Source organism: Gracilibacillus boraciitolerans JCM 21714, from assembly GCF_000521485.1.
GTDB lineage: Bacteria > Bacillota > Bacilli > Bacillales > Amphibacillaceae > Gracilibacillus > Gracilibacillus boraciitolerans.
Map to the genome: position 1 here is coordinate 57,672 of NZ_BAVS01000004.1, position 57,671 is coordinate 115,342.

A 57,671-nucleotide genomic window follows, 5' to 3' on the forward strand; every position below is an offset into this window, starting at 1 on the left:
TTTATTAAAATCACTTCCACATCTTTCTGCTTGAGAGCTTCATCAATAGCTTGTTTAATCTCTGTTCTTTCATCTTTAACAATATCATATGCATTAACATGATGATGATTCTCTGCTAAGTATCGCTTCATTAATTGACCACTTTTGTCAGTCTCTTTGGTTCGTGTATCGCTTACAGTGATGATTTTACAATTCACTATTTTTGGCGCCTCTTTTTTATGTTCTTCTGACATATATTTGCTCCTTTAATGGTTAATGAATTCTTTTGCAAGATATAGGTGTGTCTGTCGTCGGGATCATGCATGATATCTCGACAACAGACACATTTTTTACATGTATACATTAGTTTTTATAAAGTGAGACTTCAATCAGTGGGAGTTTTTGACTCCCACTGATTGTTAGCGAAACTTATCAGGATGGTTATCGTCCGTTTATCCCCCCCCACTTAGCTTCTTTGCTAATGCTCGAATCTTGAAGTGGGGGGGGTTTTACGAACGGTTAGCGCCGTGATAAAAATATGTCTCCAACCAATCTAAGAATAGCTGATAGTCTTGTTCTACTTGTCTTTTATAAAATCGCGACCATAAGACCATCTCATGAATGAAAGCATCTTTATTCTTTTCGATTGTCTCCGAGATGACATCCTCACTATGATAGTCTAACAGATCCTCACGGATATCCTGGTCTGCACGAGCATGAACCTTAGCTGCTATTTTACCCATGATCTTTACTGACTGTTCCAGTGGCTTTTTCTCCGTTATATCTTTTGGAGAAATATCTTTATCAAAGGCACACCGTTCTCTCACATAAAATTCACGATTACCAATTGTCATATAACCTAAATAGGCATCTGCTTTGTGGTGCATCGCCTTTTCGGTAGCTACAACACGTTTTCCTTGATGACGGTGCGTTTCCCAAAAGCTTTTATTATAAGGCACAAAGTAGGCAGGGATTGCTGGACGAACCTCTTTCACTTCTAATATTACGTCATCATGATCGTACGCACGTGTACCTTCAACTAGCACAAAGTATCGCTTTAAACCAGTAGAAGCAACACCTGCACCTGTTCTTTTAACAATATCTTTTATTTCATAATGCTCGTCACCTTTATATAAGTCCTTTGGCAACGATTGAAGATATTGATCCCAGTTTTCTTTCATCTCTTTATATTCTTTAGCTGTGACTTCCGCTAACTTATCCTTCTCACGATTAAACTCTCGTTCTCCTTGTTGGTTAACAATTGTTTGCTTGTGTAATTCATGCGAGGCTGTCCGTTTCTCTAACTTTTTTAATACTTTTTTAATCGGACCTTTCGTATTTTTTATTGTAAAGTTTAACTTTGTCGGATCTTTTTCTCGTTCAGCAAATTTCTTTATCTTTTTCCGATATGATTTCAAAAAGGCGACAACTAATTCATCTCGATCTTTCTCATCGGCGATGCCCTGTTGGTCAGCTAATAATCGAATACTTACTACCATACGTAAGATATCGTACAAATAAGAACCGAGATACCCTTCATCGAAATCATCTACATCGAACACATTATTTCCGTTTTCATCTTGGAAACTGCTAAAATTATCAAAATGCATATCGCCCATAATCCAAGTTGGTTTGTCCTCGGGGGGGGTGTGAAAGCTAAATGGTATTTTTGTCACATCATAATAAAAAAGATAAGCACTTCCACGATAAAAACTATACGGATCTTGTTTCATCTTATGATATTTGTTTCTTCGTTCATTGTTTGATAATTCCATCACGTAGCCATCTAACTGTTCTAAAATCGTATGTAATGATTGTTTCCGTAATAGGCGATTTGTTTCTTTGACTTTCGTTTGAATATTATGTACCACTAAGATCCCTCCAAGGAAGATAATAGTTTTAGTTTATCATAGATTACTGCAAAGATTGAGCTTCACCTTTATATTCTAAAGCAATTGCTTCGGCATCTTTTAACTTAGCTTTATACAAAATAATTTCACCAGTAGGAGGCTCAGGTGTATTATCATCAAAGGAAAAATCCTCCCCCCCTAATGCAATCGTCCATTCCGCTTGATCATTTTCTGATAAAACAATCGCTAGTGTTCCAAATTGTTGTACGTGATCCCAGTCAAAAAAATGATCGTTGCCCTGTTGCATGATGGTAATTCCATTCGAATTAGCGGTAACTTGCGAATTTCCTCCTTGCCACTTCCCGCGTATGTGACTACTGACATAATAATAGGACGTACCATCCTGCGATCGCCATAGGTCCCAACAAATTGCTGGATATCTTGATTTTTGTCCATGTAAGTTAAAACCGCTATATCATCCGTTAACCATTTGAGGTTTCCTACTCTATCAATAGCGTCTGGAACCTCTTGATGAGGTCGACCAAATAGTTTAAAATAACTGCGATAATATGTTGCTTCCCCAGTTTCTCTTTTCTTCTTGATAGCGAACACTTCTTTCCCATTTGGAGACAAATTCGTAATATTTTTTATTTCTTGATTCCTTTCATACATTAAGTAGACATTTATAGAAATCAAAATTACTATAATACTAGTAATTAAAGTTATAAACTTTTTATTAAGCGAAATCATTAAGAAGATGCTAATTCCAAGAAAAGTCACAATCACCATATTAAATAAGTAGAATAAGCGATCATCAATATACTCTGCTTGATAGATATATTGGACGATGAGACTACATACTTGCAAACAGAAAAAAACAAGTGTGACCAAAAAGGTAAGAATTCCCATTCTTTTAACCCATTTTTTCATTTTCCGGCTCTACCTCCTCTACAAACTCCCAAGTATGACCATTGTCTGTCGAAATGAACTTTGCTTTTATCAAACCATTTCTATAATAATCACCATTTGGACCCTGTTCCATAATTAGTTCTAAGTGGTCCTTTTCTTTTATTGGGGGGGCTCTTGCTATTACAAATACTTTTTCATACTTATTGGGCATATTAAATACAGCCTGTTCCCATGTTTCTCCTTGATCGTTTGTAACATATAGAGTGGGTGCTTCAGGATTAATCGTACCGTACGACATAAATCCTGTATTCTGATCGACAAAACTCCCATCTGCCACAAGTCTTGTTGAATCAGGTGTACTTATAATCTGCCAATTCTCTCCTTGATCATTTGATAGATAAATAGCAGATGCTTCCTGCGACATCGTGCGATCAAACGTAAAAATAACAGTCCAAAATCCGTCATTTGTTATATTTAATTTTCTAAAACGCATGGCTAATGCTTCATCCTTCACGACACTTTCATTCCACGTTTCACCTTTGTCTTCTGTATAGGTTATTTTAATCGTTTGCGTTTGCCAATCTTCACCTTCTGAATATAAAAACGCTACTAATTCTTCTGTCATTTCATAACTTCCGCCGATTAGTTCTTGTCTATTACCCTGATATTCTCCAGCAAAAAGCTGGTCCATTTCAATAGGTACTTCATTCCATTTTTCCCCATTATCATATGTAATATGAAGTTGATTATTTTGCAAAGAATAGTTTAAATCACTTGATGTCTTTATTGCTTCTAAAGGCTGCTTTTCAGGCTCGGAAATCCCTTCCGTTTGTGGTGTTTTTATTAATTTTGCTTCTGGTGAAAGTAAAGGTTCACGACTTTCATAAATAATAATCAGAAAGGCTATACCTACTACCATTAAACTACTGATAGCTATCATTATATTTTTCAACAGAGCACCCTCCTTTTCCATTATATACTAATTATAACGGATAAAAGCTCTAAGTCCATCATTTTCACATGCGAATTTCTCGATTCGCTTGCTTAAAATGGATAAAAACTACTCAACTGTAGTAGATGAGTAGTTTTGAACATTAATAGGTTATTATGATTTCATTTCCGGTTTTCTCGCATATTAAAGCACCACAGTTCTCATCAACTGTGGTGCTTACTTAGGACTATTAATTGGAAAAACCTATATCTTTACGATAGAAAAAGCCATTTGACTCATCAAAACGAGAGAGGTATTTATAAATTTCTGTTTGAGCTTTTTCAGGGCTATTTTGCAGGGAGCCAACCAGAAGGACTCGACCACCATTAGAATGGAAGCTACCATCCTCTGATAGTGCGGTTCCTGCATGAATAACATACACATCGTTGTCAGCTACTAAATCTGGCAGTTTTATATTTTTAGCATAGGATCCGGGATAACCTTTGGATGCGACAACAGTTCCGATCGCATAGCCATCCTTCCATTTCAAGCGTGGATCTTTGCCCGCTGTTACATCTTCGATCACCTGGATCAGATCATTTTCTAATAAGGGCAGCACACTTGTGTTTCCGGGTCACCAAATCGGGCATTAAATTCAATGACTTTTATTCCCTCTTTTGTTTGGATTAATCCTCCATAGAGCACTCCGGTATAGGTTCGACCTTCCTGCTTCATTCCTTTTGCCACTGGTTTAAGGATTTTTTCAACCGTATATTCTATATCTGTTGGTTCAAGATCTGGAACTGGTGAAAAGGCACCCATACCACCAGTGTTGGGGGGGCCTTCATCATTCTCATAAGCGCGTTTGTGGTCACGGGCAGGTATCATTGGGTATACATTTTCGCCATGAACAAAAGCAAAAAGTGAAAATTCTTTCCCTTCTAAGTACTCTTCAATCACAACACGGCTTCCTGCCTCACCAAATTTATTATCTATCAACATATCTTCAACTGCATCCAATGCTTGCTGTTCCGACATTGCAACAACTACACCTTTGCCGGCTGCCAGTCCATCTGCTTTGATAACAATCGGCGCACCTTCTTTTTGTATGTAAGCCTTAGCCTTCTCTATATCTGTAAACGTCTGATAATTTGCTGTTGGGATATCATATTGTTTCATAAACGCTTTGGCAAAGTCTTTACTTCCTTCGATTAATGCTGCAGCTTGGGTCGGGCCAAAAATTTTGAGATTGTTATTACGAAATATATCGACTATTCCTTTGTAAGTGGTACTTCCGGGCCAACAATTGTCCAATCGATTTGATGTTTCAATGCAAAATCAACTAATTCATCAATCGCATCATCCTTAATTGCTACACATGTCGCATCATTTGCGATCCCGCCATTTCCAGGCGCTGCATAAATATTTGACACACGTTTACTTTCTTTTAACTTTTTGACGATGATATGCTCACGGCCACCGCCACCGATTACTAACACTTTCATAAGACAGCCTCCTTTTGATGACAAATCAACTTGATATAGGAAAGGATTCTCAACATGTTGAGAATCCTGCTTGTTTAATGCTTGAAATGACGCATTTTTGTTAATACCATGGCAATACCATGCTTATTACATTCATCAATGGAATCCTGATCACGTATGGAGCCACCTGGTTGGATAATTGCTTTAATACCTGCTTTTGCAGCATTTTCTACTGTGTCTGGCATTGGGAAAAAAGCATCAGACGCCATCACGGCACCATTTGCTTTGTCACCTGCCTGTTCAAAAGCAATTGCTGCTGCTCCCACGCGATTCATTTGACCAGCGCCAACGCCTAGTGTTTGATCAGCTTTTGCAACTACAATCGCATTGGATTTAACGTGCTTCACAACTTTCCATGCAAAAAGGAGCTCATCTATTTCCTTGGCGTCTGGTTGACGATCGGTAACTATTTCTAAATCATTGGCTGATATTTTGCCATTATCCCGATCTTGCACAAGTAGTCCACCGATAACGCTGACCACCTTTTTATTATCCGTTTCATTGATTTCCATTGATGTTTCTAATAAACGGATATTCTTCTTTACCGTTAATATTTCCATCGCTTTTTCTGAAAAACTTGGTGCAATAACAATCTCTAAAAATATATCTTTTAGCTGATCTGCTGTCGCTTCGTCTACTTCATGATTGAGGGCTACGATGCCACCGAAGATCGAAACGGGATCTGCTTGATATGCTTTCTGAAATGCTTCTGAAATTGTTTCACCAATTCCCACTCCACAAGGATTCATATGTTTTACGGCAACGGCTGCTGGCTGTTCGCCAAATTCTAAAACAATCTCTAATGCTGCATTTGCATCCTGGATATTATTATACGACAGCTCTTTGCCGTGTAGTTGTTTGGCATTGGCAATCGATGCCCCTTTGACATTACCTTCTTTATAGAAGGATGCTTGTTGATGGGGGTTTTCACCGTAACGTAATGATTGAATCTTTTCAAATGTCTGGGTAAAGGTTTCCGGATCTTCTGTGCCTGTAATATCAACAAAATAGTTAGCGATCATGGCATCATAATTTGCCGTATGACGGAATACCTTTGCTGCTAATGTTTTGCGGAATGCTGATGTTCCACCATTTTCCCCCCCTAAGTTTTCTAGTACTGCATCATAATCTGCCGGATCAACTACTACGGTTACATCACGGAAGTTTTTCGATGCTGCCCGGAGCATGGTTGGTCCACCGATATCAATATTTTCAATCGCATCTTCTTCGGTTACCTCTGGATTTGCGATTGTTTCTTTGAATGGATAAAGATTGACAACAACTACATCAATCGGTGCAATGTCACGCTCTGCTAATTGCTTGATATGTGAATTATCATCACGGCGAGCCAGTAAACCTGCGTGGATAATAGGATGTAATGTTTTAACACGGCCATCTAAAATTTCATCGAATCCGGTTATTTCGGAAACTCCTTTTGCCGGTACGCCTGCTTCTTGCAGTTTCTTTAATGTGCCACCTGTCGAAATTAATTCATAGCCTAGTTCATCTAATCCTTTTGCAAAAGGAACTAAATTGTTTTTATCTGATACACTTAATAATGCGCGTTTTTTCAACGTTATTCCCCCCCTCTCGTAATTAACTTCTGAAGTGTAGCTGGATAGAGTTTATGCTCGACTTGTTGAATCGCCTTTTGCAACTCAGCTCTTGTCATATTTTCGTTTAAATTAACGGCTTGTTGTGCAATAATCTTGCCTGTATCCATACCTTCATCAACGTAATGAATCGTCACACCTGATACTTTTACACCTGCTTCAAAAGCTTGTCCAATTGCATCTAAACCTGGAAAGGAAGGCAAGAGGGATGGATGAATATTAATAATTTTTCCTTCGAACGGTTGCAGCAATGTATCTCCGATTAAACGCATGTACCCTGCTAACACAATCCAATCGATCGTTTCTTCCTGAAGAACCTCTACTAGTTTTGCTTCAAACATCTGTTTATTTCGATATTGTTTTGGATCAAATACAAAAGTAGGCGTACCATTTTCATTAGCCTTTTCGACTACTTTTGCATTTGGCTTATCACATACAAGTAAAGCTACCACTGCATCTAGTCTACCATTTTTCGTGGCTTCGACAATAGCATCATAATTACTTCCAGTACCTGAGGCGAAGATTGCTATTTTAGTCATTAAGGAACTTCACCCCCCCTGCTTCTTCTGTAACTTCACCGATCACATAGGCTTCTTCTCCAATATCTGCTAATAATTGGAGTGCCATATCTGCTTCATGTGCTTCAACAATGACAGCCATTCCGATCCCCCCCATATTGAAGACGCCATACATATCTTCTTCTTTTAAACTTGCCTGTTGTTGCAGGTAAGCAAAAATAGCTGGCTTTTGCCATGAATCTTTTTTAATAGCTACACCTAAATTTGCAGGTAATGCACGGGGGGGGAGATTCTCATAAAAGCCACCACCTGTGACATGACTAATCCCTTTAATGGTCAGATCTGATTTTAATTGTTGAATCGCATTGGTGTAAATTTTAGTAGGTTCAAGCAATGCTTCGCCTAATGTTGTGGATAGTTCTTTGATATCGTCCTGATAACTTAAGCCATTATCATTTATTATTTTACGAACTAAGGAGAAGCCGTTGGAATGTACACCAGATGAGGCTAAACCGATTATTTTATCTCCGGGATTAATGGATTCACCCGTAATGATTTGCTTTTTGTCAGCGATTCCCACTACAAAACCTGCTAGGTCGTATTCATTTTCCTCATACATTCCTGGCATTTCCGCAGTTTCGCCGCCGATCAACGCGGTATTACTTTGCACACAACCGTCTGTAATGCCTTTCACAATCTGCTCTATTTTTTCTGGCTGATTTTTGCCACAAGCGATATAGTCTAAGAAAAATAGTGGCTCTGCACCTTGGGCGACAATATCATTGACACACATCGCAACTAGATCAACACCAACTGAATCATGCTTATCCATTGCAAAAGCAAGCTTTAGTTTTGTTCCGACACCATCTGTACCAGAGACCAATACCGGTTCTTCGTAAGAAAATTTACTTAAATCGAACAGGCCTGCAAAAGCCCCGACACCTCCGATTACTTCCGGTCGATTCGTTTTTGCAATATGCTTCTTCATTAAATCTACTGCTTGGTATCCTGCATGGACATCGACACCTGCATCTTTATAAATATCACTCATTATATGAACTCCTTTTTGTGCGCAAAAGTTTTTATGGCCACTTTTGGTGAGTTTATGGCCACTTCAATGCTTTTTATGGCCACTTTTCTCACTTTTTTGGCCACTTTAAGACGTTTTATGGCCACTTTTAATTGTTTATTGGCCACTTTACTCTTTATATGCTGGAATCACAGTGTCTGGATAAATCTCGGTAGGATAATTTCCGGTAAAACAGGCTTGGCATACTCCAAATTGCTTTTGATCTCGATCTGCTACAATCGATGTTTCTAATCCTTCCGTTGACAAAAAGGATAAGCTGTCAGCACCGATGATTTCACGCATTTCTTCAATTGAATTATTTGCTGCGATTAATTCTCCCTTATTAGAGGTATCAATACCATAGTAACATGGATTTTGAATTGGTGGAGAAGCGATTCGCACATGCACTTCCGTTGCACCTGCTTCTTTTAAAAGGCGAACAATACGACGGCTGGTTGTTCCGCGTACGATCGAGTCATCGACCATCACGACACGTTTGCCATCGACAATCCCTCTTACTGGCGAAAGCTTCATTTTCACCCCCCCTTGTTCACGAAGTTCCTGGGAAGGCTGGATGAATGTTCTGCCAACATAACGATTTTTGATTAATCCTAATTCATAAGGAATTCCAGCTGCTTCAGAGAAACCAATTGCTGCTGAAATACTTGAATCTGGCACCCCCCCTGTAACCACATCTGCCTCTACTGGTGCTTCGATTGCTAATTGTTTTCCCATTGTTTTACGGTTAGCGTGCACATTTTTTCCATTCAAATCGCTGTCCGGTCGGGAAAAATAAACGTATTCCATCGAGCATAATGTCCGTTGCATCGGAGTAGTAAATTGTTTTGCTTTAAATCCGTCTTCATCAATTATAATTAATTCCCCCCCTGGTCTTACTTCACGCTCGTAAGTTGCACCAATTAAGTCAAAAGCACAGGTTTCTGAAGCAACAACATAGGCATCACCTAAGCGGCCAATCGATAACGGACGTAACCCACGCGGATCTAATCCGACAAACATTTGGTCCTCTGTTAAAATAGAGAAAGCATAGGCACCTTTGATCATACCTAACGCAGAAACAATCGCTTCTTCCATTGGTAAATGACCACTTCGCTTGATTAAATGGGCGATCACTTCTGTGTCTGACGTGGTTTGTAATATACTACCTTGTGCCTCTAGTTGGCTTTTTAATTGATGGGCGTTTACTAGATTACCATTGTGGCTAATGCCATACTTTTCGTTTGTGAGCGAAACACTAATGGCTGAACATTCTCATACCCACCGCCACCTTGTGTGGCATAACGGACATGACCAATTGCGGCATTTCCTTGTAAGCGAGAAAATTGGTCCTCGGAAAAGACATCATTTACTAATCCCACACCTTTGTGCACATTTAGTTTCTCGCCATCTGTCGTAACAATTCCTGCACCTTCTTGTCCACGATGCTGCAGGGCATGCAAGCCATAATAGGTCAATTCAGCAGCCTTCTCATGTCCCCCCCAGATCGCAAATACACCACATTCTTCGTTTAAGCCTTTGATTTCAGCAAGCACGGGATAGCTCCTTTCCACAGTTGCTGTAATGTTTCCACGTTTTCTGTGATTACTTCTTTTTCACCATTTCTCACGTTCAAATAATTGGATGCTGTTACCGTCCCAAGTAATGTCACATCTTCTACTTGTGCTTCAAATTTATCGCGGTCAGCTTCACGTATCGATACTAAAAAGCGTGACTGTGATTCACTAAATAAAGCCGTTGTCAGATCGCCTTCTACCTGTATATCTGCACCAAAGCCTTTGCCATTAAAAAGCGATTCTGCTAAAGCGACGCCAAGTCCACCTTCAGACAAATCGTGAGCAGAACGAACCAGTCCCGAACGTATGGCGGTTAGCAATTGCTCTTGGTGTTTGGCTTCCACATCTAAATCAATTGCTGGGGCCTTGCCAAAGTATTTGCCCTCTAACAGGTTCTGTAATTCACTGCCGCCGAATTCTGCGTTCGTTTCACCAATCAGATAAACAAGATCGCCTTCGTTTTGGAAATGGGAAGGTGTAATATGCTTTAATGACTCATGCAGTCCTACCATGCCTACCACCGGAGTTGGAAAAATCGCCTGACCGTTTGATTCATTGTATAGCGATACATTGCCACTAATTACAGGTGTGTTAAGGCGTAAACTTGCTGCACTCATCCCATCGACGCTTTTTTCCATTTGCCAGAAGTTCTCTGGTTTATCTGGATTTCCGAAGTTCAAGCCGTCCGTTAATGCTAACGGTTTGGCACCAGATGCGACGATATTTCGGGCTGCTTCAGCGACAGCAATTTTGCCGCCAACTTCTGGATCTAAATAAATGTAACGGGAATTACAATCGATCGTCATCGCAATCGCTTTATCATATCCACGCACGCGAACAACCGCTGCATCTGAACCAGGCGAGAAGACGGTATTCGCCTGAACCATGGAATCATATTGATCATAGACATATTCTTTACTTGCGATCGTTGGTTGTTGTAATAATTGTTTCAATGTTTCCGTATGGTTCGTTATGTCTGGCCTATACGCCGGCATGGTTTGATATTCCTGATAATAGTCCGGTACTTTGGATTCTTTATGAAAAATTGGTGCATCTTCAGCCAAGTTATCGACTGGAATATCTGTTACCACTTCACCTTTATGCACTAATCGAAACATTTTATCTTCTGTTACATGTCCTACCGCAACAGCTTCTAAATTATATTTTTTAAAAATATCAATAATTTCTTGTTCTTCGCCTTTTTTCACGCATAGAAGCATACGCTCCTGTGATTCAGATAGCATCATTTCATATGCTGTCATATTCGCTTCACGCTGTGGAATCAGGTCCAGATTCATTTCCATTCCCATGCCTGCCTTACTGGCCATTTCACTTGCAGACGATGTAAGACCTGCTGCACCCATATCCTGAATACCAATTAACGCATCTGAGTGAATCACTTCTAAACATGCTTCAATTAATAACTTTTCCATAAAAGGGTCTCCAACTTGTACGTTAGATCGTTTGCTTTCTGAATCCTCGGACAAATCTTCAGACGCAAAAGTTGCTCCGTGAATGCCGTCACGGCCTGTTTTTGAGCCAACATACATGATCGTGTTACCTGCACCCGGGGGGGCAATTCCCTTCTGAATATCCTTCGTATCGATTAAGCCTACACACATGGCATTCACTAATGGATTTCCCTGATAACAATCGTCAAATTGTACTTCCCCGCCAACTGTTGGTACACCGACACAGTTTCCATAACCGGCAATACCGTGGACCACCTCATCAAAAAGGTATTTGACACGACCTGTGATTAAGTTACCAAAACGTAAAGAGTTTAGAGAAGCTATTGGACGTGCTCCCATCGAAAATACGTCACGAATGATCCCACCAACACCTGTTGCAGCACCTTGATAAGGCTCCACTGCTGAAGGGTGATTATGACTTTCGACTTTAAATACGACACCCTGGCCATCACCAATATCAACGACCCCCCCCGCACCTTCACCAGGTCCTTGGACAACCTGTGGACCTTCCGTTGGAAACTTACTTAATAGTGGTTTCGACGTTTTATAACTGCAATGTTCCGACCACATCACGGAGAAAATTCCGATCTCTGTGAAATTTGGGCGGCGACCCATAATAGTCTTAATCATATCGTATTCTTTATCTGTTAAACCCATCTCCTGATAGACTTTATCTTGTTCAATTTGTTCCGGGGGGGTTACTTCAGACGCCTGCAACATAACGTTCCCTCCAGTTTTCCAGCATTGATTGGAATAGTTTTAAGCCATCATCACTGTTCAAAATAGCTTCTACTGCTCGTTCCGGGTGTGGCATCATGCCTAACACATTTCCTTGTTCATTGATGATTCCAGCAATATCGTGGACAGAACCATTCGGATTATTTTGGTACGTAAACACAATTTGGTTATTTTCTTTTAATCTAGCAAGTGTTTCATCATCACAATAATAGTTTCCGTCATGATGGGCAATTGGAATGGAAATCACTTCACCTTTTTCATATTTTGTCGTAAACAAGGTATGATTATTTTCTACGACTAAGTCCTCAAAGTGACACATGAATTTCAAGTTTTTGTTACGAAGCATTGCACCTGGAAGTAAACCAGACTCTAACAGGATTTGAAATCCGTTACAAACACCAAGGATTGGAATGCCATTCGCTGCTTGTTGACGAAGCTGCTGGACAATATTGGAAGTAGATGCAATCGCTCCTGAGCGAAGATAATCACCATACGAGAAACCACCTGGAAGAAGTATGGCATCATATCCTTCCAAGTTTGCTTCCTTATACCATAATAAATCTGCTTCTTCCCCGAGGGCATCCTTGGCCGCATAATACATATCGCGATCACAATTCGAACCTGGAAAAACAATGACAGCAAACCTCACTGTATAACCCCCCTCTTCCACTGTATAGGAATAGTTTTCAATGACTGGATTTGCCAGCAATTTGTTACACATTTCTTCTATCTCTTGTTCAATATTGGCATCATCATTTACCGTTAATTCTAAATATTTTCCAACACGTACTTCATTTACATGATCATAGCCTAATGTATTTAAAGAACCTTGAACTGCTTTTCCCTGTGGGTCTAATACACCCTCTTTTAATGTAATGTGAACTTTTACTAGTTTCATTGTTTTGCCTCCAGTCGTGTTAATATATGGTCATAGACAGTGACTAAATCGCCTAAATCCTCACGAAATACATCTTTATCCATCTTTTCACCTGTTGCAATGTCCCACAACCGGCATGTATCTGGACTGACTTCATCTGATAAGATAATATCACCATGCGCATTCCGTCCGAATTCTAATTTGAAGTCGACAAGCTGTAAATTAATTTCTTTAAAGAAAGCTTGCAAATATTCATTTACCTGACGTGCCATTTCTTTTAATTGTTGGAGATCCGATTCGGTTGCATCCGTTAAAAGCAAGGCATGTTCATCGTTAATTAAGGGATCACCCAGTTCATCCTTCTTATAAAAAAATTCTACTAATGGAGGATTGAAAATCGTTTTTTCCTTTATACCTGTGCGACGAACAATACTACCTGCGGCGACATTTCGTACGACCACCTCTAATGGAATAATCGTAGTTTTCTCCACCAACTGCTCTGTTTCATTTAAAGCTTCTTTAAAATGACTCTTTACTCCATGCTGATGTAAATAGTCAAATACTTTAGCCGAAATTAAATTGTTATATCGACCTTTTCCTTGAAATTTTGCTTTCTTCTCTCCATTGAATGCTGTGGCATCATTTTTATAAGATAAAATTAACAGCTCAGGATTACCTTCTACCGTAAACACCTGTTTTGCTTTTCCTTCATATAACAGCTTGTCCTTCATTTCCATTACACTCCTTATGCTAGACCGATTTTTTGAAAATTTGATCGACATTTTTTAAGTGATAGGTATAATCAAAGCAATCATCTAATTGCTCGTTTGATAATAGATTGGTAATCTGCTCTTCCTGCTCGATTAACTGACGAAACGGTGTAGCTGTTTCCCATGCTTTCATCGCATTTGGCTGCACAATATCATATGCTTGCTCACGGCTCATTCCCTGATCAATCAAAGAAAGTAATACACGTTGCGAGAAGATCACACCATAGGTACAGTCAATATTTCGTTTCATATTTTCTGGGAATACCGTTAAGTTTTTGACAATGTTGCTAAAACGATTGAGCATGTAATTTACGGCAATCGTTGCATCTGGTAAAATAATCCGTTCTGCTGAGGAATGGGATATATCCCGTTCATGCCATAAAGACACATTTTCATAAGCTGTCATCATATACCCACGAACGACACGTGCCATACCCGTCATATTCTCTGAACCGATTGGATTACGTTTATGCGGCATTGCTGAAGAGCCTTTTTGACCTTTTGCAAAAAATTCTTCGACTTCACGGGTTTCTGTTTTTTGCAATCCACGGATTTCCGTTGCGAATTTTTCAATCGAGTTGCAACCAAAGCTAACGTTGACATGTATTGGGCGTGACGATCTCGCTGCAATGTCTGGGTGGAAACCGGTGCTGCCTGCAGACCTAATTTTTCACAAACATACTCTTCCACATAAGGATCAATATTGGCATAGGTACCAACAGCTCCTGACATTTTACCTGTTTCAATTACTTTCGCCGCTGCATCAAAGCGTTCGAGATTTCGTTTCATTTCTTCATACCAGAGCGCCATTTTTAAACCGAAAGTTGTTGGTTCTGCATGCACACCATGAGTACGACCCATCATTACCGTGTTTTTATGTTCAATCGCTTTTTCCTTTAATATCTTGATAAAGTTAACAATGTCACGACGAATAAGCACATTTGCTTGCTTTAATAAATATGAAAGTGCGGTATCTACCACATCTGTGGAAGTAAGGCCATAATGCACCCATTTTTTTTCGTCGCCTAGTGATTCCGAAACAGCACGAGTAAAGGCCACCACATCATGACGGGTTTCCTGCTCAATTTCGAAAATACGATCGATATTAAAAGAAGCATTTTCTCGTAATTTTTTAACATCCTCTTTTGGAATAACACCTAATTCACTCCACGCTTCGCACGCTAAAATCTCTACCTCAAGCCATGCGTTAAAACGATTTTCACTCGTCCAAATCTCTCCCATTTCTTCTCTTGTATAACGTTCGATCATTCGTGTTTCCTCCTAGTTTTCAATTATCTTTTTTTCTACTAGTTCATTATATATCTTTAACGGATTGTCCCCCCCAATAAATGTGATGTGACCCATTTTACGCAATGGCTTGTTCTCTTGTTTTCCGTACATATGAATATGTGCACTTGGATGGTCCTCTAATTGATTGAAAAAAGGATCGACATCCTTTCCAAGTAAGTTGACCATCACCGCTCCGCCATGTGATTGAATCGGAATCAATGGAAGTCCGCAGATAGCACGGATATGTTGTTCAAATTGAGAAACATCACATGCTTCAATCGTATAATGTCCTGAATTATGCGGGCGTGGTGCTAATTCATTGATTAAAATATCCTCGCCAATTACGAACAACTCGATCGCAAACGTTCCAACCACTCCAATTGTTTCGGCAATTGCCTTGGCTGCTTGACGGGCCTTTTCGGCAATTTTTTCTGAAACACGACCTGGTGCGATCGTCGCATGTAAAATATGATCGCGATGGATGTTTTCTGCTACTGGAAAATATGTGATTTCACCTGTTTGACTTCTAGTAAAAACGATCGATATTTCTTTATCGAATGGTATCCATTTCTCCACGATTAAACGCTCTGAGGAATCGAGCATTTCTGCTGCCTCTTCAATATTACTTGAATCAGAAAGCTTTACTTGACCTTTGCCGTCATAACCGCCGCGACATGTTTTGGCCACCGCTGGATAACCAATTTGTTCAGCTGCCTGTTGTAATTCCTGTTTTGTCGTTACAATTGCAAATTCTGCCACAGGCTGATCACTGTCAACCATCGCCTTTTTCTCGAGTTCACGGTCTTGGGTCACCTGCAATGAATTAGCTCCTTGTGGGAGAATACCTGATTCTTCCAGGATTTGAGCAGCCTTCAAATCAACATTCTCAAACTCATATGTGACGACATCGCAGCGCTCCGCTAATTGCTTTACTGCCGTTAAATCATCATAGGCCGCAATAATTTGATCGTCGGCTACTTGTGCAGTTGGACAGTCTGGAGTAGGATCCAGGGTAATCACTCGATAGCCCATATGCTTGGCTGTAGTTGTCATCATTCTTCCCAGCTGTCCTCCACCAATAATTCCAATCGTTGCCCCAAATAATAATTTATTGATTTGCAAGTTGCTCCCTCATTTCCGCTACTTTTTCTTTTAATTGCTGTTGATGATTCGCTAAACGCTCCGCTACTTTCAGATCTGCTGTACCAATGATTTGCGCGGCTAAAACACCCGCATTCTTAGCTCCTGCTGTACCGATTGCCACCGTTGCAACCGGAACACCACCTGGCATTTGTACAATCGAATATAGAGAATCTAGTCCACTTAATGTGCTTGTTTTAACAGGAACACCGATTACAGGCAAAGTCGTTTTTGCTGCGACCATACCTGGTAAATGTGCGGCTCCCCCCAGCACCTGCAATAATGACCTTAAGTCCTCTATCACGAGCATTTTCGGCGTATTCAAACATGTCTTCTGGAGTTCTATGTGCAGAAATAACTTGTTTTTCGTAATCGATACCTAATTCCTCTAGGGCAAGACATGTATGTTTCATCGTTTCCCAATCCGAAATACTGCCCATAATCACACCAACTTCTACCATAAAATCCCTCTTTCCTCTATTTAACTTGATAGTAAATTCTCGTATTATCTAGTGTTTCCGCTTGGTTATAACTATAAAAAGACCTATTCATCTTCTCTATCAGGAGAGAAGATGAATAGGTCTAAGAATCCGTAACTATTCCGAAAAATTTAAGCACGGAAATCATATGTCATCTTCCCCCCCCATAGTCCATCATTTACGGTGACGGGTAGAAACTTTTGAGCCCTATTCTCAAATTATATGAGGTGGTTATTTGTCAGATTTATTAACTACATCTATATGATAACAAGTTCACTTGAATTCTGTCAACAAAAAAATCGAACATTAAATTGTAATTATATTTTAATGTTCGTGTTTTAGTAATATTGCATCAAATATTATTTTTCTTCCATAGGGAATTAGCTGGCCATTTTCTTCTATAAAAATCGGTTCTTCAACGCGTCTCGTCGGGGAATAACCATCCTGTTTGATTCTGTCCAGACATGTATCAATCGATTCATTCTCCTTCACGATGAACTTCTTCTTGTTGGGCTTGCTGTTCCTCATCTGCCTTTTCGACACTTTTTCGAATCCTCCCTTTCCTGACTTGTTTCACCCAAAAACCACCATAAATTTGTTTTGGTTCATACGTAATAATAAATGCTTTAGGATCAATTGTCTTTATCGCTTCGTATAATTGCAATTCATATTTTCTCGGGGGATAATATTTGCATTGATAAGCGGTCTCCGTCCATTCCATAGGCATACCAACTCGTTACCCCCCCGTATCCTTTTTCTCTTAACTGTTTAGTGAAAGTAATATCCGGATTGGATGATACGACATTAACCGTAATATATCCAAGCGCTAATTTCTCTTCAATCATGGAACCTATCACCACACCTAAACCATAGCCAAGACCATATGCTATTAAGTTCTGTATTTCATTAAGATTGTCTAAAACTAAACCCAAACCCAATGTGTAAATAACGATTTCAAAAGTTCCAATCGTTGCAGCAACATATCGTCTTCCTTTTAAAGTTAAGATGACCCTTAATGTAGAAAGGGAAACATACACAATATTGATCACCATGATAATAATGACCATTATAACAGCATTTTCAAGCATAACAACACCTCGCTAACGCGCACAAGATTATTCTTAGGTTCATAACCTATAGTATAATGAAACAATTTTAACATAGCTAAAGGAGAAAGGGGGGAGAGATAGATCTGGATCCATTTCAGCATATGCATGATTGGAAAAATAATTTAGATAAATTCTTTGGTGGAAACTTTTGGGATGACTTTGATCATATGATCAAACCACCGATTCCAGCTATTAATCTTTATGAATTAGACAATGAATTGATTGTTTATGTTAATTTGCCCGGAATTAAGGATCGTAAACAGGTGAAGGTATTTGTTGATTACAATATACTTGAATTAAAGGGTTCGCTTTTTCCGATTGAGTCATCTGGTAAGTTAATAAAGCAGGAGATTTTAAATGGGGGGGAATTTTCGCGGCAAATCGATCTTCCCTTTCCAGTCAGGGAAGATCGGATGAATGCTTCATTAAAGCAGGGTCTATTAATCATTCAATTACATCGGCTTATTCAGGAGCATAAAGGAAAGAATGCTATTAATATTGATGAGTTTGAGGAATGAAAGGTACATTATGAGACATAACACGATATGTCTTTACTACCTATTAAAGAAGTAATTTTGAAATCAATTGTCTGCTATGCCATCACTTCGGCTGACCATTCCGCTTTCCGAGGGGGGGCATGCTTCTCAGCTAACTTGCCAAAGAAGCCCACTTTGACAAGTGGATCTTCGAATCACGCTGTTCCCCCCAGGAGTCGGAATGGTCGTCCTACGTTTAAACATAGCTCCACACTAAATACGAGTGCTATAATGTTGAATTCTTATTAACTAACATAAGTGATGTACAAGTCTATTTATTTTTCAATTGTTACCCATGACTTGTTTTTTGAGGAGGTTTCTATTGCTTCTAAAATGAGTTGGTTTTTTACTCCGTCTTCGAAATTTGGTGTGGGCTGATATCCTTCTGCGATGCCGCGGAAGAATTCATCGATTACATGGATAAACGTATGCTCATATCCAATGATATGACCCGGTGGCCAATAATTCTTAGCATAGGGATGTACTTCTTCCGTACAATTAATCAGACGGAAGCCTTGTGTCCCTTCTTCGTCATCAGCAAAATAGACTTCTAAATTATTCATATTTTCCATATCCCAACGGATCGAACCTTTTTCACCATTGATTTCAAATTTATTTTTATTACGATTACCTCCCGCAAAGCGAGTAGCCTCAAAAGTACCCAGAGCACCGTTCTCAAACCGGACAATAAAGGCTACTGCGTCATCTACGGTTACTTCTCCCATTTCGTCCGAATTACCTTTCGCACTAAGCCCTCCTGTCATTTCTCCAATCGGACGTTGTTTAATAAATGTCTCCATTGTTGCCGTTACTTCCGTAAATTCACCAATTAAAAAGCGGGCCATATCAATACTGTGTGCCCCCGATATCACCTAAGGCACCGGAACCTGATATTTCTTTTTTCAACCGCCAAATAAGTGGGAAATTAGGATCCATAATAAAATCTTGTAAATAGTTCGCACGATAATGATAAACACGGCCTATTTTGCCATCATCCAGTAATTTTTTCGCAAACTGAACAGCAGGTACAAAGCGATAATTATGACAAATCATGTGCTTGACACCATTTTCCTGGACTGCTTGCAGCATTTCTTTAGCTTCATCTACCGTTAAAGCTAATGGCTTTTCTGTGATAATATGTTTCCCTGCCTTCGCAGCTGCAATCGCTATCTCTGCATGCGTATGATTCGGTGTAACGATATCGATGACATCTATATCATCGCGTTCGATTACTTTCTTCCAATCTGTCTCATAACTTTCCCAACCCATTTTTTCCTGCGCTTCTTTCACAGCTTCTTCGTTACGCCCGGCAATGACTTTTAACTCCGGTTTTAATGGATTATCGAAATAAAAAGGGAGATCACGATAAGCATGACTATGTGCTTTACCCATAAATTGATAGCCGATCATACCAACTCTTATTTTTTGGTTTATGCCCACCAAATATCACCAACCTTTTCTCTGATTAATGCATTTTTCAGTACCAAAACCGCTTTTTGAAAACCTTCTTCAACAGACATTAAGCTATCTTCATGTTCAATACTTACCGCACCTTGGTATCCAATAAGCTGTAAAGCACTGATAATCCGTTTCCACTCTTCTTCACCATGACCGTATCCGACAGTTCGAAAAATCCAGGAACGATGTAATTCATCACTATAAGGTTTAGTATCCAAGACACCATTTAATGCTGTATTTTGTGGATCAATCGCAGTATCTTTTGCATGAAAGTGAAATAAGGCGTCATGCTTACCTAACTCTTTAATACTTACGACAGGATCCATTTGCTGCCAGTATAAATGACTTGGGTCAAAATTTACCCCAATATTTTTCCCGCAAGCTTCACGTAATTTTAAAGCAGTTTCATTATTGAATACCACAAATCCAGGATGAGGTTCTATAGCAATACGGACATTATGCTTCGCAGCAAAATCATTTTGTTCTTTCCAATACGGAATGACTTTTTCTTTCCATTGCCACTCTAATACTTCTGGATGGTCATCTGGCCACGCAGCGGTAACCCATACTGGATATCGGGAATACTCTGATTCTCCCGGACAGCCTGAAAATGTCACAATAGTTTCGACACCAATTTTTTCCGCTAACAAGACCGTATCCTCAAACTGTCGATGATGATCGCTAGATATCGATTGATTTGGATGTAAAGGATTACCATGACAACTAAGTGCACTAATTTGAAGGTTTCTGTCTGAAAATGCTTGTTGAAATGATTTTAATTTTGCTTCATCTGTCAAAAGTTCTGCTGGATTACAGTGCTTATTTCCTGGATAGCCCCCCCCTGCACCAATTTCTACCGCGTCTAATCCTGCCGCTTTCACCCGATCAAGTGCTTCGTCCAGCGACTTATCTCCAAACAAAACAGCGAAAACACCTAACTTCATTCCATTCACCTCATTATTTTTTTGAAGTGTCAGTAGAAGACAACAACATCTTCAATGAACAGAAATGCATACATTATTTTCCAAATAATTGTTCGCTTATCCCGACTGGTAATGATTCAGGTTGTTGGCAGCTGCTCGTAAGGATACAGTGTTTTCCATCACGAGAAGCGTCATGAATACCATGCATAATATCTAACACATGGTATGCTAATTGACCATCTGTTCTTGCAGGTTGTTTTTTCTCAATCGCATCTATCATTTCCGCTACACCTAATCCACGACTATTATCGCTAAAGCCATGTGTTAAAGGAATTTCTGACCATTCGGAATGATCCTTTCTTTTTATATATACAGGACCACCAAACGTATTGGGATCTGGCACAGAAAGGCTTCCTTCTGTTCCATAAATTTCAATGTATGGTAATTGGTGATGCCATGTATCAAAGCTCGTTATAATAGAAGCAACAGCGCCTGACTCAAAATCAAGCACCCCCATTAATCTGGTGGGTACTTCTACTTGTATTTTTTTACCGTAATTTTCTTTACTTGTAATGGTTCTCTCTTTATAAGTCATTTGAGCTGATCCTGTCACTCGAGATACAGGTCCCATCAGATTGATCAATGCCGTTAAATAATAAGGACCCATGTCAAATAATGGACCACCACCCTCTTGGTAATAAAAGGTTGGATCTGGATGCCATCCTTCATGACCTGGAATCATCATAAATGCTGTTGCGGATACTGGCTTACCAATCCAGCCTTCATCAATAAGCTTTCGGGATGTTTGTATGCCCGCACCCAAAAAAGTATCTGGTGCATTCCCTACATACAATCCTTTTTCTTTCGCAAGTTCAAGCATTCTTTTTCCGTCTTCGCGACTAACAGCGAGCGGTTTCTCACCATATACATGTTTTCCGTTTTCCAATGCCTGAATGGCAATTTCAGCATGAACCGCTGGTATCGTTAAGTTGATTACTAATTCAATCGTTGGATCTGCCATCAATTGCTCGGTAGTGTATACTTTGGGAATATTATATTCCTTCGCTTTTTCTTCTGCTTTTTCTATGATGAGATCTGCTACCGCTTCCACCTCATAATTATTAAAACGTGAAGCATTTTTTAAATAAATACCACTAATATTTCCACAACCTATAATGCCTACCTTCATAATGTTTTCCTCCTCTTTATCTGCTCGCCCATGTCATTCCTTTTTTCATTAAATCCATTACTTGAGGCATTCTCACGATTTCAGATACATGTCCCAAACAGTTATAATATACTCTTCCTTTACCCCCCACCTCTTTGTCCAGACTACCGGCATATCCACTTCACCATTTGTTTGATATGGACCTTCTGCATTAGGGAAAGGTGTTGTCGCATGCACCTTCACAGCAGGATCGACATGCATATAATATTGCTCCGAAACAACGGTAAAATCGCTTATACCCTTTGTTAACGGATCATCCCTATCTAAAATATGTACATTGTATGAAACGCCATCATTGCCGGGATGTGCTACCCATTGGCCGCCTACCATAAATTGATAATCTACTTCCATACGGAAGGAATCTCCCATTCCCCCCCATGCAATCCAGCTAACCCGGTTCCTTGAGCTACAGCATCTATCAACGGCTGCAACTGGTCTTTTTCAATCGTACCCTGTGTCCAATTAGGAACAATCAAATCATATTGTGTTAAATCATCTTCTTGTAAAGTCGTTAAGGTATTCGTTATTTTAACGTTAAAGTCCTCTTCTTCTAAAATCCCCGCTAATATTCCCGCTACCTTTTCAGGTTCATGACCTTGCCATCCACCTTGAAAAATCAATGCTTTTTTCATGTCTATTCCTCCATCCTATTATTTTTCCATTACTCTATATTGAAAGTAATCAAAGTCAGCATGCCTATGTTGACCACTTAAATCCTGTGCCGCCATGCCAACAAATGTACCAGTAAAGCGAATATAATCCGCGTCATCATCCGAAAGATGGCCTATATCTATTTGTTCGCCAATCTCTTGCCATTTTCCTTCTTCTGTTGCATAAAAACATTGTAAAAGATGACGATTTATCACTGCTTTTAAATAAACTTCTGTATTTTCCGGTAATGATATATCTTGTGTTAGTAATTCATCATACTTACCATATTTCGTTTCAATAATACCTAAACATTTGCCATGTTCTTCGTGATCAGTTACTCGCAAGTATACATGGTCATTTGTATCATAATAAACCATTAATCCTGCCATCTGTTGAAAATTTTCAGGGGGGTGAAGTCGACTTTTGTTTCCAGTTCTACTTTGAAATGCTCTAACCTTCTCATCATCATACTTTGCCGATGTAAGGAGCTCATCGATTCTTCACCATACAAACGTAAATAGCCTGGTCTTTCCGTTAACGAATACCATTCTTCTTCAAATGTTCGACGTAATACATTCCAATATAAAAATAAAGCGGTATCATTAAAATCGTCATAGTCTGGTAGCTTCTTAGCCTCGAAGGTTGGTAAGTTCGGAGCTTCCACCTCCAGACTTGGATTAGGACCATCGACTACTCGTATCCAATCATCATCTGTCCAATAGCATTTCTGAATTGCTGTTTCTCGACCTAAAATACACTTATCATCAATAACAGGGCGCCCACATAAATGAGCAATATACCATTCACCATTTTGCGTTTCCACAAAGGAACCATGACCAGCCTTTTGCAATTGTCCTTCCTTTGATTTATCCGAAGTGAGAATTGGATTTGTCGGATCAATCTCATAAGGGCCATCAATTGTTTTCGAACGTGCAACGGACGCTGCATGGGTATACCATGTGCCACCTTCAGCTGTTAATAAATAATAGTAACCATTTTTCTTATATATGTGCGGTGCCTCTGTTAATCCTAGTTCGGTTCCTTTAAATATATTCTTAATTGTTCCAACTAATTTTTGCTCAGAAGGAGAATATTCTTGCAAAGCCACCCCTGCAAAAGAATTTGTCCCTTTACGATGATCCCAAATCATATTAAGAAACCATTTTTTCCCGTCATCATCATGAAAAAGCGAAGGATCAAAGCCGCTACTATTCATAAAAATCGGTTCTGACCATGGTCCTTCTATGGTTTCTGCAGTTACTAAATAATTATGCGAGTCTTTAAATGCACCTTGTCGACTTTTCACATCCGTATAGATAAGATAAAATGTATGATCATAATAGGATAGACATGGAGCCCAGATACCACCTGAGTTTACATTCCCGATCATATTTAATTGAGAGGATCTTGTAAGTGGACAACCAACAAGTTCCCAATTTACTAGATCTTTCGAATGATGGATTTCCACCCCTGGAAACCACTCGAAAGTTGAAACTGCAATGTAGTAATCATCTCCCACCCGCAAAATGGAAGGATCGGGATGATAGCCTGGTAATACCGGATTTGTTATCGTTTTCATATTATTCCTCCTCAACCTTTAACAGAACCTGCTGCAAGTCCTGTAACAATTCTTTCTTGTGCTACAAAGTATACCAATAATAAAGGTAAACTTCCAAGAGTTAGCGCTGCCATAATTCCTGGAACATTGACAGAAAATTCACCATAGAATTCTCGCAGACCAATTGGTAATGTCGCTGTACGATCAGAATTAGTTAAGACTAATGCAAAAATAAATTCATTCCAAATATGAATAAAATTATAAATCGCGACGGTTGCCACCGCTGGAGTCAATAGTGGAAAAATAATATTCCAAAATAAACGCAAATGACTACAGCCATCAATTTTGGCAGATTCCTCTAATTCCTTAGGGATTTCTTTCATAAATTGTGTAAAGATAATAACCGAAATAGGTAACGCAAAAGCAATATATGGTCCTATTAAACCAATTAATGAATCGTATAGTCCAACTTTATTGGTCAGAATAAAGATTGGAACAAGTGTTGTATGAATCGGAATCATTAGTCCTATCATAAACAAAAGAAATATGGGTCTATTAAGCCTAAACGTTAATCTGGCTATTGGATAACTTGCCATCGCTGCAAGTATAATGACAACAAATACAGAGATAACGGAAACGATTAAACTGTTGAAAAAGTACCCAAAAAACTCCATTTCCACTAATAGGTTATAATTTCGAAAAGAGAAACTTTCCGGCCATGACCATGGTGTCGTCATGAATTCCATTTGTGTTTTAAAAGATGTTAATACCATGATTAAAAAAGGTAATCCTGTACCAATAAGAATGGCAATCGCCAATACATATAATGGAACTCCTTTTATTAACTTTGCCATTAGTCTGTCCCCTTTCTTTTTTTATCACCTAATAAAATAAATAAGGTTACGATGAACGCGATAATAAACATGGAGAATGAAATACTGCTTCCGTACCCCCCCATACTGAAGTTTGTAAATGTTTGTTTATACATATAGGTGGCCATTAATTCAGTGGAATTATTCGGTCCCCCCCCACCGGTCATTACATAAATTAAATCGAAGTATTTTAACGAACCAATAACCGAAAGAATCGCAGACGTTACAATAATAGGCATTAATAAAGGTAATGTAATGTTCTTAAAACGTTGCCATCCTGTTGCCCCCCCATCGATATTAGCTGCTTCGTATAATTCTTCCGGTATACCAACAATTGTCGCCCTGAAGAGGATCATATAAAATGGCGCAAACTGCAACTTACGGTTGCAATAACCGCCCAGATAGCCGTACTTTCCTTACCAATCCATGCATTTTGCAAAGATTCAAGACCAACTGCTCCTAAAATTGCGTTTAATAATCCATAGTTACCTTCATAAATAAAAATAAATAGTATCCCAATTGCTACTGTAGACATTAAGAAAGGCATAAAATAAACTGATCGGAATAATCTCATTCCTTTTACTGGGCTAAACAATAATAGAGCCATAATTAAACCAATTGGTAATTGCGTAAAAAGCGAAGCAATTACTAATATAAAGTTATTTTTAATAGATGTCCAAAACACGTCATCCTGAAGTAAGGTTAAATAATTTCCTAAGCCCAGAAAGGTCATATTAGAATCAATACCTGTCCAATCAAACATACTATAATAAAAGGTCATAAATATGGAATAAATAACATAGATCCCATAAATGATAAATGCTGGTGCTACAAATCCAATAATGGCAAGGGTATCTTTCTGTTTTCTTTTTTTAGCCGCTTGGACGTGGCTCTGGGTTTTTACATGTAGTTGTTCTACTTTGCTCATTTAGAATCACCTCTTTTAGTAGGAAACTACATTAAAGAAAATTTCCTAATGTAGTTTCCTAAGATAAATTATTCATCCAGAAGTTCTTTTGCTTTCTCTTCCACTTGGGCCATAGCTTCTTCCGGTGTGATCGATAGACCAATTAATGCTTGCGTTGTATCCAAGTGAACTTGCGCTAATTCTGGAGGTAATGTTTGATCATAATATGTTTGCATAAATTCTGCTTCTTCTAACAGTTCACTTACTCGTTGAGTATAAGGATCATTATATTCCACACCTTTTACAGCTGCGATATCTCCAGCATTATCGGCCATAGCTTGTGAAGTTTCTAAACTTGCTAATTCCTTCACTAACTCTACAGCTGCTTCAGAATGCTCGCTTGATTCTGATACCGAGAACACGGGTGCTACACCACCAACAACATGAGTTTTTTCACCTTCTCCTCCGTCAATCGATGGAAATAAGAAGAAATCAAGTTTTTCTTCAAATTCTGGCATTTCATCACGAACATTGTTTACTAACCAGTTACCCATGATCATCATTCCAGCACTCTCAGTGTATAGCATTTGTCTTGACTGGCCAGTATCATAGTTCATACCATTTACACCTTCTGGAAATGCTTCCATTTCTACTAATTCTTGCAATTTATGACCAGCTTCAACATAAGCTTCATCATCAAATCCACGTCCTGAGCGGCTGAACGCTTCACTAAATAAATCTGTTCCACCCATTCTTTCTGCAAGATACATTAAATAGAAAGAACCTGTCCATTTTGATTGGTTTGCTAGTGCAAATGGCGTAATATCATTTGATTTTAACGTTTCTATGATTCCTTTTAGATCTTCAAATGTTTCTGGTTCTTCTATTCCATATTCTTCAAACATATCTTTGTTATAAAATACTGGTACTACAGCCATACCAATTGGTGCACCATATACTTTATCATCGAATGTTGCAGCTGACAGTGCAGCTTCAACATAAATATCCTGGTCGATATCATTAGAAATATCACGTACTTGATCTGATCGAACAAATTGTTCTAACCAGCCGCCTCCCCCCCAAGAACTAAATACATCCGGTGGGTTACCACCACCCATTGCTACACTTAATTGTGATTTATATGGGTCGTTTTCTTGTTGGGAAACTTCAACTGTTACATTCGGATTTTTTTCTTCGAAGCGTTCTACTGCTGCATCAATCGCTTCTCCAGATGGACCGGTTTCAATATGCCATAATGTCAAGGTAATTTCTTCCTCGTCAGTACCTGCTTCCTCTTCACTTCCCTCTGAGTCAGCCCCATTTGTTTCCTCTCCACCTTCTGCATCTGTATCAGAACCAGTTTGATCATCAGAAGGACCACACGCTGCCATAACTAAAACTAAAACAACCAGCATTAACCAAAGTAGATTTTTCTTCATTAATTTCAACACCCCTTAAATTTAATTTTGTTATCGCTTACATAAATTCAATTACCATTATTCACCTGCCTTTTATAAAGATGTTTTATTCTAACTAAGTTCATTCATTTATTAGATAAACTTAGTTGATAATGTTTGTTATTATAAAACTAAGTTTTGTTATATAATATTATAACGACTTACATTTTTACTGTCAATAGATTTTGAAAGCGTTTTATAATTAATTTGTTTTATAATATAAAATATGTTTTGGCATTATTGACACAAACGCTAAAAAACTTTATAATTATTTCATATTATTTGAAAACGGTTTTATATAATTTTAAGGAGGCTAATTATGGATAAAATTGATAGAATAATGGTAGATAACGAGGAAATTTATGATATAAAAACGGTCGCCAGAGGTCCAATAGGCAAATTACCACTAACAGACAAGATGTTACGAAAATCACCAAGCGGAAACCTGTTTGGGCTTTCGCAAAATGTCGGAATGGGCTGGAGTCCAAATATGTTAGACGGAAAACAAATACTATTGTTAAGTACCCAAGGGGGCTTAAAAGATGAAGAAGGAAATCCACTGGCACTTGGATATCATACAGGACACTGGGAAGTTGACTTATTAATGAAAGAAGCAGCAAATGAAATCACTCAACACGCAGGGATTCCTTTTGCTGCATATGTTAGTGACCCTTGTGACGGCAGAACGCAAGGTACTACCGGAATGTTTGATTCTTTCCCCTATCGTAATGATGCAGCGATGGTGCACCGTCGCTTAATTCGTTCTTTACCTACTCGTGATGCAGTTCTTGGGATTGGCACCTGTGACAAAGGATTACCTGCTATGATTATCGCTTTGGCATCCATGCATGATTTACCAACGGTTATTATACCAGGCGGTGTTACGCTACCTCCATTATATGGGGAAGATGCAGGAAAAGTCCAAACGATTGGTGCTCGCTATTCTAATGACGAATTATCATTAGAAGAAGCGGCGGAATTAGGATGTATGGCCTGCGCAACTCCAGGTGGAGGATGCCAATTCTTAGGTACAGCAGCAACCGCTCAAGTTGTTGCAGAAGCAATGGGAATGACGGTACCTCATGCTGCATTGGCACCTTCCGGCCAAAAAGTGTGGAAGGAAATGGCGCGTGAGTCAGCAAGAGCATTATCGCAATGGAACAAGAAAAGATTACTACAAAAGATATCGTTACGGATGATGCCATCCATAACGCTATGGTCGTACACGCAGCATTTGGAGGTTCTACGAATCTATTATTACACATTCCTGCTATCGCACATGCAGCAAAATGTACGATTCCTTCTATAGAAGATTGGCAGCGAATTAATAAAGAAACTCCACGTCTTGTTAGTGTATTACCAAATGGACCGATACCCCCCCATCCAACAATTCGCGCCTTTTTAGCTGGTGGTGTGCCAGAAGTTATGCTTCATCTTCGAGATTTAGGTTTAATACGTGAAAATATTATGACTGTTACAGGTCATACCATGAAGGAAAATCTGGACTGGTGGGAACATTCCGAACGCAGACAAAAAATGAAGCAGAAACTAAAAGAAGCAGACCAAATTGATGCTGATGAAGTAATTATGTCAAAAGAAAAAGCAAAAGAGCGAGGATTAACTTCCACGGTTACATTCCCAACAGGTAATATTGCACCAGAAGGAGCAGTAATCAAATCGACTTCCATTGATCCGTCTCGACTTGATAAAAATCAAATTTATTATCATAAAAGTACAGCTAAAGTTTTCACAAGCGAAGCTAGTGCTATAGAAGCCATTAAAACAAAGCAAATTAAAAAAGGCGATATTATGATCCTTACAGGATGTGGGCCGCTAGGAACTGGTATGGAAGAAACCTATCAAGTAACGTCTGCCTTAAAACACCTATCTTATGGTAAATATGTAACATTAATTACGGATGCACGCTTTTCCGGTGTTTCTACAGGTGCATGTATTGGACACGTTGGGCCTGAAGGTTTAGCTGATGGGCCAATTGGTAAACTCCAAGACGGTGATCTAATTGAAGTAAGAATAGATGCCAAACATTTAGAAGGCTCCATTAACTTCATTGGCCATGCTGACCAAGAGTTTTCCTCTGAAGAAGGTGCTCGCGTTCTAGCATCCAGAAAAGTAAATCCTAATATTCAGCCCGCTGAGAAATTACCGGATGACACACGACTATGGGCCGCTTTACAAAAAGTAAGTGGTGGTACATGGAAAGGCAGTGTCTATGATGTAGATCGAATCGTAGAAGTTTTAGCAGCTGGAGAAAAAGCATTGAAGGAAAAATAAAACCAGATATAAGTTATACGTATTACTTATTGCAAACGAATTTCTAAATATGAAAAGCGGATGTCTTTGTGTTAAGACATCCGCTTTTCAATTATCCTTTTATAAATACAGTTTTCATTGTTGTAAAAAATTCTTTGGCAGCCTGACCCTGTTCTCTTGAGTAAGAGCTTGAGGCTTTCATTCCGCCAAATGGTGCCTGCAACTCTACACCTGCTGTCTCTGAATTAATACGGACTAAACCTGCTTCAATATCATCAATAAATGTTAATATATGATCGATATTTTTGTAAAGATAGATGCACTTAGGCCGAATTCAACATCATTTGCTACCGCTATCGCATCTTCAATGGTATCGACTTTCATTAACGCTAAGACTGGTCCGAAAATTTCCTCTTGAGCAATGGTCATATCGCTTGTAACATTATCGAAAATTGTTGGTTCAATATAATAACCATTCTTCAGGTTTCCTTCAGTTAGTTGATTACCACCTAACGCTAACGTTGCACCTTCTTCTTTTCCTTTGTCAATATAATATTTTACGGTATTAAATTGTCCTTCATTTGCACATGGACCCATCCACGTTGATGCATCCATTCCATCACCAACTGTGATTTCTTTTGCTTTTTTGATTAAACGTTCTTTAAATTGATCATAAATAGCAGACTGAACGATTACACGACTGCTACACGTACATTTTTGACCCGTTGATTTAAGTCCGCCACTTAAAGTTGCATCAACAGCTGCTTCAATATCACAGTCTTCGGCAATGATAATTGGGTTTTTACCACCCATTTCCAATTGATACTTACCACCACGTGCTCCAACTATATTCCCAATATTTTTTCCAACATTGTTCGATCCCGTAAAGGTTACAGCGTTAACGTCTTTATTTTCTGCCAGCCCTTGACCGATTACGGAACCACTGCCAGTAATAAAATTAACCACACCTGCTGGAAAATCTGCCTTTTCAAAGCATTCAATCACTTTTGCTGCCGTCACAGATCCCTCTGATGCTGGTTTTAGAATAACCGTATTACCATAAATCAAGGCAGGTGCAATTTTCCAGATTGGGATTGCAACAGGAAAATTCCAAGGAGTGATTACACCAACAACTCCAATTGGTACACGCTTGCTAAACATTAAGGCACTTGGATCTGTTGAAGGAATGACATCGCCATCTGAGCGCATGCCCTCTCCTGCAAAATATTTAAGAATTTGAATTCCACGTGTCGTTTCTCCCTTTGCTTCAGGTAAGGATTTTCCCATCTCTTTCGTCATGGTGGTGGCGATCTCTTCCAAATTTTCTTCCATGATTACTGCTGCTTTATAGAGATAGTTTCCACGTTCTGCTCCTGCCAATTTGCGCCATGCTTTTTGAGCTTTTTTTGCTTGTGCTGCTGCTTCATCTAACTCTTCTCGTGTTGACTTTTGGACACTTCCTACCACTTCCGTCTTGTTCGCCGGATTATAACTCGACAGAATATCACCTGATTTGGAAGTCTGCCATTCGCCACCAATGTAATTTAGAAATGTTTTATGCATAGCTCATTCTCCTCTTTTAATATTAGTTGCTATTTTTACAGGATTTCTTAATACTCCAATGGATTCAATTTCTATTTCAATTAAATCACCCTCCTGAAGAGTAAACGTGTCGTCTGGTATGATACAAGTTCCGGTAAGTAATGTGGTTCCATCTAAAATATCATTATCTTTTATTAAATAAGAAACTAATTCATTAAAAGTTCTTTTTAACATCGAAGTATTTGCATTTCCTTGAAATATCCAGTCTCCATTCCTTTTAATTCGACATTGAATTTCTAGATTATAGGGATCGTTGATTGTATCCGCTAACAAAATCGCAGGTCCAATCGCACAGGAATGCTTCCACATTTTTGCCTGTGGTAAATATAACGGATTTTCGCCCTCGATATCACGACTGCTCATATCATTTCCAATAGTATAACCAACTATGTCACCATTCGCTTTGATTACCAATGCTAGCTCTGGTTCCGGTATTTGCCAGTTCGAATCTGTTCGAATTCCTACAGGTATATTAGGACCTATCAATCTTCTGGCTGTTGACTTCAAGAAAAGCTCAGGCCTTCTGGCTTCGTAGACCTTATCATAAAAGGAATTAGTTTGTACCTTTGCTTCCCTGTTTCTCGCTTCTCTACTTTTAGAATACGTTACTCCTGCTGCCCAAACTTCATCAGATACTACAGGTGCCAATAATTCTAAATCTGCAAGTTCTTTCTGAAGTGGTTTTTTTGTTTTTATTTCATCTTCAATTAATTGACTGCAGCTTTTGCCTTCTTGTTCTGCTTTATTAAGCAAATCCTGAAACGAATCAACTGCCAGTTCAAAGATGTTATTTTCCTTTGTGATAGCAGCTAGTTGTGATAAATTATTATTTGTTTTAAATCGGATAACCTTCAATTTTATTCCTCCTCATATTCAAAAAATAATTGCTAAATTCACTCCCTTTGTTTTATATTATAAAACTAAGTTCTTGTATATAATTATTAAAAAAGTTCATCCTTAAAGATAAACTTTTTTATTTCCCAACGCCTTGGATATTTCAGTACAAGTATGTTTTAATTTAGAAACTACTTCTTGTTCCAATTCCCTTGTAATCGTTTGTTTTGTAGCCGAGATACTAATGGCGGCAATTGCTTTATTTGTATGGTCAAATATCGGAACTGCTATACAGTAAATACCAGGCTCATTTTCCTCATTATCAATAGAATAGCCTAGTTGTCTGACCGTTTCTAATTCTGCTAAATAGGCTTGCTTTTCCGTTATGGAATTAGTTGTCTGAGCATAAAAATCATACTCTTTTAAAAGATGCAATATCTCTTCCTGTTCTTTAAAAGCCATCAGTGACTTGCCAACAGCACTGCAATGAACAGGAACTCGCTTTCCAATTCTGGAATATACAATGGCAGATGCCCCCTTCGACTTTATCAATATAGACTCCATTCATACCTTCTAATATGACTAAGTGTGTAGTTTGTCCAGTCATAACAGATAAGTCTATCAGGTGTTTTCTAGCTATCTCACGTATATCCATACTATTAAGCACATATTGGCCTCTCTCTAATAATTTCAAACCCAGGCTATACTTACCACTATCTGTATTTTGTTTGATATAATTATGTTGCTTCAAGGTTTTTAATAAAGAGTGTGTCGTACTTTTATTTAAATCTAACTTTGTGCTAATTTCCGTAATTTTCAGTTCTGTATTTTGCTCATTAAATAAATCAATTATGTTTAAAGCTCTCTCAACAGATTGGATGATTGGCATAAATGAAACCTCTCTCATTAACTTTTCTTTTTAGAAATTATAACATATTTGTTTTATATAATCAAAACTATTTTTGTATAGTTAAACTTTCTTTGAATACTAGTTCGTTATGTTACTATTAATATATCAGAGATAGCTTTTCTATTCCTATCTAACTGCTTATTTAGCAGATTACGATAATGGATAACAAAGAAAAAAGGCTATGGCATTAGCGCCAAAGCCTTAATTTTAATGTATAAATCCTAGATATACAATAAAAATAACAAACAATACCCACATGACTGGATTAACTTCTTTAAATCTACCTTTTGCTACCATCGTAATTGGATAGAAGATAAAACCGACTGCAATACCTGTCGCAATACTGTAGGAGAGTGGCATGGTAACAATCGTTAAAAAGGCTGGTACAGCTACTTCAAATTTATCCCATGGAATATCTTTTAGTGCAGAAACCATGAGTACTCCGACAATGATAAGTGCAGGCGCTGTTACTTCTGCAGTAACTACCCCCTAATAATGGTGAGAAGAATAAGGCTAAAATAAACAACCCTGCCGTTACTACTGATGTAAACCCTGATCGTCCTCCCGCACTTACACCTGTTGTGGATTCAACATATGAGGTTGTTGTAGAAGTCCCTAATGTTGCACCTATAACCGTTGCCGCTGAGTCAGAAAATAAGGCTTTGCCTGCTCGTGGCAGTTTATTATCCTTTAAAAGACCTGCTTTTGATGCTACCGCTACTAAAGTACCTGCCGTATCGAAAAAGTCAACAAACAAGAAAGTAAGAATCACTACCATCATCTCTAATGTGAACACATCACCCAAATGAGCAAATGCTGCCCCAAACGTAGGTGCTATACTAGGTACAGAGTCAACTATTTTTTCTGGTACCGGTACCTGACTAAAGATCATCCCTACAACAGCTGTAATAACCATTCCATAGAAGACGCCACCTTTTAGGCCGATTGTAATCAAAATAACAGTAATAATAATACCAAAGATAGCTAATAAAGTTGTTCCTTGCGTTAAGTCACCTAGTGCCACCATCGTTGCTTCATTTGCAACAATAATTCCTGCATTTTGAAAACCAATAAAGGCAATAAATAAACCGATACCTGCTCCTACCGCCATTTTCAAGACAGCTGGAATCGCGTTTATTACTTTTTCGCGAAGTCCGGTAAGTGTTAAAATAATAAAAATAAGACCTGATACTAATACCCCCCCTGCTAGAGCAGTTTCCCATGCTATCCCTGAACCTAAAACAACGGTATAAGCGAAGAATGCATTGAGACCCATACCTGGAGCAAGTGCTATCGGATATTTAGCCAGCACACCCATAATTAGCGTACCAATTGCTGCCGCTAATGCAGTTGCTACGAATACTGCATTCGGATCCATTCCTGTACCTTCTGTTCCTAATATCGATGGGTTAACAAATAGAATGTATGCCATTGCTAAGAAAGTCGTAATACCTGCGACAGTCTCTGTACGATAATTGGTACCTAATTTTTCAAACTCGAAAAACTTTCTCATATTTTTCTCCCCTTTTCTAATATCAGCCGTAAAAAAAAATACTCCCAGTATAGGACCAGGAGTGTTTTATTACAATTCGGAGAAGTTGCTGCTTAAATAAAGCAAAAAGGGCAACTTACCTCCTCCTCGTAGTCAGAGCCATTTACGGTGCTCTGGTAGATACTCCTGGGCCATATTCCCAACATTATACGACGGATGTTTATAATGTTTTTAATAAGTTCAATTCATATATTACTAGGCTAGTAATAATTCGTCAAGGAAAAATACGAATGTTTTTTATTTTTTTAGTTCTATTGTTCGTTTTTTCATTATTTCCATATTGATTATATTAAATTATACTACCGATTAAAAATAACTGTCTTCTACGTTTGAAAAACCCCCCACATCTTCCAACATGCATGGTGTTAACTTTCTTATTCCCACTCAATTGTTGCTGGTGGCTTGCTTGTCACATCATACAGCACGCGATTGATGTGATCCACTTCGTTCACAATACGGGTTGAAATTTTTTCCAATACATCCCAGGGTATACGTGCCCAGTCCGATGTCATACCATCAATGGAAGTTACCGCACGTATACCGATAGCATGATCATAAGTACGGGCATCTCCCATCACTCCGACACTGCGAATGTCAGGCAGTACGGTGAAGTATTGCCATATATCTCGTTCCAAATTTGCCTTTTTAATTTCCTCGCGCAAGATTGCATCTGATTCCCGAACAATTTCTACCTTTTCAGGTGTTATCTCGCCCATCACCCGAATACCTAGTCCTGGTCCTGGAAACGGTTGCCGCCAGACGACATCCTCGGGAACTCCCAATTCTATGCCTAATGCACGGACTTCATCCTTGAATAAGGTATTTAATGGTTCAATTAATGTAAATTGCATATCCTCTGGTAAACCACCAACATTATGGTGTGATTTAATGGTTTGTGCTGTGTCTGTACCACTTTCGACAATGTCAGTATACAGGGTACCCTGAGCTAGAAAGTCCATATTCTCCAATTTTGCTGCTTCATCATCAAACACATAAATAAATTCATTTCCTATTATTTTTCGTTTTTGTTCTGGATCTGAAATACCTTTCAATTTTGACAAAAATCTTTCTTGCGCATCAACCTTAATAATATTCATGTTAAACTGATCACGGAAGGTGCGCATTACCGTTTCCCCTTCGTCTTTTCTTAATAAGCCATGATCAACGAAGATACAGGTTAATTGATCACCAATCGCTTTTTGTATTAAGGCAGCTACAACCGAAGAGTCAACCCCCACCACTAAGTGCACACAACACATTGCGATCGCCAACCTGTTCTCTTATCTTATCCACTTCGACATCAATAAAATTAGCCATTGTCCAATCACCAGCACACTCACATGCTTGGAAAACAAATTGCTTTAATAGATTATTACCATACTCGGTGTTACGAACTTCTGGATGAAATTGCACTCCGTATAGCTGTTTCTCTATATTTCTCATAGCTGCTATCGGTGTTGAATCACTGGTTGCTTCAATTTCAAAATCCTTTGGTGCTTCGATTATTTTATCACTATGGCTCATCCAGACGACTTGCTGTTTTGGTGTTCCTTCAAAAAGTAACGCATTATCTTTGACGTGAATATCCGCTTTTCCATATTCACGTTGATTTGCTCGTTCTACTACACCACCAAAATGATGGGTCATTAATTGCATTCCGTAACAAATACCGAGAACAGGAATACCAAGCTCAAAAATGCGTTCATCACATCTGAAACTATTTTCTCCATAGACACTATGAGGCCCGCCAGAAAGAATAATACCTTTTGGCTCCATCTTTTTTATTTCTTCTATTGTTAAACGATGGGAGTGCAGCTCACTATACACACCAAATTCACGAATGCGGCGGGTAATCAATTGGTTGTACTGACTACCAAAATCTAACACTAAAATCATTTCATTGTTTACTTCCAAATTGTCCACTCCTTCAATTGATCTGAAAAATCATTTATGTAAAAATAAAATCTGCCTTTCTTTATAATTACAGAAAGGCAGAAATCTCTGGCAAGATCTCCGCCTTCATAGTCCGAACCTTTACGGTGTTCAGGTAGAAACGTTTGGACCATATCCCCCCCAAACATATATGAAGGTGATAAAACATACTAAAAAGATTAGCACATGACTAAACTCTATTTATAATTTTCATCTATTCTATCAATCGTAACTGTGCTGGTCAAGCAAATATTCGATCAATAATGTGTTGAAATGAATCCTGCAGTTGCTTACGATCTTCTGAAATGTGCTGATTTCGATAAACAAGTTGTTCATATGCTAAGGTTAAGTCATACATCTCTTTTGTACCTAACCGTTGATCAACTTCCAACGCATATTGTCTTAGTGTCTGTCCTTTCCGACGTTGTAAACCCCTTTTTTTCCAAAAGGTTCAGCAAATAGAAATAACCAGATTCCAAATCTAATTTTTGCGATAGCCGTTGCCACTTCTTCAATGCGTACCAGTCTCTAATTTGATACCTTCTTACATACACAATAATTGCTGAAATGATCAGCAAAACAATCAAACCTATCAGAACATATAGCCATCCGTTTCCACCATTCTGATTATCAGAGGCACCAGTCGCACTAGTATCTTTCTCTTCTTCTTCTGTTTTTTCCTTCTCTTTTGTTTCTTCTACTGTTTCCTGTTCAGTTTGCTCTTCTTCTGTCCTATCAATCTCTGTCTCCGTATCACTTGTTACTTCCTGATAAAATTCAGTTGGATTGGAGAAACCACTAGTTGGCTCAAAAGGTACCCATCCGCTTTCAGGGAAATAAACTTCTACCCATGAATGGGCGTTATTATTTGTAATTTCATAAAGCTTATAATCATCTGGAAGTGCTGGCTGTTCGCTTGCTTCTGTCCCACCTGTGAATCCCTTTACCCAGCGAGCTGGAATATCGAGGGATCGCAACATCACCACCATCGAAGTCGAGAAGTTATCACAATAACCAATCTGTGTTTCAAACAAAAATTGATCCACATAATCTTCCCCCCCATCTTCTGGAATCGATACATCCTCAATCTGATAGGTATATCCATTAGCAGCAAAATAACTTTCTATTGCTTTTGCCTGATCATATCTATTCTCTTTTCCTTCTACTACTTCGTTAGCTAAATCAACTACCCGATCTGGCAAACCCTCTGGTAATTGCAAGTACTTTTCTTTTATATCTTCAGGATCATTATCTGAATTACGTTTTAGTTCATCTAAAGAAAACGATGGTGCATTATATTGAATCGAATAGGGACTGCCTTGAGACTGTTCGGAAGACTCCACTTCAATCATTCCTGTGTTGTAATCCATGAAAAAAGTCTGCTCTTCTATCGAACCAAGCTGACTTACTCCATATGGATAAACAACCTTTGGCAAACTGTTAGTTGATACAGGATGCACCATCGTTTCATATGGTTTAGTTTCTGTTCTATCAAGTGGAAAAGTCCGCCAATTCACTTGTCCATTATTCAGAGCTTGATAGTTTAATTCTTCAGATCGCTCCCAGCCTTTACCTGTATAAACATCTTTAGATTCGATCCGCCAATAAATATCGTCATGAGCAATCGCCTCGAATACCTTCGAATCATCCTGAACAAAAGAACCACCCAAACGCGAATCATCTTCTCCATACCCTACTTTTTGAACAGATCCGCTCCCAAATCCGACATGACCTGCTGTGCTTTGGATAAACGGGACAGGATCTGGCCACTGCGGATTTAATTTAGGAGAATAGATTCCCAATAATGCTGCCATTACAACAATCACAATAATTGGAATTGTCCATGTAAATACATGTCTAATATTGTCCTTATATGCTCCATTGTCCATCAGCTGCACATAACGACTAAGTCCCAAAATGATAAATGATACGATAAAGGCACGAACCATCGCAAGTTGTGCATCATAAACCGTAAACGTATCTAATACGGCTAAATAAACGATGGTTAACAATACAAACAGGAAAAATTTATTAGCAATCGTAAACCAATAATGGAGCAGATAACTCATTAACCATAGTAATAAAAGAAACAGTAAACTTCGAAAAAGCGAGGTCATCAAATACCAGTCATTATTTCCGATGATCTCTATATTATATCGAAACTCTAATGATAGTACCTGAAACCATTCTTTCGATAACAACGTTTCTCTTAAAAACAAATAATCGAGAATAAACAATAAGGAAACTAGCTTAATAGAAAATTTTGCCCAGCCATTATGGATAAAAAAAGATACTAGAAAACAAATGGCTGCATAGATAACAAATAAATAGACGTTGCCCGTGTCTGTAATTTGTTCCAATGGTCGCAACCATTCCCAAAACAAGAGAAACCCTGCTATCAAAAGAATAAAATTAGACATAGAATTTAATGTAACTTTTTGTTTCATCGGGATGGATTCACCTCCCAGTGCTCACTTATTAATCGCTGTTCTGAGATAACCTGAACATATATATTTTTTAACCGAAGTGATTTTATTAATTGAGTCTGCAGCGTTTGATGGTCCTTTTCTGAAATGATATAGCAAACCATCACCAGATAATCTTGATTTTTCCATGATACTAATCGATCTACTAATGTTCCATCTAATTGAGTGATGACAAAAAGCACAATAGAACCTTTCATCAACTCTGGTAAAGGCAAAAACATTCGTTGTGATAAAGGCGATGCAGATTCCTGATTAATAGTAGCCAAATAGTTTTGTACAGTGGGAAATTGAAATTGCACTTGTTGCGCAGAGAAATGCTTATTATACGTCCCTAATGCAGAAAAAGATACATGTTGATCCTTTTTGCGAAGTGTTTGTAATAAAGATGCTGTCCACTCTACTGCTGCTTCAAATACGAGAAATTTGCCCTGCTGCAAACCATCGACATCAAGAATTAATGAAAGGTTTGAATCTTTTTCTTGCTCAAATTCTTTGGTCATAACCGTATTTTTTCGTGCAGTGGTTTTCCAATCAATCCAAGAAAAGCGATCACCTGGAATATACTCCCGCACGCTTGATACCACATTCGTTAGTTTTTCATCATGCATGTATGACGGATTTGCGCCCTCTTCCAAACTTTGCGAAACATATTTCCACTTGATATCCTGAATGGCTGGATAAACAAAAAACTCTTTCGTTAAGTCAAAGCTATGATCGGTCTCAACAAAGCCAAAGGGATCACCAATCTGGAGACGCACTTGTGATAACTGATGTTTCCCCCCCCGCGGGAGATGTTCGAGAGAATAAGAGATAGAAAAATGCCTGCGGAAACCAGGGTAAACCACTTTTTTCCATTGTCTTTTTCTTATAAAACCATTTTGATCAGCAAGGTATTGATATTTTTTTTTGCCGATATCTTGATATTGAAGTGTTTCAGGCAACATTTCTTCCACTACTAAAAAAAATAATGGAAATGGTATTTTTCTTTTAATCGAAATGTGAATTTCTATTTTACTACTTGCTTGCAGATAACGATCTGAAAGACGTCTCTCCACCTTCCAATTGTGTAACGGAAAGAAAGGGATCGTCATCATATAGAGAAGAATCGGAAGCATACTGTAAAAGAGAAACCAACTAACGAATCCTCCTTGGAACATGGCAAATACAAATAAAAATCCTAATAAAAAAGCTAATTGGACTTCCTTTATTATTTTTCGAATAAGGACTTTCATCCATGCATTTCCTTCCGAACAGGTACATCTATTTCATTTAAAATCTGGCTAATTAGTTTTTCCTGTGTTACACCTTCATATCTAGCCTCTGGTCGGAGAATAATGCGATGTGACAACACGTAGGAAGCAAGCTCCATCACATCATCCGGAATAACATAATCACGATCCATAATGTAAGCATATGCTTTAGCAGCCTTCATAAGTGCAATGGATCCGCGTGGACTTACTCCTAATTGGACATATTCACTTTTTCGGGTAGCCGCTATAAGCTGAACAATATAACGCTTTACTGTATCATCCACATATAAACTGTCCACTTCTTGTTGCATTTCGATCAGCTGATCTTTATGGATAACCGGTTTAATTTCATCGATTGGATGCTTACGATCTGTCCGATTTAACATTTCTAACTCATCAACTTCATTAGGATAACCCATCTTTAATTTCATTAAAAAACGATCGAGTTGTGCTTCTGGTAAAGGATATGTTCCTTCATAGTCAACGGGGTTTTGGGTTGCCATGACAAAGAATGGTTTATTCAGCGATTTTGTCATACCATCCACCGTTACATTCATTTCTTCCATGGCTTCTAATAGGGCGGATTGGGTTTTCGGTGACGTTCTGTTAATCTCATCTGCTAATACGATATCACCAAAAATCGGACCACGACGAAATTCAAAAACCATTTCTTTCGGATTATATATCGATACACCAGTTACATCAGAAGGTAATAAGTCTGGTGTGAATTGGATACGTTTAAAATCACAATCTAGTGATTTAGACAGAGCGCGTACCATCATAGTTTTACCCACTCCTGGTACATCTTCGAGCAAAACATGTCCATCTGCAAGCAATGCTACAAGGCTAAGAGTGACCTCTCGTTCTTTCCCTATCATAACTTTTTCTATATTTCGAATGATTTTTGCAACTTGCTTCTGATATTCCATTCTTCCGCCTCCGTTCTGCATGCTATTCGTTTACGAAGTATTCCTACTTATAACTATACTATATTTGAAGCCTTAAAGCCTACCAATTTAACTAGCAATTACTAGTAAAATAAATTTCCTGTCAATTTATTTTTCATTAAATAGTAAAGTCCATATAAAAAAACCCCCCCAAGGTTTACTTGGGGTTAGCCGATGATAACTCGTTCTGTTGGATAGTGGAAGCGATCCTTTGTATCATCACCACGAATTATAAACAGAAAAGTGAAGATACCAATTCTACCGATAAACATAAGCGCCATAATTAAAAACTTCCCAAATGTTGATAGTTCAGGCGTAATTCCCATTGATAGACCAGTCGTTCCAAATGCAGATGTCACTTCAAAGACAATTTCCATTAATCCAAAGCTTTCGGTTTTCATTAAAATAATAATTGAACTTATACATAGCATTAAAGCAGTAGTAATAACAATAAAGGAACGCAACATATCTTCCTGATGTATTTCCCGCCCAAATACTTTCACACTGGAATTTCCCTTTGCATAATTCCAAATTGTTAATAACATAATTGCAAATGAAGTAGTTCGAATACCGCCACCAACACTACTAGGAGATGCGCCAATAAACATTAATGCACTAATCAAAAAAAGTGTTGGCATGGAAAAATCGTTTACATCCATCGTCGATAAGCCGCCACTTCGGCTCGTTACAGACTGAAACAGGCTGTAAAATAACGTCTCATGCCACGTCTTATCCGCAAAAAAGGCATCTTTCTCAAGCAGGAAAATAAAAATTGCACCACCGACTACCAGCCAAAAGAATGTAACAGTTGTAATCTTAGTAAACAAGGAAAATTTATTACGATCATTTACACCATAAACTCTTCCTTTTAGTACTTCCTGTACTTCAATTAATACTGGGAATCCAATCGCACCTAAAACAATTAAAATGATGTAAATAAATTGCACAAAATAATCATCAGCAAATGGTATCAATGAGGCACCAGTTATATCTAAACCACCATTGGTCGTCGCACTAACCGATCCAAAGACACCTTGCAATAGAGCCTCACCAATTGTATCGTAATAATTCAGAAAATGAATCGTTAAAATAATTGCACCAATAAATTCAATAATTAACATTAGTTTAAAGATCTCTAACATTAATTTCACCAGACCGGAAAGTGTCTTACTGTTTTGATCAATCATGATCATTTTACGACTGCGGATACCAATTTTTTTACCTAATATAACCCAAATAAAAGTACCCATTGTCATAATACCAATTCCACCTAAATGCAATATAACCGCAATCGCAATTTGCCCAGCTGGATTAAATACTTCCGAAATCGACACAACAGTGAGTCCTGTTACACTTATCGCTGTCACAGCAGTAAACATTGCATCAATAAATGAAAGTTCAATACCGGAATTATGAAAAACAGGTATACTCACAACGACTGTGGCAATGATAACAGCTAAGAGATAATACAATACAATATGGTGTATAGCAGACCAGTGCTTAAATATTTCCTTTATTTTATCAATAATTGCCATCATTCACGTTCTCCTTCAATATAATGAAACTAGTCGATAGTTTACCATATTATGATAAAATAATCATCTTATTTTTGTAAAAATGATGACAAATCGGCTTTACCTAAAATCCACTATAAGAATCCCGATGAAATCTGCCGTTTGCCTGGAATAGATAATTATCTGGCACTGCTTTTTCAATCATCGAAAAAATAACTCGTTCTTCTAAACGGACATGTTCTTGCAAAAGTGCTCCTAAATCACGAAATAATTGTCTATCAGGACGTTTGACTCCTCTAATTTGCTGAACATAGCTTCTAATTTGTACATGCTGAATCAACATGTCACGTATCTCAGGTTTATCTACTGTCTCATATTGGGCGTACAGGGGGGGTAAAAGTACTTCCTCTTCATCCCGAAAATGATCTTCGCCATCTTTCTCCCAAAATTCAATTACATCCCGGGTCATTTTCTGAACACTGCTGCTCTCATCTGCATTTTTTAACTGCTGTGCCATTGCTAAGGTATGATGGTGTTGATGTGATAATGGATATAACGCTTCATGTCGTTTCAAAATTATCTCTCCCTTGACTCATTTATTTCAGTTAAAATTTGTGTTTATACCTGTTTCATTTTAAAATATTGATGGTAGTAGTTGTGTGATTTGCCAAACAGTAGAGGAGAATTTATAAATGGCATCAACTGAAAAATTAAGAAAATTTGTAATGGATACAAAATTTAATAAATTTATCACGACGATTATTATCTTTAATGCTATATTAATAGGACTAGAAACTTATCCAGCTATCTATCAGCAATTTTATACGTACTTTGTTGTGATAGATCTTATTATTCTTGCTATATTTACAATCGAGGTTGTACTCAAGATCATTGTACTAAAAATATTTTTACAAATGGTTGGAATATATTTGATTTTATCATAGTATTAGGCAGTCTTATTTTATATAATACACCATTTGTTAGTGTTTTGCGTATTTTCCGTGTCTTACGAGTATTCCGAACCATTACAACCATACCAACATTAAGAAGAATTGTATCGGCTTTATTTATGGCAATTCCCACCATCAGCAGCGTATTAATCATTATGACAATTATTTTCTATGTATACGCGATATTAGGCACGTCCTTTTTTGGTGAAATTTCCCCCCCAGAATATTTTGGTGATATATTTTTAAGCTTTGTTACATTGTTTCAGATATTCACTCTGGAGTCATGGGCAAGTGGGATTTTTAGACCTATTTTTATAGAAGAACCATTATCATGGATCTATTTTATAACTTTTATTGTCATTGCCACATTTATTATGATCAACTTAATCGTTGGAGAAATCGTCAACAACGCACAGAAGATTTCCGATGATATTGAAGAAGAAACAAAAGAAATCAAAGAGGATACAAGCGAAATCTCAGAACTTCGCAAAGAAATTCGGGAAATAAAAGAAATGTTACAGAAACAATCCTAATGGGACAGGCAGCTTGTCCCACTTTTTCATCATTTCATAATTATTCCAGTGACCAATCAATTGGAGTTATTTGATTTTGTTTCAGTAGTTCATTAGCTTTTGAGAATGGTTTACTGCCAAAGAATCCTCGATGGGCAGATAACGGACTTGGATGCGTGGATTTAATTACATAATGTTTCGTTTCATTAATTAATGCCTGTTTTTTCTGTGCGGCCGCTCCCCATAAAATATAAACGACAGGGGGGGTTTCCTTTTCATTTAAAGATGTTATCACTCGATCGGTAAACTGCTCCCAGCCTTTTCCTAGATGGGAATGTGCCTGCCCCCCCGCTCTAACGGTTAATACATTATTAAGTAACAAGACTCCTTGTTCAGCCCATTTCACCAGGTAACCATGGTTAGGAATCGAACAGCCAATATCTGCTTGTAACTCCTTATAGATATTCCTTAAAGATGGCGGGACATCAACTTCTGGCTTTACGGAAAAGCTTAAGCCATGTGCTTGATTGGGACCATGATAGGGATCTTGTCCTAATATAACCACCTTCACTTTCTCAAATGGTGTATAGTTTAAAGCATTGTAAATATCATACATATTAGGGTATACCGTATCATGCTGATATTCCTGTTTCAGAAAATCACGTAATCGCAAATAATACTCCTTATCAAATTCAGCTGCTAAGTGATTTCCCCCCCAGTCATTATTTAATATATTCTCGGTCATCGTTCTCATCCTTTTGCTAAAATTTCTTCCACTTGTTCTTTTGCAGGCATCCCGCCTTGTGCTCCCAACTGACCTACAGACAGAGCTGCAGCTGCATTAGCAAAGCGAACAGCTGCTTCAATAGGAAGTCCTCTCGCTAATGCGACAGCGAAAGCTCCATTAAAGGTATCACCGGCACCTGTTGTATCTACAACATCAACCGAATGGGATGGTATTAATTTCTCTTTCCCATTTTCGATAAAGGAAACACCTTCCTTCCCTCTTGTCACAATTAGCTTTTCCTTCCATTCCTCATCAAATAATTGCTTCCGTTCTGTTGCATTGGGAGTAATAAAAGTAGCTTGCTCCCAACTTTTTTCAGAAAGATTCATTGCTGGTGCTGGATTTACAATAACAGGTATTCCATGTTCCGAACATATTTGAAGACAATACTCGATGGTTTCTCTAGGAATTTCAAACTGAAGGAGCACATAGTCACTATCTATTATAACTGATTTTGACCTTTCTATATATGAAGGCGTTACGTGTGCGTTAGCTCCAGAAATAATGATAATTCGATTATCTTTCTCTGACAAAATGATATTCGCCAGTCCTGATGGTGTATTTTCCACACGATCTATATGATCAGTATTAACGTATTCCTTCTCGAAATTCTCAAGCAAAGTACTCCCAAAAGAATCATCACCGACACGGCCTATCATATGAACATCTGCACCCAGCCGTGCAGCAGCTATTGCCTGATTTGCTCCCTTCCCCCCCCGGGAATTGTTTGAAAATTATTACCTCGTATTGTTTCCCCCCCTTGCTTGGGAAAACAATCAGTAGAAGTTACTAAATCGATATTGATACTGCCTATTACGGTTATTTTCGGTCGTTTTATCATCCTGCTTCCTCCTGCTATATAAAATAGATTTCGTCAACTTCACCTTGATTGATTCCAATCCTAATTTTCAGTATATGGAATATCGTAATATTTATAAAGAAAGACTTCAATACGTGAGTTATCACGAAACATTACACCGTGATAAAGCAAAAAACTGCGATTATTTTTTCGCAGTTTGATAAAAGATAATATCGGGAATGTGTTAGGCAAATGTCTTATTATTTTTTTTCACCCAGCCATCTGCCAATGTTGGATGCTCTGCAGGACGGGCTCTAGCGCCTTGCCCTTTTCCGTAAGTGCGTACTCAATTCTGACTGGGGGTTTCATTATAGACGTTGCGTATGACAATGCCATGTTTTTCTAAATCTTTTAATCTTTCCGATAATACGCGACCACTGATTCCAATCGCACCTTCTAGAACAGAAAAGCGCTGTGCACCTTCTAATAGTTGAAAGATAATCAATCCAGTCCAACGCTTATTTAATATATTTAATGCCGATTCAAACTTCGGGCAAATTGTTTTATCTACCATCGCTCTCACCTCTTTAATAACAGTATAGCAAATATTAGGGTAGAAATAAAACAAATTTAATTACTTGACGTAACTAATTAATATTTGTATACTAAGTTACATAAAGTAAGTTAATATTTTTTTCAGGAGGAATTTATAATGGTAAATGTAAATTTAGACAAAGTACACAGTGCATTAAATTTTGAAGTAAAACACATGATGGTTTCAAAAGCAAAAGGTGAATTCCAAAACTTTGATGTCGATTTTAATGGCAGCTTTGATGACTTAGCTAATGCTAGTGTAAAAGTTACAATCGATGCTGCATCAATTGAAACAAACAATCCGGACCGTAATGGGCATTTAAAATCAGGAGACTTTTTTGATGTTGAGAACTATCCAAACATTACTTTTGTAAGTAAAAACATTACAAAAGCAGGAGATTCTGAATATAAAATTACTGGTGATTTAACGATTAAAGATGTAACAAATGAAGAAACTTTTACGGTGGAATACAATGGTACTGCAAAAGATCCTATGCAAGGTAACACAATTGCTGGTGCGGACGTAGAAGGCAAAATTAATCGTGAAGACTATGGTTTGACATGGAACGCTCAACTTGAAACTGGTGGCGTATTAGTCGGTAAAGATGTTAAATTTTCCGGTGGATTTGAGTTTGTTGTAGAAGAATAGAAAAACAGAAGTAAAGCCAACGCATTATGCGTTGGCTTTTTTTGGTTTGGTGGCTAATAGTGCTGCGATAATACCGATCAATGGAAATGCTAATGAAAATAACAAGACAGGTGTGTAACTATCAAAGATATCAAATCCCACACCAAATGGTAAGGGACCAAACGCTGATCCTGCTACCATTACCGTAGCACCGACACCATTTATACTGCCGATATACCTGCGACCAAAATAATCCGGCCAGATCACATTTGTTGCAATACGGCCAAAACCGTTTGCAACCCCCCCATATTACACCAACTAATACCGCAATATATATATTTGCTAAAACTAATAATAAAAGCAGAATAAATAGCTCCAGAATAAATATGATAAAGAATAAATAGTTTGTCTTAATTTTCTCAGTTATAAATCCAGATAATAGCGACATTGGCATACCTACCACAGCCATCAGACTTAACACTGTTGCAGCGATACCCGCTTGTAAGTCATGAAAGGCAAAAATTGAAATAATATGAAAAGTAATACCTGTATTTACCAGAGAGGGGGGGAAACCAATACAAATCAATATCATCCAAAAAGCCCGTGTTTTGAGAGCTTCATTTAGCTTCCAATTTTCTTCTCTTACTGGTTTAAAAGTGTCGTTTTTCTTCTTATCACTTATCTTCACTAATCCGTCTGGAACTAATCCAACATCTTCAGGACGGTTTCTTACTCCGAAGAATGCTATTGGCACGAACACGATAAGTAACAGGACCCCCCAAAATCTCCATGCAAATTGCCAGTCCCAGGTTTCGATAAGCCATGTGTTTAATATTGGAAAAAGCATAGCGCTAATAAAGCTGCCAAGCGAGACAAAGCTAACTGCACGTCCCCCCTTTTTTCAATAAACCATTGTGCAACCAGTGTATTAGGAATCAGTGTCATACTGCCCTGTCCTAAAAGTCTTAGAAGGAAAAATCCCACCACAAACATCCACATCGTGGAAACAATACTGTTAAAAAAGCATGCCAGGGCAAATAAAATACCAACGGTTACCATCATTGTTCGTTGGCCAAAGCGGTCAATAAATCGTCCGACAATCATCATCGTGAGTCCTGCTATCAGTGTTGCTATGGAATATAGACCAGAAACCTCCGACCGAGACCATCCAAATGTTTCGATATATTCATCCACAAAAAGAGAATTAGAATACGTTTGACCAGGACCTGAAAAAAAGACACCTAACCCGGCAATAAATACAATTACCCAACCATAATAAACTCTCTGGAAAATCTGTTTTGTCATTGTTGTATCTCCTGTTCCATTCTATGGCTTTCTTTAATATTTTTAGTCACCTCAATTAATAAGGCATTTAAATATAAATGACATCACTTTGAGTTATTTAACTATCTTTTTTATTTACACAAATAATAATATTACCACATTGAGGATATTTTTCAATTACTCTAATTCCAGAGTTCACGAATCGTATTTTCGGAAAAGCCAATTGATATGAACTGTTACAAAGAATTATACATAGTTCCCATTGTCTTTTCCTTTTATATGCTTTAACATCGCAACGATCAGAAAACTAACGATTACCAATAACAGCCATGAACTTATTTTACTAAAGTGAACAATTTCCCATGTTTCTGATTGACCTGGATATTGCCAGGCTCCAAAAAAAGTAGCAATATTTTCTGCAATCCAAATAAAAAAGCCGATTAATGCAAAGGAAAGCACAACAGGCATTTTATATGTACGTTGATTAACCTTGAAGTAAACAATCGTTTGAAAGAATAATAGTATCGTAGCCGCCTTAAAAATCCAACGAAAATCATAGATATAATGATGCGTAAAAAAATTAAAATAGATGGCAGCACTTAAAATGGCTACCGTCCATGTTGGTGGCCATTTCATCAACTGAACATCCATACGGCGCCATGCCTGACATAAGTAACTTGCGACACTCGCATACATAAACCCACTGTAAAGAGGCACACCAAACACTTTTGACATTGCTTCTTCCGGGTAACTCCATGAGCCCATATGGACTTTATAAATTTCTAATGCTAATCCGATCAAGTGAAAAACACAAATTACTTTCAACTCATCCCAGGTCTCTAATTTTGAAGTAAGCATCAATAATTGTGTCAGAAGGCAAATAATTAGAATAAAGTCATAGCGGTGAATGAAAGAAATCTCTATGAACTGTGTGATTGCTAATGCAGAAAAGATTACAACAGCAAAAATACAGGACTTAGCTTGTTCAAGCCCGAATCTCCATAATTGACGCATGGTTAGATCTCCAATACGTAGCTGATAATCACTTTAATTTTGCCATCTTTGTGTTTATTAAGCTTATATATATCACAAAAACTATAATGACGCTGCTCTCCATCTTTATTAGTAGAATGGATGATTCCATTTACAGCGGCTTCTTTTCCATGGGTAATTATGTGTTCTATTTCCAACTCAAATTCATCGCCATTATCCATACCCTGCAGCGCATGCTCCAGTACATCTATCCCCTTAATCGTATCATTTCCTACCATGCGCCAAACAATATCGTCCGTTACACTACCTAGTATATTTTCTATATCACCTTTAACAAAGGCTTCATTAAATGTTTTGAAAAATTGTTGGTTTTTTGCTTCCAATTTTTACACTCCCTTTTTTAAAAATTAGTATACCACAGTACCCCCTCTTTGTTATAATGAAGAGGAAATTTATAGGAAAGGTGATGAAGATTAATTGATTTTAAAACCTCCGAAAAAAACAGAACATTTACTGCAATTAGAAGTAATGAAGGAACGCTACCTCGATATTCCTCCCGATACCTTCGACTCATTCCGACGCGAATTATCCGGTTACCTTGGTGAAAAAAGTGTACCGTATTATGTAGACCTTAGTGACATCGACTCCCATTATGATATATACGGACTACGACTGCAACATAATGACCATTACTTTCAAATAGATGGATTATTCTTATTTCCTTCTTTTATTTTGATTACAGAAATAAAACATCTTAAGGGAAAGCTCTTCATCAATGAATCAGATCAATTAATTCAATTAAAGGATCAAGAAGAAAAAGTATACCAACATCCTTTAACACAAGCGAATCTGCAAAAAGCACAGCTTCAGTCCCTGTTAACAACCCTCGGCTATACAAACATTCCTATACACACTCTGGCGATTTTTACTCATAATCAAGCTCAATTATCTTTTCGACATCCTGATATTATTACAGTTCAGCAGTTCCCTTTTCAATTACAAAAGTTTGTTTCCTCCTATTCTGAACGTATCTATGAAATGGATCAGTTGTTACATCTAAGCAAAAAATTAATTGATTTACATCAAGAACGTCGCATAACTTTTTTGGAACCCACAAGAGAGATCTTGCAAAACATCCGACGCGGTGTATATTGTCCAAATTGCAAACCAATAGTAATGCACTGGACGCACGGGGACTTGGACTTGCAGTAAATGTGTGCATCGTGATAAGAATGCACACCTTTTTGCACTATATGATTTTGTTTCCTTATTTGGTTACTACATCAATAACAAACAAGCTAGATGGTTTTTACTAGTAGACTCCCCCCCTTTTACTATATCTCGGATCTTGAGAAAATTGGGTGTGGAGACTAATGGAGGACCTAAATTTAGGACGTACAATCTAAAAAATTGGTTTAATGAGTACAAGCGATAGAAAATCATCTGAATTTTCTATCGCTTGCTTTTTTCTGCTCTCATACAAATCTTCTCTTCTTGCATTTTTACTGCTCTTCTTGCATTTCACACCGCTCTTCTTGTATTTCTTACAGCTTCTTAACAACATATACATTTTTTAAGATAGAATATGGAAGACGAAGAAGATATTTCACGTAAGGATAGCAAAAAATAGCATCTATTATATTAAGTCTTTTTCACGATTACTTAATTTTTTTGTGCTATCAATTTCTATTTGTTTTAACGCTTGTGCTGCTAAATGATCTGCTTTACGATTATCTTTACGTGAGACTGTCTCATATTTAGGTATGATACCTAGTTGATTCAATTTCTTTTCAATACGATCTGCCCAGTTCGTCAAACTTTCCTCTAAACATGGCCATTCTCCACTTAATTGATTGATCACAACCTTGGAGTCACCGATAAAGGTTACCGGCATATATTGTACCCCCCCTAATTCCTCTAATTCACTTATTCCAAAATGAAGGGCTGCATATTCTGCTTCATTATTGGTTTCAATTTCTTCCAGTAGTGCATTTTTACGAAGTCGATAAGTTGATCCATTAAGTTGATAATAAATGAGACAGCCCAGACCAGCTTTTCTCGCGTCTATATCATATCCACCATCAAAATAAACCGTTATATTGTGTGGCTCTGTTTCAATCTCAGTAAGATATTTTTTGATTTCCTTCATCGTCCAGTTGGTATCATACTCGTCTTCTAAATTCAGTTCTTTTACACGATGCAACTTCTCCAAATCTTCTGCGATAGCAAGCGCTGCTTCTGGAAGCAAAAAATTAGACTCAAAAAAACATTCGACTCCTTTTGGTGTTTGATAGCTTAATGTTAATTTGACCTTCATTTTAACTGACCTCCTTTTTAAAAGTATCTCATTGCCTGACTTGTATTATACAACATCGAAACTTCTCAGACATATCTGTATTTTCTCAAAATATAATTGTAGTACAAGCTATTTGCAGGGAGGGAAACAATTGGCAGTATTTTTCAGTTATATCTTTTTAGGTTTATCATTGGCAGCACCACTTGGGCCGATTAATGCGGCACAAATCAATCAGGGTATTAGAAATGGATTTTGGCACTCGTGGATGATTGGGTTAGGAGCACTTATAGCTGAAATCATCTTCATTGTTGCCGTATTTTTTGGAGTCGTACATTTTTTAGAAACACCTTTTATGAAAACATTTTTATGGTCATTCGGTGCATTTGTTTTATTTTACACAGGAGTGGAAAGTTTACTATCATCAAAAACAATTGCATCCACAGATGAGAGAACAAAGGAATCTCTATCGAAAACCTTTCGCTCAGGTTTCCTGATTTCGATTAGTAACCCTTTGTCGATTTTATTTTGGCTAGGCATCTATGGGTCGGTGCTTGCCAATACCATTAATAAGTATGATACCTTCCACTTATTTTGGTATGGGGGGGCTGCTATTATAATTGGACTGATGATCTGGGATGTTACAATGGCTGCAGTTTCGAGCAGTTCACGTCATATGTTTTCTCCTAAAACGCTTAAAACAATCTCGACTGTCACCGGACTTTCACTTATCGGGTTTGCTATTTACTTTGGTTATCAAGCTTTTTACTTAATTTTAAAATTTTTATAATGAAATCATTCTCTTTATCAAATACTAATTTCGTTTCACACAAAAATTATTGATAAGGAGAATTTTCCATGCCTCATTCCACTCATAAATCATCCAATCAATTAGCATGGTGGCAATTAGCCTTAACCGGTGTCGGCTGTACGATTGGAACAGGATACTTTCTTGGATCAAGTATCGGGATTTCGCTAACAGGCCCTTCTATCGTTTTTTCCTTTTTGCTGGCGGCTATAGGCACCTATATCGTCTTTAATTTATTAGCAAAGATGACCGCTGCAGACCCACAGGAAGGCTCATTCTGTTATTATGCAGAAAAGGCTTATGGCAAATGGGCTGGATTTAGCTGTGGCTGGAATTATTGGTGCTCCAGTATTCTGATTATGGGCAGTCAGTTAATTGCCTTATCTATTTTAACTAAAGCTTGGTTTCCTCAAGTTCCACTCTGGATATTTGCAACGATTTATGCCGTTTTATCGATTCTTGTCATTTTACTCGGGACAAGAGGTTTTGATCGCATCGAGGATTTTTTGGCGGTGATTAAAACCGCTGCGATTATCATGTTTATTATCATTGCCATCGTGACCATTTCTGGAGGGATATCTGGTGGACCTTCCTCTTCACCTGGGATACCTTCTGGTTTAGATAAGTTATTTACTGGCAGTTATCGAGGATTTTGGGCATCGCTTATATATGCTTTTTATGCGTTTGGCGGCATTGAAGTGATTGGACTCATGGCCATTCGCTTAAAGAAAAAGGAAGACGCTCCTAAAGCCGGAAAAGTGATGCTAGGTCTCTTAACAATCATTTATATTGTTTCAATAGGGTTAGCAGTGACAATGGTATCTGTAGATCAGTTTGATCCCAAGGAAAGTCCGTTCGTGACCGCCTTATCTGACTATTCCCTAGCATTCTTCCCCCCATTTATTTAATGGAGCAATTATTATTGCGGGATTCTCCACGATGACAGCAGCCCTGTTCGGTGTTGTCGTATTATTAGTGTCACTTGCCAAAGATGGGGATGCACCTAAATTATTTTCCAAGAAAATTAAAAAAATTAAATATTTACCATTGCCATCATTAATCTTGGCAACCATTGGCTTATCCGCTTCCATCATTACAGCCTTATTGCTTCCAGGGAAGATATATGAATATATCACGACCGCAGCTGGAATATTACTATTATACAACTGGGCTTTTATTATTATTTCGTCGATACGAGTATTAGATGGGATTAAATTCAAGAATAAAGTAATAGCATTTATAGGGTTATTATTTATCACAACAGCTATATCAGGCACTTTAATGGAAAAAAGTATTCGTCCAGGCTTTTGGGTGAGTTTATGTATTCTTGGAGTGATCGGTTTATTTACAATGAAGTTCGGGAGAAATAAGAAAGCGGGAAGCAATTGTTAGCATAGTATGCATTTCAAAATAAGCACACACGTTATCTGCCTTTTAGATAATTGAAAAATCCGAACGATAACGCATTCTAATCGCAGAATTCGCATTATCACTCGGATTTCACTTTTATCAAATCTGTTTTGTCCTTCCTTTGTTACTAGGCACAACCTTTTACTTCTTTATTTGAAACCATTCTTATTTTTTCTTCCCGTACAAATCTACCTGATCCAAGCCATGCAGCACATGCAAAAATTAAGTAAATCGCCTGTGTAGCAAACGCTCCCTGCAGAAGAATTTGTAATCCCATACCGAAACCAAGCGCTGGAATAACGAGTAGAAAAGTCCGAATGATACGCTCAAAACCTTTTTCAAGGGGGGGCAACGGCCAAATTTTCGAGAAAAACACTCCTAATGCTACTCCTAATCCAGATACAACAAACAACTGTCCCATTACAATCGGAGTAGGAAATGGCCATGCCATTACGTAATGTCCAATGATATAGAATATTTCCAAAAACAACGTAATTCCTATCACCTTTTGAAAGGTTTTAATATTCATCCAAGGATGGAGAAGAAATAATAATATGACCACACATCCTAGAATCAAGGTCCAGTTCATAAATTCCCTCCTTTTCCCTCAATCACTTCTTTTATTCATTACTTGCCGTCTTTGTTTCCACTTCATCTAATTCTGGTGCCCGAACATTTTCTATTAATTGCTGTATTTCTAACGGAGGCTCCGGCGTCATTCTTGAAACAATAAAACTAACAATGAAGTTAAGAATCATACCAACTACTCCAACACCCTGGGCATTAATCCCGAAAAAGCTGTTAAGAATTGGTTCGTCTGTTCCAATAATCGACGGGGGGGAAAGAATTGCCCCCAATCATGATTAATGTAAAACTTAAGCCAGTAATAATACCAGCGACTGCTCCTTCTTTGTTCATCCTCTTATCAAAAATTCCTAAAAGAATGACCGGGAAAAGACTTGCTGCCCCCCCTAATCCAAAAGCAAGTGCTACCACTTCACCCGCAAACCCAGGTGGATTTATACCAACATATGCGGCAACAGCAAGTGCAACTAATAAAGTAATTCGACCCACACGCAGCCTTTGTGCCTCTGATGCGGATTTATTAAAAATTCGATAATAAATATCATGAGAGACGGCACTTGTCATCGTAATAAGCAAACCTGATGCCGTTGATAATGCTGCAGCTAAACCACCCGCTGCAACTAAAGCAATAATAAAAGGCGCTAAATTTGCAACTTCTGGTGTGGATAGTACAATAATGTCACCATCAATCACTACCTCATTATCTTCCCCACCTGTGAAGTTAATTACTCCATCACCATTTTGATCATCTATTTGTAATAATCCAGTGGTTTCCCATTTACTAACCCATTCAATGCTCTGTACCTCTTCTATTGGTTTATCTGCGATGGTATCAATAAGATTATATTTAGCAAATGCACCAACAGCAGGTGCCGTCAAATACAATAAGCCAATAAATATAATTGCCCACACAGCAGACCATCTAGCCGCACGTACGCTTTTCACAGTATAGAAGCGAACAATAACATGTGGAAGTCCAGCAGTTCCCGCCATTAAAGCCAGCGTAACCATAAAAACATTTAACATAGACAAATTAGTAAAAGGGGGGGCCATATATTCCGTCATACCAAGGTCTATTTGAATTTGTCCCAACCGATCGACAATGTCACTTGTGGTTAGAGCTAATTGTGGAATCGGATTCCCTGTTAACTGTAATGATATCGCCACAGCTGGTATGAGAAAGGCAATAATGATAACAAAATATTGAACCGCTTGTGTCCAGGTTACCCCTTTCATACCACCTAACAAGGCAAAAAATCCTACAATTGCCATGCCAATTAAAACACCAACAACGATATCTACTTGGAGATAACGACTAAAGACAATCCCTACTCCACGCATCTGTCCTGATATATAAGTGAGTGAAATAAAAATCGTGGCTATTGCAGCTACAGAGCGCGCACCATTAGAATAAAAGCGATCTCCGATAAAGTCAGGCACAGTAAACTTGCCGAATTTACGCAAGTATGGTGCAAGCAATAATGCCAATAACACATATCCACCGGTCCATCCCATTAAATAAATCGTACCATCATAGCCAAGAAATGCTACAAGACCTGCCATGGAGATAAAAGATGCAGCAGACATCCAATCGGCAGCAATGGCAGCACCGTTAGCTACTGTTGGAACATTCTGCCCAGCGACATAAAAGCTGGAAGTATCTTTTACCCTTGACCACCAGCCAATTGCTGTATAGATAGCAAACGTAATTAAAACTAGAATAATTGTAATAGCTTCTACACTCATATAATCCCTCCTATTATCAACGTGTACTGAGTCTATCAATGAAGCAATATGATAAGTATTCTATTATTCTATTATTCCATCTTTCCTTCGTTCATTATTTCTTTATATTTCTTATCGAGTTTATCCATTCGAAGTGCATATATTAGAATTAAACAAATAAATACAAGAATCGCTCCTTGATGTGCAATCCAGTAAGATAACGTCACATTTAAAAAACGGACATGATATAGTGGTTCAGCAAAAAGTATTGCACCACCAAAGGCAACTATCGCCCAAACAACCAGTAAACTTAAAATCAACGTGATGTTTTTCTTCCAATACCACCTCTGTTTTTCATTGAGTGTTTGTTTCATTTGCTTTTCACCCATCCTCTCTTGTTTTATTAAATGTTAGAGTATCAGCACGATAGAAACCGCTTACAATTTTCCGGGTTATAATATGTAACTCACTCAGCTCATTGCAGCGACTCTAACCTTTTATTGATTCAAAGCCCATCCACTAAGAACCAATAAAAAATACTAAATACTCTAACAATTGTATTTAGTATATTAAATATTACATATGGGATTATAAATTCTCTGTAAAATGCAGGGATTGTCGTTCGAAATGTCGTCTTAGTTGTCTGAATGGTTAAGATAAGCCTTGTAACAGATCAAGAAACTCTTTTGCTATCGTTCTACTCATTGGAATCTTTGATTTCTCTTTATCTTTCATTACAATATTATACGCACCATTAAACCATGGGGTAATTTCGTCTATTGCATCCAAATTTACAAGATAGCTGCGATGGGGACGATAAAAGGGAAAGTTTTGTAGCCTTTCTTCCAATTCCTTCAGATTCATCTTTGTTTCAATTACTTCATTCGTTAAGGTATGAAGAAGAACATGTCTCCCTTCTCTTACAGCATAACCAATCTGCAATGGATCGAGTACAATCATTTTTTTATCTGTTGAAATAATAAGCTTGTTTACCTTAGGCTTTTTACTTTCTCTTTTCGCCAGTTCCTCTCTGACACGTGTCATCGTTATTGCAAACCGAGCTTTATCAAAAGGTTTTAGTAAATAGTCTGTCGCTTGAAGTTCAAACGCCTGTACTGCATATATATCATAAGCCGTAGTAAAAACAATAATCGGGCCTTTAGCAACGTCACTTTGAAGGGTTTCAGCAACTTCTAAACCCGTGAGACCTGGCATATGTATATCCAGAAATAAAACATCTGGCTTATATTCTTGATAAAATTGTAATAATTGATTGCCATTCTCAGCACTTGGATATAAATTCACATCTTCTTCCTGCTCCAGCAGATAGATCAATTCTTCACGTCCTATACGCTCATCCTCTGCTATCATAACTTGAATCTTCATCTCTTTCACTCCTCGGCTTCATGATTACTCCCGCCACTTAATTTTTAACAAATTTTGAAGTGGCCGTTTCTGGGATGTCTACTTTAGAGATAGGTAACTTAAACGATACGGAACTTCCCTTGTCCGGGAGATTACGAAAGTGCAGACAGCTTTCTCCCCCCCCAATA

At 38.0% G+C, this 57,671-nt stretch carries 44 protein-coding genes, 17 pseudogenes and 3 riboswitches (2 of these 64 cut by a window edge); of the genes and pseudogenes, 8 read left to right on the forward strand and 53 right to left on the reverse strand.

Annotated elements, in window-relative coordinates; genetic code table 11:
- The 19 genes and pseudogenes from JCM21714_RS04860 to JCM21714_RS04945 form a co-directional block, all read right to left on the reverse strand.
- Positions 1-233, reverse strand: the 5' portion of a protein-coding gene (locus JCM21714_RS04860; protein WP_035722267.1) for a MogA/MoaB family molybdenum cofactor biosynthesis protein. The gene continues 286 nt to the left of window position 1, outside the view; only the first 233 of its 519 coding nucleotides appear in the window; the start codon lies at positions 231-233; the stop codon falls past the left edge of the window.
- A gap of 255 nt (positions 234-488) precedes the next feature.
- On the reverse strand, positions 489-1,850 hold the full coding sequence (locus JCM21714_RS04865; RefSeq protein ID WP_035722269.1) for a DUF2252 domain-containing protein: 1,362 nt from the start codon (positions 1,848-1,850) through the stop codon (positions 489-491).
- Positions 1,851-1,893: 43 nt separating this feature from the next.
- Entirely contained in the window at positions 1,894-2,136 is a 243-nt protein-coding gene (locus tag JCM21714_RS04870; protein WP_035722272.1) for a hypothetical protein, read from the reverse strand.
- On the reverse strand, positions 2,076-2,759 hold the full coding sequence (locus JCM21714_RS04875) for a hypothetical protein (RefSeq protein WP_035722276.1): 684 nt from the start codon (positions 2,757-2,759) through the stop codon (positions 2,076-2,078). Before JCM21714_RS04875 ends, JCM21714_RS04870 begins: the two co-directional genes overlap by 61 nt.
- Positions 2,743-3,690, reverse strand: a complete 948-nt coding sequence (locus JCM21714_RS04880) for a WD40/YVTN/BNR-like repeat-containing protein (protein WP_035722278.1) — start codon at positions 3,688-3,690, stop codon at positions 2,743-2,745. The genes JCM21714_RS04875 and JCM21714_RS04880 overlap by 17 nt, the downstream gene beginning before the upstream one ends.
- Positions 3,691-3,919: 229 nt before the next feature.
- Positions 3,920-5,174, reverse strand: a pseudogene (gene purD, locus JCM21714_RS04885) (phosphoribosylamine--glycine ligase).
- Positions 5,175-5,248: 74 nt separating this feature from the next.
- A complete protein-coding gene (gene purH / locus JCM21714_RS04890) occupies positions 5,249-6,787 on the reverse strand; it encodes a bifunctional phosphoribosylaminoimidazolecarboxamide formyltransferase/IMP cyclohydrolase (RefSeq protein WP_035722281.1) in 1,539 nt (512 codons plus the stop codon).
- A gap of 2 nt (positions 6,788-6,789) precedes the next feature.
- Positions 6,790-7,365 (reverse strand): phosphoribosylglycinamide formyltransferase, encoded by a 576-nt coding sequence (purN, locus tag JCM21714_RS04895; protein WP_035722283.1) that lies wholly within the window; start codon positions 7,363-7,365, stop codon positions 6,790-6,792.
- Positions 7,358-8,395, reverse strand: coding sequence for a phosphoribosylformylglycinamidine cyclo-ligase (gene purM, locus JCM21714_RS04900; RefSeq protein ID WP_035722288.1), 1,038 nt, complete (start codon positions 8,393-8,395; stop codon positions 7,358-7,360). Before purM ends, purN begins: the two co-directional genes overlap by 8 nt.
- A gap of 147 nt (positions 8,396-8,542) precedes the next feature.
- Positions 8,543-9,966, reverse strand: a pseudogene (gene purF / locus JCM21714_RS04905) (amidophosphoribosyltransferase).
- Positions 9,942-12,179: a phosphoribosylformylglycinamidine synthase subunit PurL gene (purL, locus tag JCM21714_RS04910; protein ID WP_035722290.1), complete on the reverse strand. Its 2,238-nt coding sequence runs from the start codon at positions 12,177-12,179 to the stop codon at positions 9,942-9,944. Before purL ends, purF begins: the two are co-directional and overlap by 25 nt.
- A complete protein-coding gene (gene purQ, locus JCM21714_RS04915) occupies positions 12,163-12,846 on the reverse strand; it encodes a phosphoribosylformylglycinamidine synthase subunit PurQ (protein ID WP_035722405.1) in 684 nt (227 codons plus the stop codon). The genes purL and purQ overlap by 17 nt, the downstream gene beginning before the upstream one ends.
- A gap of 24 nt (positions 12,847-12,870) precedes the next feature.
- Positions 12,871-13,095: pseudogene (gene purS / locus JCM21714_RS20950) on the reverse strand (phosphoribosylformylglycinamidine synthase subunit PurS); the annotation flags it as partial.
- Complete coding sequence (purC, locus tag JCM21714_RS04920; RefSeq protein WP_035722292.1) at positions 13,092-13,805, reverse strand: phosphoribosylaminoimidazolesuccinocarboxamide synthase; 714 nt, start codon at positions 13,803-13,805, stop codon at positions 13,092-13,094. The gene purC and the pseudogene purS, both read right to left, overlap by 4 nt.
- Positions 13,806-13,824: 19 nt before the next feature.
- Positions 13,825-15,113, reverse strand: a pseudogene (gene purB, locus JCM21714_RS04925) (adenylosuccinate lyase).
- Between the two features lie 12 nt (positions 15,114-15,125).
- Positions 15,126-16,256: a 5-(carboxyamino)imidazole ribonucleotide synthase gene (gene purK, locus JCM21714_RS04930; protein WP_035722294.1), complete on the reverse strand. Its 1,131-nt coding sequence runs from the start codon at positions 16,254-16,256 to the stop codon at positions 15,126-15,128.
- Positions 16,243-16,735: pseudogene (gene purE, locus JCM21714_RS04935) on the reverse strand (5-(carboxyamino)imidazole ribonucleotide mutase). The gene purK and the pseudogene purE overlap by 14 nt, the downstream one beginning before the upstream one ends.
- A 165-nt stretch (positions 16,736-16,900) precedes the next feature.
- A riboswitch (purine riboswitch) is annotated at positions 16,901-16,999 on the reverse strand.
- Between the two features lie 78 nt (positions 17,000-17,077).
- Entirely contained in the window at positions 17,078-17,281 is a 204-nt protein-coding gene (locus JCM21714_RS04940) for an NETI motif-containing protein (RefSeq protein WP_035722301.1), read from the reverse strand.
- Positions 17,232-17,841: pseudogene (locus JCM21714_RS04945) on the reverse strand (DUF2179 domain-containing protein). Before JCM21714_RS04945 ends, JCM21714_RS04940 begins: the two are co-directional and overlap by 50 nt.
- A gap of 122 nt (positions 17,842-17,963) precedes the next feature.
- On the opposite strand from JCM21714_RS04945, the gene JCM21714_RS04950 reads away from it, so the two are divergent.
- Positions 17,964-18,380 (forward strand): Hsp20/alpha crystallin family protein, encoded by a 417-nt coding sequence (locus JCM21714_RS04950; protein WP_235182621.1) that lies wholly within the window; start codon positions 17,964-17,966, stop codon positions 18,378-18,380.
- Between the two features lie 293 nt (positions 18,381-18,673).
- Here JCM21714_RS04950 and JCM21714_RS04955 read toward each other — a convergent pair.
- The 9 genes and pseudogenes from JCM21714_RS04955 to JCM21714_RS04990 all read right to left on the reverse strand — a co-directional run bounded on the left by JCM21714_RS04955 (position 18,674) and on the right by JCM21714_RS04990 (position 27,434).
- Positions 18,674-19,808 (reverse strand): annotated as a pseudogene (locus JCM21714_RS04955) (Gfo/Idh/MocA family protein).
- A 20-nt stretch (positions 19,809-19,828) separates the two neighbouring features.
- Positions 19,829-20,800, reverse strand: a complete 972-nt coding sequence (locus tag JCM21714_RS04960; protein ID WP_035722305.1) for a sugar phosphate isomerase/epimerase family protein — start codon at positions 20,798-20,800, stop codon at positions 19,829-19,831.
- Between the two features lie 73 nt (positions 20,801-20,873).
- The gene (locus JCM21714_RS04965; RefSeq protein WP_035722307.1) at positions 20,874-21,968 is read right to left on the reverse strand and encodes a Gfo/Idh/MocA family protein; all 1,095 of its coding nucleotides are present in this window, start codon (positions 21,966-21,968) and stop codon (positions 20,874-20,876) included.
- A gap of 16 nt (positions 21,969-21,984) precedes the next feature.
- Positions 21,985-22,639 (reverse strand): annotated as a pseudogene (locus tag JCM21714_RS04970) (ThuA domain-containing protein).
- 18 nt (positions 22,640-22,657) lie between these two features.
- Positions 22,658-24,237, reverse strand: a pseudogene (locus JCM21714_RS04975) (glycoside hydrolase family 43 protein).
- An 11-nt stretch (positions 24,238-24,248) separates the two neighbouring features.
- Entirely contained in the window at positions 24,249-25,070 is an 822-nt protein-coding gene (locus JCM21714_RS04980) for a carbohydrate ABC transporter permease (RefSeq protein WP_035722308.1), read from the reverse strand.
- Entirely contained in the window at positions 25,070-25,444 is a 375-nt protein-coding gene (locus JCM21714_RS20955; RefSeq protein WP_235182622.1) for a carbohydrate ABC transporter permease, read from the reverse strand. Before JCM21714_RS20955 ends, JCM21714_RS04980 begins: the two co-directional genes overlap by 1 nt.
- The gene (locus JCM21714_RS20960) at positions 25,441-26,016 is read right to left on the reverse strand and encodes a carbohydrate ABC transporter permease (protein ID WP_235182623.1); all 576 of its coding nucleotides are present in this window, start codon (positions 26,014-26,016) and stop codon (positions 25,441-25,443) included. The genes JCM21714_RS20955 and JCM21714_RS20960 overlap by 4 nt, the downstream gene beginning before the upstream one ends.
- A 68-nt stretch (positions 26,017-26,084) precedes the next feature.
- Positions 26,085-27,434: an extracellular solute-binding protein gene (locus JCM21714_RS04990; RefSeq protein WP_035722309.1), complete on the reverse strand. Its 1,350-nt coding sequence runs from the start codon at positions 27,432-27,434 to the stop codon at positions 26,085-26,087.
- A 334-nt stretch (positions 27,435-27,768) separates the two neighbouring features.
- Here JCM21714_RS04990 and JCM21714_RS04995 point away from each other — a divergent pair.
- Positions 27,769-29,744: pseudogene (locus JCM21714_RS04995) on the forward strand (YjhG/YagF family D-xylonate dehydratase).
- 91 nt (positions 29,745-29,835) lie between these two features.
- Here JCM21714_RS04995 and gucD read toward each other — a convergent pair.
- The 12 genes and pseudogenes from gucD to JCM21714_RS05045 all read right to left on the reverse strand — a co-directional run bounded on the left by gucD (position 29,836) and on the right by JCM21714_RS05045 (position 43,324).
- Positions 29,836-31,286 (reverse strand): annotated as a pseudogene (gucD, locus tag JCM21714_RS05000) (alpha-ketoglutaric semialdehyde dehydrogenase GucD).
- 3 nt (positions 31,287-31,289) lie between these two features.
- Positions 31,290-32,180 carry a fumarylacetoacetate hydrolase family protein gene (locus JCM21714_RS05005; RefSeq protein WP_035722311.1) on the reverse strand — a complete coding sequence of 297 codons (891 nt, stop codon included), beginning with the start codon at positions 32,178-32,180 and terminating at the stop codon, positions 31,290-31,292.
- A gap of 102 nt (positions 32,181-32,282) precedes the next feature.
- Positions 32,283-32,723, reverse strand: a complete 441-nt coding sequence (locus JCM21714_RS24980; protein ID WP_369403469.1) for an IclR family transcriptional regulator — start codon at positions 32,721-32,723, stop codon at positions 32,283-32,285.
- Positions 32,611-33,048 carry an IclR family transcriptional regulator gene (locus JCM21714_RS24985; protein WP_369403470.1) on the reverse strand — a complete coding sequence of 146 codons (438 nt, stop codon included), beginning with the start codon at positions 33,046-33,048 and terminating at the stop codon, positions 32,611-32,613. The genes JCM21714_RS24980 and JCM21714_RS24985 overlap by 113 nt, the downstream gene beginning before the upstream one ends.
- Positions 33,049-33,276: 228 nt before the next feature.
- Positions 33,277-34,582: pseudogene (locus tag JCM21714_RS05015) on the reverse strand (NCS2 family permease).
- Between the two features lie 109 nt (positions 34,583-34,691).
- Positions 34,692-34,794: riboswitch (purine riboswitch) on the reverse strand.
- Between the two features lie 201 nt (positions 34,795-34,995).
- Positions 34,996-36,517 (reverse strand): annotated as a pseudogene (gene guaA / locus JCM21714_RS05020) (glutamine-hydrolyzing GMP synthase).
- Positions 36,518-36,623: 106 nt separating this feature from the next.
- Positions 36,624-36,728: riboswitch (purine riboswitch) on the reverse strand.
- A 66-nt stretch (positions 36,729-36,794) separates the two neighbouring features.
- The gene (locus JCM21714_RS20965) at positions 36,795-36,944 is read right to left on the reverse strand and encodes a hypothetical protein (protein ID WP_235182624.1); all 150 of its coding nucleotides are present in this window, start codon (positions 36,942-36,944) and stop codon (positions 36,795-36,797) included.
- Positions 36,934-39,000, reverse strand: a complete 2,067-nt coding sequence (locus JCM21714_RS05025; RefSeq protein WP_235182625.1) for a transglutaminase TgpA family protein — start codon at positions 38,998-39,000, stop codon at positions 36,934-36,936. Before JCM21714_RS05025 ends, JCM21714_RS20965 begins: the two co-directional genes overlap by 11 nt.
- Positions 38,997-40,271, reverse strand: a complete 1,275-nt coding sequence (locus JCM21714_RS05030) for a DUF58 domain-containing protein (RefSeq protein WP_035722313.1) — start codon at positions 40,269-40,271, stop codon at positions 38,997-38,999. The genes JCM21714_RS05025 and JCM21714_RS05030 overlap by 4 nt, the downstream gene beginning before the upstream one ends.
- Positions 40,268-41,218 (reverse strand): AAA family ATPase, encoded by a 951-nt coding sequence (locus JCM21714_RS05035; RefSeq protein ID WP_035722314.1) that lies wholly within the window; start codon positions 41,216-41,218, stop codon positions 40,268-40,270. The genes JCM21714_RS05030 and JCM21714_RS05035 overlap by 4 nt, the downstream gene beginning before the upstream one ends.
- Before the next feature lie 185 nt (positions 41,219-41,403).
- The gene (locus tag JCM21714_RS05040) at positions 41,404-42,771 is read right to left on the reverse strand and encodes a TrkH family potassium uptake protein (RefSeq protein ID WP_035722315.1); all 1,368 of its coding nucleotides are present in this window, start codon (positions 42,769-42,771) and stop codon (positions 41,404-41,406) included.
- 103 nt (positions 42,772-42,874) lie between these two features.
- Positions 42,875-43,324, reverse strand: coding sequence for a hemerythrin domain-containing protein (locus JCM21714_RS05045; RefSeq protein ID WP_035722316.1), 450 nt, complete (start codon positions 43,322-43,324; stop codon positions 42,875-42,877).
- Positions 43,325-43,442: 118 nt separating this feature from the next.
- Between JCM21714_RS05045 and JCM21714_RS20970 the strand changes: the two genes are divergently transcribed.
- Together JCM21714_RS20970 and JCM21714_RS05050 are read left to right on the forward strand one after the other, a co-directional pair.
- Complete coding sequence (locus tag JCM21714_RS20970) at positions 43,443-43,694, forward strand: hypothetical protein (RefSeq protein ID WP_235182626.1); 252 nt, start codon at positions 43,443-43,445, stop codon at positions 43,692-43,694.
- Complete coding sequence (locus JCM21714_RS05050; RefSeq protein ID WP_305037890.1) at positions 43,655-44,233, forward strand: ion transporter; 579 nt, start codon at positions 43,655-43,657, stop codon at positions 44,231-44,233. The genes JCM21714_RS20970 and JCM21714_RS05050 overlap by 40 nt, the downstream gene beginning before the upstream one ends.
- Positions 44,234-44,273: 40 nt before the next feature.
- On the opposite strand, the gene JCM21714_RS05055 is transcribed toward JCM21714_RS05050, so the two are convergent.
- The 3 genes and pseudogenes from JCM21714_RS05055 to JCM21714_RS05065 all read right to left on the reverse strand — a co-directional run bounded on the left by JCM21714_RS05055 (position 44,274) and on the right by JCM21714_RS05065 (position 46,372).
- Positions 44,274-44,957, reverse strand: coding sequence for a uracil-DNA glycosylase (locus JCM21714_RS05055; protein ID WP_035722317.1), 684 nt, complete (start codon positions 44,955-44,957; stop codon positions 44,274-44,276).
- 5 nt (positions 44,958-44,962) lie between these two features.
- Positions 44,963-45,837, reverse strand: a pseudogene (rbsK, locus tag JCM21714_RS05060) (ribokinase).
- Positions 45,838-46,068: 231 nt separating this feature from the next.
- Positions 46,069-46,372, reverse strand: a pseudogene (locus JCM21714_RS05065) (winged helix-turn-helix transcriptional regulator).
- 138 nt (positions 46,373-46,510) lie between these two features.
- Between JCM21714_RS05065 and JCM21714_RS05070 the strand changes: the two are divergent.
- Complete coding sequence (locus JCM21714_RS05070) at positions 46,511-47,041, forward strand: YceI family protein (RefSeq protein ID WP_035722320.1); 531 nt, start codon at positions 46,511-46,513, stop codon at positions 47,039-47,041.
- Positions 47,042-47,171: 130 nt separating this feature from the next.
- On the opposite strand, the gene JCM21714_RS23775 is transcribed toward JCM21714_RS05070, so the two are convergent.
- From JCM21714_RS23775 to JCM21714_RS05085, 4 genes are all read right to left on the reverse strand, one after another.
- Positions 47,172-47,867: an MFS transporter gene (locus JCM21714_RS23775; protein ID WP_369403471.1), complete on the reverse strand. Its 696-nt coding sequence runs from the start codon at positions 47,865-47,867 to the stop codon at positions 47,172-47,174.
- The gene (locus JCM21714_RS23780) at positions 47,849-48,325 is read right to left on the reverse strand and encodes an MFS transporter (protein ID WP_369403472.1); all 477 of its coding nucleotides are present in this window, start codon (positions 48,323-48,325) and stop codon (positions 47,849-47,851) included. Before JCM21714_RS23780 ends, JCM21714_RS23775 begins: the two co-directional genes overlap by 19 nt.
- Positions 48,326-48,550: 225 nt before the next feature.
- Positions 48,551-49,318: a DUF817 domain-containing protein gene (locus JCM21714_RS05080; protein WP_035722322.1), complete on the reverse strand. Its 768-nt coding sequence runs from the start codon at positions 49,316-49,318 to the stop codon at positions 48,551-48,553.
- Positions 49,319-49,320: 2 nt separating this feature from the next.
- Positions 49,321-49,680 carry a nuclear transport factor 2 family protein gene (locus JCM21714_RS05085; protein WP_035722325.1) on the reverse strand — a complete coding sequence of 120 codons (360 nt, stop codon included), beginning with the start codon at positions 49,678-49,680 and terminating at the stop codon, positions 49,321-49,323.
- 94 nt (positions 49,681-49,774) lie between these two features.
- On the opposite strand from JCM21714_RS05085, the gene JCM21714_RS05090 reads away from it, so the two are divergent.
- Positions 49,775-50,509 (forward strand): nuclease-related domain-containing protein, encoded by a 735-nt coding sequence (locus JCM21714_RS05090; RefSeq protein ID WP_035722328.1) that lies wholly within the window; start codon positions 49,775-49,777, stop codon positions 50,507-50,509.
- 424 nt (positions 50,510-50,933) lie between these two features.
- Here JCM21714_RS05090 and JCM21714_RS05095 read toward each other — a convergent pair whose 3' ends face one another.
- Complete coding sequence (locus JCM21714_RS05095) at positions 50,934-51,614, reverse strand: reverse transcriptase-like protein (RefSeq protein ID WP_035722331.1); 681 nt, start codon at positions 51,612-51,614, stop codon at positions 50,934-50,936.
- 130 nt (positions 51,615-51,744) lie between these two features.
- Here JCM21714_RS05095 and JCM21714_RS05100 point away from each other — a divergent pair, with 130 nt between their 5' ends.
- Both JCM21714_RS05100 and JCM21714_RS05105 read left to right on the forward strand, forming a co-directional pair.
- The gene (locus JCM21714_RS05100) at positions 51,745-52,380 is read left to right on the forward strand and encodes a LysE family transporter (protein WP_035722333.1); all 636 of its coding nucleotides are present in this window, start codon (positions 51,745-51,747) and stop codon (positions 52,378-52,380) included.
- A 68-nt stretch (positions 52,381-52,448) separates the two neighbouring features.
- Positions 52,449-53,790: pseudogene (locus JCM21714_RS05105) on the forward strand (amino acid permease).
- 145 nt (positions 53,791-53,935) lie between these two features.
- Here the strand turns inward: JCM21714_RS05105 and JCM21714_RS05110 are convergent.
- The 5 genes and pseudogenes from JCM21714_RS05110 to JCM21714_RS05130 form a co-directional block, all read right to left on the reverse strand.
- Positions 53,936-54,397 carry a hypothetical protein gene (locus JCM21714_RS05110; RefSeq protein WP_052000394.1) on the reverse strand — a complete coding sequence of 154 codons (462 nt, stop codon included), beginning with the start codon at positions 54,395-54,397 and terminating at the stop codon, positions 53,936-53,938.
- Between the two features lie 31 nt (positions 54,398-54,428).
- Positions 54,429-56,139: pseudogene (locus JCM21714_RS05115) on the reverse strand (sodium:solute symporter family protein).
- A 71-nt stretch (positions 56,140-56,210) separates the two neighbouring features.
- Positions 56,211-56,492 (reverse strand): DUF4212 domain-containing protein, encoded by a 282-nt coding sequence (locus tag JCM21714_RS05120; protein WP_035722407.1) that lies wholly within the window; start codon positions 56,490-56,492, stop codon positions 56,211-56,213.
- Between the two features lie 277 nt (positions 56,493-56,769).
- The gene (locus JCM21714_RS05125) at positions 56,770-57,504 is read right to left on the reverse strand and encodes a LytR/AlgR family response regulator transcription factor (protein ID WP_035722336.1); all 735 of its coding nucleotides are present in this window, start codon (positions 57,502-57,504) and stop codon (positions 56,770-56,772) included.
- Between the two features lie 37 nt (positions 57,505-57,541).
- Positions 57,542-57,671, reverse strand: partial view of a LytS/YhcK type 5TM receptor domain-containing protein gene (locus tag JCM21714_RS05130; protein ID WP_035722339.1) — the final stretch only. The gene runs 1,661 nt beyond the window's last position; 130 of the gene's 1,791 nt are visible here — the last part of the coding sequence; its start codon lies off the right edge, out of view; it ends in the stop codon at positions 57,542-57,544.

Excerpts from the sequence above, each read along its gene's own strand:
- JCM21714_RS04870 (WP_035722272.1), bottom strand. The coding sequence starts at position 2,136 with ATGCAACAGGGCAACGATCATTTTTTTGACTGGGATCACGTACAACAA.
- JCM21714_RS04875 (WP_035722276.1), bottom strand. The coding sequence starts at position 2,759 with ATGAAAAAATGGGTTAAAAGAATGGGAATTCTTACCTTTTTGGTCACA.
- purN (WP_035722283.1), bottom strand. The coding sequence starts at position 7,365 with ATGACTAAAATAGCAATCTTCGCCTCAGGTACTGGAAGTAATTATGAT.
- purM (WP_035722288.1), bottom strand. The coding sequence starts at position 8,395 with ATGAGTGATATTTATAAAGATGCAGGTGTCGATGTCCATGCAGGATAC.
- purL (WP_035722290.1), bottom strand. The coding sequence starts at position 12,179 with ATGTTGCAGGCGTCTGAAGTAACCCCCCCGGAACAAATTGAACAAGAT.
- purC (WP_035722292.1), bottom strand. The coding sequence starts at position 13,805 with ATGAAGGACAAGCTGTTATATGAAGGAAAAGCAAAACAGGTGTTTACG.
- JCM21714_RS04940 (WP_035722301.1), bottom strand. The coding sequence starts at position 17,281 with ATGAGGAACAGCAAGCCCAACAAGAAGAAGTTCATCGTGAAGGAGAAT.
- JCM21714_RS04950 (WP_235182621.1), top strand. The coding sequence starts at position 17,964 with ATGCATGATTGGAAAAATAATTTAGATAAATTCTTTGGTGGAAACTTT.
- JCM21714_RS04960 (WP_035722305.1), bottom strand. The coding sequence starts at position 20,800 with ATGAAGTTAGGTGTTTTCGCTGTTTTGTTTGGAGATAAGTCGCTGGAC.
- JCM21714_RS04965 (WP_035722307.1), bottom strand. The coding sequence starts at position 21,968 with ATGAAGGTAGGCATTATAGGTTGTGGAAATATTAGTGGTATTTATTTA.
- JCM21714_RS04980 (WP_035722308.1), bottom strand. The coding sequence starts at position 25,070 with ATGGCAAAGTTAATAAAAGGAGTTCCATTATATGTATTGGCGATTGCC.
- JCM21714_RS20955 (WP_235182622.1), bottom strand. The coding sequence starts at position 25,444 with ATGATCCTCTTCAGGGCGACAATTGTTGGTATACCGGAAGAATTATAC.
- JCM21714_RS20960 (WP_235182623.1), bottom strand. The coding sequence starts at position 26,016 with ATGAGCAAAGTAGAACAACTACATGTAAAAACCCAGAGCCACGTCCAA.
- JCM21714_RS04990 (WP_035722309.1), bottom strand. The coding sequence starts at position 27,434 with ATGAAGAAAAATCTACTTTGGTTAATGCTGGTTGTTTTAGTTTTAGTT.
- JCM21714_RS24980 (WP_369403469.1), bottom strand. The coding sequence starts at position 32,723 with ATGGAGTCTATATTGATAAAGTCGAAGGGGGCATCTGCCATTGTATAT.
- JCM21714_RS24985 (WP_369403470.1), bottom strand. The coding sequence starts at position 33,048 with ATGCCAATCATCCAATCTGTTGAGAGAGCTTTAAACATAATTGATTTA.
- JCM21714_RS05025 (WP_235182625.1), bottom strand. The coding sequence starts at position 39,000 with ATGAAACAAAAAGTTACATTAAATTCTATGTCTAATTTTATTCTTTTG.
- JCM21714_RS05030 (WP_035722313.1), bottom strand. The coding sequence starts at position 40,271 with ATGAAAGTCCTTATTCGAAAAATAATAAAGGAAGTCCAATTAGCTTTT.
- JCM21714_RS05035 (WP_035722314.1), bottom strand. The coding sequence starts at position 41,218 with ATGGAATATCAGAAGCAAGTTGCAAAAATCATTCGAAATATAGAAAAA.
- JCM21714_RS05040 (WP_035722315.1), bottom strand. The coding sequence starts at position 42,771 with ATGGCAATTATTGATAAAATAAAGGAAATATTTAAGCACTGGTCTGCT.
- JCM21714_RS20970 (WP_235182626.1), top strand. The coding sequence starts at position 43,443 with ATGGCATCAACTGAAAAATTAAGAAAATTTGTAATGGATACAAAATTT.
- JCM21714_RS05055 (WP_035722317.1), bottom strand. The coding sequence starts at position 44,957 with ATGACCGAGAATATATTAAATAATGACTGGGGGGGAAATCACTTAGCA.
- JCM21714_RS05070 (WP_035722320.1), top strand. The coding sequence starts at position 46,511 with ATGGTAAATGTAAATTTAGACAAAGTACACAGTGCATTAAATTTTGAA.
- JCM21714_RS23775 (WP_369403471.1), bottom strand. The coding sequence starts at position 47,867 with ATGCTTTTTCCAATATTAAACACATGGCTTATCGAAACCTGGGACTGG.
- JCM21714_RS23780 (WP_369403472.1), bottom strand. The coding sequence starts at position 48,325 with ATGACAAAACAGATTTTCCAGAGAGTTTATTATGGTTGGGTAATTGTA.
- JCM21714_RS05080 (WP_035722322.1), bottom strand. The coding sequence starts at position 49,318 with ATGCGTCAATTATGGAGATTCGGGCTTGAACAAGCTAAGTCCTGTATT.
- JCM21714_RS05095 (WP_035722331.1), bottom strand. The coding sequence starts at position 51,614 with ATGAAGGTCAAATTAACATTAAGCTATCAAACACCAAAAGGAGTCGAA.
- JCM21714_RS05110 (WP_052000394.1), bottom strand. The coding sequence starts at position 54,397 with ATGAACTGGACCTTGATTCTAGGATGTGTGGTCATATTATTATTTCTT.
- JCM21714_RS05120 (WP_035722407.1), bottom strand. The coding sequence starts at position 56,492 with ATGAAACAAACACTCAATGAAAAACAGAGGTGGTATTGGAAGAAAAAC.
- JCM21714_RS05125 (WP_035722336.1), bottom strand. The coding sequence starts at position 57,504 with ATGAAGATTCAAGTTATGATAGCAGAGGATGAGCGTATAGGACGTGAA.